General features: G+C 66.1%; 51 protein-coding genes and 1 riboswitch (1 of these 52 only partly in view). Of the genes, 26 read left to right on the top strand and 25 right to left on the bottom strand.

The features are described 5' to 3' along the window. The 9 genes from RBT42_RS09720 to RBT42_RS09760 form a co-directional block, all read right to left on the bottom strand. On the bottom strand, window positions 1–561 hold a 561-nt coding region (locus RBT42_RS09720; RefSeq protein WP_320364567.1), incomplete at its 3' end, for an AIR synthase related protein. Then, the gene (gene hypD, locus RBT42_RS09725; protein WP_320364569.1) at window positions 558–1,733 is read right to left on the bottom strand and encodes a hydrogenase formation protein HypD; all 1,176 of its coding nucleotides are present in this window, start codon (window positions 1,731–1,733) and stop codon (window positions 558–560) included. The genes RBT42_RS09720 and hypD, both read right to left, overlap by 4 nt. Next, the gene (locus RBT42_RS09730; RefSeq protein WP_320364571.1) at window positions 1,730–1,981 is read right to left on the bottom strand and encodes a HypC/HybG/HupF family hydrogenase formation chaperone; all 252 of its coding nucleotides are present in this window, start codon (window positions 1,979–1,981) and stop codon (window positions 1,730–1,732) included. The genes hypD and RBT42_RS09730 overlap by 4 nt, the downstream gene beginning before the upstream one ends. Before the next feature lie 13 nt (window positions 1,982–1,994). Further along, window positions 1,995–4,448: a carbamoyltransferase HypF gene (gene hypF, locus RBT42_RS09735; RefSeq protein WP_320364573.1), complete on the bottom strand. Its 2,454-nt coding sequence runs from the start codon at window positions 4,446–4,448 to the stop codon at window positions 1,995–1,997. Next, window positions 4,409–5,221, bottom strand: coding sequence for a hydrogenase nickel incorporation protein HypB (gene hypB / locus RBT42_RS09740; RefSeq protein ID WP_320364575.1), 813 nt, complete (start codon window positions 5,219–5,221; stop codon window positions 4,409–4,411). Before hypB ends, hypF begins: the two co-directional genes overlap by 40 nt. A gap of 44 nt (window positions 5,222–5,265) precedes the next feature. Next, window positions 5,266–6,336, bottom strand: a complete 1,071-nt coding sequence (locus tag RBT42_RS09745; RefSeq protein ID WP_320364577.1) for an FUSC family protein — start codon at window positions 6,334–6,336, stop codon at window positions 5,266–5,268. A gap of 88 nt (window positions 6,337–6,424) precedes the next feature. Beyond that, window positions 6,425–8,329: a hypothetical protein gene (locus RBT42_RS09750; RefSeq protein WP_320364579.1), complete on the bottom strand. Its 1,905-nt coding sequence runs from the start codon at window positions 8,327–8,329 to the stop codon at window positions 6,425–6,427. Between the two features lie 122 nt (window positions 8,330–8,451). After that, window positions 8,452–9,798 carry a dicarboxylate/amino acid:cation symporter gene (locus tag RBT42_RS09755; protein WP_320364580.1) on the bottom strand — a complete coding sequence of 449 codons (1,347 nt, stop codon included), beginning with the start codon at window positions 9,796–9,798 and terminating at the stop codon, window positions 8,452–8,454. A gap of 142 nt (window positions 9,799–9,940) precedes the next feature. Next, window positions 9,941–10,978: a DctP family TRAP transporter solute-binding subunit gene (locus tag RBT42_RS09760; RefSeq protein WP_320364583.1), complete on the bottom strand. Its 1,038-nt coding sequence runs from the start codon at window positions 10,976–10,978 to the stop codon at window positions 9,941–9,943. Between the two features lie 32 nt (window positions 10,979–11,010). On the opposite strand from RBT42_RS09760, the gene RBT42_RS09765 reads away from it, so the two are divergent. Beyond that, on the top strand, window positions 11,011–12,999 hold the full coding sequence (locus RBT42_RS09765) for a two-component system sensor histidine kinase NtrB (protein WP_320364584.1): 1,989 nt from the start codon (window positions 11,011–11,013) through the stop codon (window positions 12,997–12,999). Beyond that, complete coding sequence (locus tag RBT42_RS09770) at window positions 12,978–13,622, top strand: response regulator transcription factor (protein ID WP_320364587.1); 645 nt, start codon at window positions 12,978–12,980, stop codon at window positions 13,620–13,622. Before RBT42_RS09765 ends, RBT42_RS09770 begins: the two co-directional genes overlap by 22 nt. Here the strand turns inward: RBT42_RS09770 and RBT42_RS09775 are convergent. Beyond that, on the bottom strand, window positions 13,619–14,503 hold the full coding sequence (locus RBT42_RS09775; RefSeq protein ID WP_320364589.1) for an NAD(P)-dependent oxidoreductase: 885 nt from the start codon (window positions 14,501–14,503) through the stop codon (window positions 13,619–13,621). The genes RBT42_RS09770 and RBT42_RS09775 overlap by 4 nt on opposite strands. Before the next feature lie 238 nt (window positions 14,504–14,741). On the opposite strand from RBT42_RS09775, the gene RBT42_RS09780 reads away from it, so the two are divergent. Continuing rightward, on the top strand, window positions 14,742–15,740 hold the full coding sequence (locus RBT42_RS09780) for a diguanylate cyclase (RefSeq protein WP_320364591.1): 999 nt from the start codon (window positions 14,742–14,744) through the stop codon (window positions 15,738–15,740). Between the two features lie 355 nt (window positions 15,741–16,095). On the opposite strand, the gene RBT42_RS09785 is transcribed toward RBT42_RS09780, so the two are convergent. Both RBT42_RS09785 and RBT42_RS09790 read right to left on the bottom strand, forming a co-directional pair. After that, entirely contained in the window at window positions 16,096–16,437 is a 342-nt protein-coding gene (locus tag RBT42_RS09785; protein WP_320364594.1) for a cell division protein ZapA, read from the bottom strand. Between the two features lie 5 nt (window positions 16,438–16,442). Next, window positions 16,443–16,679: a cell division protein ZapB gene (locus RBT42_RS09790; RefSeq protein WP_320364595.1), complete on the bottom strand. Its 237-nt coding sequence runs from the start codon at window positions 16,677–16,679 to the stop codon at window positions 16,443–16,445. 61 nt (window positions 16,680–16,740) lie between these two features. Beyond that, a riboswitch (cobalamin riboswitch) is annotated at window positions 16,741–16,992 on the top strand. A 73-nt stretch (window positions 16,993–17,065) separates the two neighbouring features. Here RBT42_RS09790 and RBT42_RS09795 point away from each other — a divergent pair. The 13 genes from RBT42_RS09795 (at window position 17,066) to RBT42_RS09855 (ending at window position 30,395) form a co-directional block, all read left to right on the top strand. Next, entirely contained in the window at window positions 17,066–18,928 is a 1,863-nt protein-coding gene (locus tag RBT42_RS09795; protein ID WP_320364596.1) for a TonB-dependent receptor domain-containing protein, read from the top strand. 25 nt (window positions 18,929–18,953) lie between these two features. Then, window positions 18,954–19,511 (top strand): bifunctional adenosylcobinamide kinase/adenosylcobinamide-phosphate guanylyltransferase, encoded by a 558-nt coding sequence (gene cobU, locus RBT42_RS09800; protein ID WP_320364597.1) that lies wholly within the window; start codon window positions 18,954–18,956, stop codon window positions 19,509–19,511. A 7-nt stretch (window positions 19,512–19,518) separates the two neighbouring features. Next, window positions 19,519–20,418 carry a helical backbone metal receptor gene (locus RBT42_RS09805; RefSeq protein WP_320364599.1) on the top strand — a complete coding sequence of 300 codons (900 nt, stop codon included), beginning with the start codon at window positions 19,519–19,521 and terminating at the stop codon, window positions 20,416–20,418. Next, complete coding sequence (locus tag RBT42_RS09810) at window positions 20,415–21,398, top strand: iron ABC transporter permease (RefSeq protein WP_320364601.1); 984 nt, start codon at window positions 20,415–20,417, stop codon at window positions 21,396–21,398. The genes RBT42_RS09805 and RBT42_RS09810 overlap by 4 nt, the downstream gene beginning before the upstream one ends. Further along, a complete protein-coding gene (locus RBT42_RS09815; protein WP_320364603.1) occupies window positions 21,395–22,225 on the top strand; it encodes an ABC transporter ATP-binding protein in 831 nt (276 codons plus the stop codon). The genes RBT42_RS09810 and RBT42_RS09815 overlap by 4 nt, the downstream gene beginning before the upstream one ends. Next, window positions 22,222–23,535 (top strand): cobyrinate a,c-diamide synthase, encoded by a 1,314-nt coding sequence (locus RBT42_RS09820; protein ID WP_320364605.1) that lies wholly within the window; start codon window positions 22,222–22,224, stop codon window positions 23,533–23,535. Before RBT42_RS09815 ends, RBT42_RS09820 begins: the two co-directional genes overlap by 4 nt. 21 nt (window positions 23,536–23,556) lie before the next feature. Next, window positions 23,557–24,126 carry a cob(I)yrinic acid a,c-diamide adenosyltransferase gene (gene cobO / locus RBT42_RS09825; RefSeq protein ID WP_320364607.1) on the top strand — a complete coding sequence of 190 codons (570 nt, stop codon included), beginning with the start codon at window positions 23,557–23,559 and terminating at the stop codon, window positions 24,124–24,126. A gap of 6 nt (window positions 24,127–24,132) precedes the next feature. After that, window positions 24,133–25,092: an adenosylcobinamide-phosphate synthase CbiB gene (cbiB, locus tag RBT42_RS09830; RefSeq protein ID WP_320364609.1), complete on the top strand. Its 960-nt coding sequence runs from the start codon at window positions 24,133–24,135 to the stop codon at window positions 25,090–25,092. A 1-nt stretch (window position 25,093) separates the two neighbouring features. Next, window positions 25,094–26,170, top strand: a complete 1,077-nt coding sequence (locus RBT42_RS09835) for an aminotransferase class I/II-fold pyridoxal phosphate-dependent enzyme (RefSeq protein WP_320364611.1) — start codon at window positions 25,094–25,096, stop codon at window positions 26,168–26,170. Next, window positions 26,167–27,672: a cobyric acid synthase gene (locus RBT42_RS09840; RefSeq protein ID WP_320364613.1), complete on the top strand. Its 1,506-nt coding sequence runs from the start codon at window positions 26,167–26,169 to the stop codon at window positions 27,670–27,672. Before RBT42_RS09835 ends, RBT42_RS09840 begins: the two co-directional genes overlap by 4 nt. A 78-nt stretch (window positions 27,673–27,750) precedes the next feature. Beyond that, a complete protein-coding gene (gene cobT, locus RBT42_RS09845; RefSeq protein WP_320364615.1) occupies window positions 27,751–28,824 on the top strand; it encodes a nicotinate-nucleotide--dimethylbenzimidazole phosphoribosyltransferase in 1,074 nt (357 codons plus the stop codon). A 22-nt stretch (window positions 28,825–28,846) separates the two neighbouring features. Beyond that, complete coding sequence (locus tag RBT42_RS09850) at window positions 28,847–29,716, top strand: adenosylcobinamide-GDP ribazoletransferase (protein WP_320364617.1); 870 nt, start codon at window positions 28,847–28,849, stop codon at window positions 29,714–29,716. Between the two features lie 16 nt (window positions 29,717–29,732). Further along, complete coding sequence (locus RBT42_RS09855; RefSeq protein ID WP_320364619.1) at window positions 29,733–30,395, top strand: histidine phosphatase family protein; 663 nt, start codon at window positions 29,733–29,735, stop codon at window positions 30,393–30,395. Here the strand turns inward: RBT42_RS09855 and clsB are convergent. From clsB to RBT42_RS09900, 9 genes are all read right to left on the bottom strand, one after another. After that, a complete protein-coding gene (clsB, locus tag RBT42_RS09860; RefSeq protein ID WP_320364621.1) occupies window positions 30,359–31,723 on the bottom strand; it encodes a cardiolipin synthase ClsB in 1,365 nt (454 codons plus the stop codon). The genes RBT42_RS09855 and clsB overlap by 37 nt on opposite strands. Next, the gene (locus RBT42_RS09865; protein ID WP_320364623.1) at window positions 31,723–32,535 is read right to left on the bottom strand and encodes an endonuclease/exonuclease/phosphatase family protein; all 813 of its coding nucleotides are present in this window, start codon (window positions 32,533–32,535) and stop codon (window positions 31,723–31,725) included. Before RBT42_RS09865 ends, clsB begins: the two co-directional genes overlap by 1 nt. A gap of 48 nt (window positions 32,536–32,583) precedes the next feature. Beyond that, the gene (nudB, locus tag RBT42_RS09870; RefSeq protein WP_320364625.1) at window positions 32,584–33,075 is read right to left on the bottom strand and encodes a dihydroneopterin triphosphate diphosphatase; all 492 of its coding nucleotides are present in this window, start codon (window positions 33,073–33,075) and stop codon (window positions 32,584–32,586) included. A gap of 106 nt (window positions 33,076–33,181) precedes the next feature. Then, entirely contained in the window at window positions 33,182–34,984 is a 1,803-nt protein-coding gene (gene aspS, locus RBT42_RS09875; RefSeq protein WP_320364627.1) for an aspartate--tRNA ligase, read from the bottom strand. A gap of 70 nt (window positions 34,985–35,054) precedes the next feature. After that, a complete protein-coding gene (locus RBT42_RS09880) occupies window positions 35,055–35,687 on the bottom strand; it encodes a DUF502 domain-containing protein (protein ID WP_320364629.1) in 633 nt (210 codons plus the stop codon). 111 nt (window positions 35,688–35,798) lie between these two features. Continuing rightward, window positions 35,799–36,113 (bottom strand): FmdB family zinc ribbon protein, encoded by a 315-nt coding sequence (locus tag RBT42_RS09885; RefSeq protein WP_320364631.1) that lies wholly within the window; start codon window positions 36,111–36,113, stop codon window positions 35,799–35,801. A 197-nt stretch (window positions 36,114–36,310) separates the two neighbouring features. After that, complete coding sequence (locus RBT42_RS09890; protein WP_320364633.1) at window positions 36,311–37,762, bottom strand: sodium:solute symporter family protein; 1,452 nt, start codon at window positions 37,760–37,762, stop codon at window positions 36,311–36,313. Window positions 37,763–37,897: 135 nt separating this feature from the next. Beyond that, window positions 37,898–39,460: a ubiquinone biosynthesis regulatory protein kinase UbiB gene (gene ubiB / locus RBT42_RS09895; protein ID WP_320364635.1), complete on the bottom strand. Its 1,563-nt coding sequence runs from the start codon at window positions 39,458–39,460 to the stop codon at window positions 37,898–37,900. Between the two features lie 15 nt (window positions 39,461–39,475). Then, window positions 39,476–40,054, bottom strand: a complete 579-nt coding sequence (locus tag RBT42_RS09900) for a hypothetical protein (RefSeq protein WP_320364637.1) — start codon at window positions 40,052–40,054, stop codon at window positions 39,476–39,478. Window positions 40,055–40,221: 167 nt separating this feature from the next. Between RBT42_RS09900 and RBT42_RS09905 the strand changes: the two genes are divergently transcribed. The 4 genes from RBT42_RS09905 (at window position 40,222) to RBT42_RS09920 (ending at window position 45,474) form a co-directional block, all read left to right on the top strand. After that, a complete protein-coding gene (locus tag RBT42_RS09905; protein ID WP_320364639.1) occupies window positions 40,222–41,616 on the top strand; it encodes an undecaprenyl-phosphate glucose phosphotransferase in 1,395 nt (464 codons plus the stop codon). A gap of 67 nt (window positions 41,617–41,683) precedes the next feature. Next, window positions 41,684–42,916 carry a hypothetical protein gene (locus RBT42_RS09910; protein ID WP_320364641.1) on the top strand — a complete coding sequence of 411 codons (1,233 nt, stop codon included), beginning with the start codon at window positions 41,684–41,686 and terminating at the stop codon, window positions 42,914–42,916. Between the two features lie 15 nt (window positions 42,917–42,931). Beyond that, window positions 42,932–43,963, top strand: coding sequence for a UDP-glucose 4-epimerase GalE (galE, locus tag RBT42_RS09915; protein WP_320364643.1), 1,032 nt, complete (start codon window positions 42,932–42,934; stop codon window positions 43,961–43,963). 56 nt (window positions 43,964–44,019) lie between these two features. Further along, window positions 44,020–45,474: a mannose-1-phosphate guanylyltransferase/mannose-6-phosphate isomerase gene (locus RBT42_RS09920; protein ID WP_320364645.1), complete on the top strand. Its 1,455-nt coding sequence runs from the start codon at window positions 44,020–44,022 to the stop codon at window positions 45,472–45,474. Window positions 45,475–45,561: 87 nt separating this feature from the next. Here the strand turns inward: RBT42_RS09920 and gph are convergent, their stop codons facing one another. From gph to RBT42_RS09935, 3 genes are all read right to left on the bottom strand, one after another. Beyond that, window positions 45,562–46,230: a phosphoglycolate phosphatase gene (gene gph / locus RBT42_RS09925; protein WP_413785881.1), complete on the bottom strand. Its 669-nt coding sequence runs from the start codon at window positions 46,228–46,230 to the stop codon at window positions 45,562–45,564. Window positions 46,231–46,253: 23 nt separating this feature from the next. Beyond that, window positions 46,254–46,961 (bottom strand): bifunctional 2-polyprenyl-6-hydroxyphenol methylase/3-demethylubiquinol 3-O-methyltransferase UbiG, encoded by a 708-nt coding sequence (ubiG, locus tag RBT42_RS09930; protein ID WP_320364650.1) that lies wholly within the window; start codon window positions 46,959–46,961, stop codon window positions 46,254–46,256. A 100-nt stretch (window positions 46,962–47,061) separates the two neighbouring features. Then, window positions 47,062–49,083 (bottom strand): sigma-54-dependent Fis family transcriptional regulator, encoded by a 2,022-nt coding sequence (locus RBT42_RS09935; RefSeq protein WP_320364653.1) that lies wholly within the window; start codon window positions 49,081–49,083, stop codon window positions 47,062–47,064. Between the two features lie 297 nt (window positions 49,084–49,380). Between RBT42_RS09935 and RBT42_RS09940 the strand changes: the two genes are divergently transcribed. The 3 genes from RBT42_RS09940 to RBT42_RS09950 all read left to right on the top strand — a co-directional run bounded on the left by RBT42_RS09940 (window position 49,381) and on the right by RBT42_RS09950 (window position 51,801). After that, window positions 49,381–50,901, top strand: coding sequence for an aldehyde dehydrogenase family protein (locus RBT42_RS09940; RefSeq protein ID WP_320364655.1), 1,521 nt, complete (start codon window positions 49,381–49,383; stop codon window positions 50,899–50,901). 89 nt (window positions 50,902–50,990) lie between these two features. Then, window positions 50,991–51,353, top strand: a complete 363-nt coding sequence (locus RBT42_RS09945; protein ID WP_320364657.1) for a DUF779 domain-containing protein — start codon at window positions 50,991–50,993, stop codon at window positions 51,351–51,353. 82 nt (window positions 51,354–51,435) lie between these two features. Then, entirely contained in the window at window positions 51,436–51,801 is a 366-nt protein-coding gene (locus RBT42_RS09950; protein ID WP_320364659.1) for an ArsC family reductase, read from the top strand. 15 nt (window positions 51,802–51,816) lie between these two features. Here the strand turns inward: RBT42_RS09950 and RBT42_RS09955 are convergent, their stop codons facing one another. Continuing rightward, window positions 51,817–54,708 carry an aconitate hydratase gene (locus tag RBT42_RS09955; protein WP_320364662.1) on the bottom strand — a complete coding sequence of 964 codons (2,892 nt, stop codon included), beginning with the start codon at window positions 54,706–54,708 and terminating at the stop codon, window positions 51,817–51,819. A gap of 121 nt (window positions 54,709–54,829) precedes the next feature. On the opposite strand from RBT42_RS09955, the gene RBT42_RS09960 reads away from it, so the two are divergent. The 3 genes from RBT42_RS09960 to RBT42_RS09970 form a co-directional block, all read left to right on the top strand. Next, window positions 54,830–55,828, top strand: coding sequence for a bile acid:sodium symporter family protein (locus RBT42_RS09960; RefSeq protein WP_320364664.1), 999 nt, complete (start codon window positions 54,830–54,832; stop codon window positions 55,826–55,828). A 24-nt stretch (window positions 55,829–55,852) separates the two neighbouring features. After that, entirely contained in the window at window positions 55,853–56,515 is a 663-nt protein-coding gene (locus tag RBT42_RS09965) for a pseudouridine synthase (RefSeq protein ID WP_320364667.1), read from the top strand. A gap of 105 nt (window positions 56,516–56,620) precedes the next feature. Continuing rightward, window positions 56,621–56,937: the beginning of a beta-ketoacyl-ACP synthase III gene (locus tag RBT42_RS09970; RefSeq protein ID WP_320364669.1), read on the top strand. It continues 805 nt past the right edge of the window; the window shows 317 of its 1,122 coding nt (coding positions 1–317); the start codon lies at window positions 56,621–56,623; its stop codon lies beyond the right edge, outside the window.

Below are 56,937 nucleotides of genomic sequence, written 5' to 3' on the forward strand. Positions count from 1 at the left end.
GCCCGACAAGCGCACGCCGGGGGCGATCCAGCCGAGGCCGGTGGTGCTGTGGTAGGCGCCGTCGCCCTTGCCGCGTTCGACCACCTTGGTGTCGCCGGTGACGATGGCCACACCGGCTTCGCAGGCCGCATCGGCCATGGAGCGGGCGATGCGCACGAGGTCGGTCAGCGGCAGGCCTTCTTCGAGGATGAAGCTGGCGGTGAGGTGCAGGGGCGTGGCGCCCATCATGGCCAGGTCGTTGACGGTGCCGTGCACGGCGAGTTGGCCGATGTTGCCGCCGGGAAAGAACAGCGGGGAGACCACGTGTGCATCGGTGGCGAGGACCAGGCGGTGTCCGTCCGGCAGGTTGGTGGGCATGGGCAGCACGGCGCCGTCGTCACTGCCGGGTTGCCAGGCCTGGCCTTGTGGGTCCTGAAGATGGGTCCAAGTGCGGGCGAACGCGGGCTGGAACACATCTTGGACTAGCTGGTGGCTGGCGCGGCCGCCGGCACCGTGGGTGAGGTCGATGCGGCCGCGTTGGAGGTCAAGCGGGCGCACGTAGCCGGGTTTGGCGAGGCTCATGAGAGGCGGGACGCTGTGGGGGAGGCGGGTGTCGGTGCGCCTGCTGTGGAGACAAGGGCTGCTGTCGGCGCGCGGTGCCGGCCGTAGGCGTAGTGGGCTGCGCAGGCGCCTTCGGAGCTGACCATGCACGCACCCATGGGGTTGTCTGGCGTGCAGACGGAGCCGAAGAGCTTGCAGTCCACCGGCTGGCGCTGGCCGCGCAGGATGGGGCCGCACAGGCATTGCGGGTGGTCGGGCACACTGCGGTCGTGCAGGCCGAAGCGCTGCTCGGCGTCGAAGCGGGCGTAGGCAGGGCGCAGGCGCAGGGCGCTGTGGGGGATGCGGTCCAGGCCGCGCCAGGCAAAGTCGTCGCGCAGCTCGAAGACCTCGTGCACCAGGGCTTGCGCGCGGGTGTTGCCTTGACGGCTCACGGCGCGGGTGAACTCGTTTTCGACCTCGGCGCGGCCTTCGTTGACCTGCTGCACCAGCATCAGGATGGCCTGCATCATGTCCAGTGGCTCGAAACCGGCGATGACCACGGGCAGGTCGTAGCGCGATGCGAACACTTCGTAGGGCTGCGAGCCGATGATGGTGGAGACGTGGGCGGGACCGACCAGGCCGTCGAGCGGGACGTGCTCGGGCTGGCCGAGGATGGCGTGCATCGCCGCAGGCGTGAGCACGTGGTTGCACAGCACGCTGAAGTTGTGCAGGCCTTCGCGCTGGGCCGTTTGCAGGGCCACGGCGGTGGGGGGCGTGGTGGTCTCGAAGCCGATGGCCAAGAACACGACTTCGCGGTCGGGGTGGGCGCGGGCCAGGGCGAGGGCGTCGTCCACGGCATAGACGATGCGCACGTCGGCGCCTTGGGCGCGGGCGCGGATCAGGCTGAGCTGCTCGGAGGCGGGCACGCGCAGGGTGTCGCCATAGCTGGCCAGGATCACGCCGGGGCGCTGCGCCAGCTCGATGGCCATGTCGATGCGGCCGATGGGTAGCACGCAAACCGGGCAGCCGGGGCCGTGGATCATCTGGATCTGTGGGGGCAGCAGATCGAGCACGCCATAGCGGGCCAGGGCATGGGTGTGGCCGCCGCAGAACTCCATGAAGCGGTAGGTGCGGCCGGGCTGGACCGCATCGGTCAGCTTCTGCGTCAGGTGGCGGGCCAGCGTGGGGTCGCGGAACTCGCTGACGTATTTCATGCACTGCCCTCCGATGACGTTTGGGCGTGGTGGGCGTTCAGCTCAGCGAACAGGGCCAGGGTCTGGGCGGCTTCGTCGGGGGCGAGGCGGCTCAGCGCGTAGCCCACGTGGACGATCACGTGGTCCCCCACGGCGACCTCGTCCAGCAGGGCGAAGGACACGGTTTTGCGTACACCGCCCAGGTCCACCTGGCCTGACAGACCGGTGGCGTCCAGCGAGATCACACGAGCGGGCAGGGCGAGGCACATGGTGGTGTGGGTGTCAGGCAGTGGGGGTGACGGGCACGGCGAGGCGGTGGTGGGCGACCCAGGCCTGACCCAGGCTCAAACCGCCATCGCCACAAGGATAGTGCTTGGCGCGCCAGACGCGCAGCCCGGCATCTTGCAAATGCTGGGTCAAGGCGTCGTCCAGCAGTCGGTTGGCCAGACAGCCGCCGTTGAGCACCATGGTGTGGATGTTGTGCTGCGTGCAGGCTTGGGCGGCCCAGGCGGCCAGATCGCGGGCCAGCGTGAGGTGGAAGACGGCAGCGGCGCGGGTAGCGGCTGGCGCGGGGTGAGGGGCTTGGTCGCACAGCCATTGCATCAGCGGGCGCCAGTCGAGGATGGACGGAGGCGGTGTGCTCAATGCCGCGGTGGCAGCTCCGATGGTGGGCAGGGCGGTGAAGGTAGGGGCCGTCGGCAACGGCGGCGACGTGTCGGCCTGGGCAGCGAGGCTTTCCAGGCGCATGGCCGCATCGCCCTCGTGGCCGGAGCGGTCCAGCAGGCGCAGCACGCCGGCGGCGGCATCGAACAGGCGGCCCAGGCTGGTGGTCTGCGGGATCTGGCCGCGTGCCAGCCAGGCTTGCAAGGCGGCCACACCAGCCTGGTCGGCCAAGCGGGTGGCGATTTCGTCATCACGGCCCAGCAGATGCAGCAGGGCTACGCCCAGGCGCCAGGGCTCGCGGGCGGCGCGCTCTCCGCCCGGCAGGGGCAGTGGGTGCAGGTGCCCCAGGCGCTGGCATTGGTCGCGGTGCACCCACAGCAACTCGCCGCCCCAGGCCTGCCCGTCGGCGCCCAGGCCGTGACCGTCCAGGGCCAGTCCGATCACCGGTTGCTCGCTGGCCGGATCGTGCGCGTGCTCGGCCAGCACCGCGGCGATGTGGGCGTGGTGGTGCTGGACGGGGATCAGCGGCACGTCGGCCTGCGCGGCCCACTCGGCGGCGAGTCGGCTGCTGTAGAAGTCCGGATGCAGGTCGCAGGCGAGGGCACTGGGTTGCACCTGACGCCAGGCGGGCCATTGGCGGGCCAAGGCGTCGAAGGCCAGTCGGGTGCCGGCGTTGTCGAGGTTGCCGACATGGGGGGAGACAAAGACCTGTGTGCCGCCCGAGGCGTGGGGCGTGCTAAGGCAGAGCGTGGCTTTGAGCTCCCCACCGAGTGCCATCACGGTAGGTATTGGGGCATCTTGTCGTGCAGGCCATTGCATGGGCAGGGGCGCATACCCTCGCCCCCGGCGCAGCCAGCAGGCGCTGCCATCCGGCCGCACTCGCAGCACCGAGTCGTCGTTGCGGGCGGTGATGGCCCGGTCGTGCAGCAGCAGGGCATCGGCCATTGGGGCCAGCTCGCGCCACGCATGGTCGTGGTCGATCACCAGGGGTTCGCCCGGCGCATTGCCGCTGGTCATCACCAGCCAGGTGGGCTGTGCGGCGTGCAGCCAGTCGGTGCCGGTCGGTCGCCCGGCGACCTCGTGAAACAGCAGGTGGTGCACCGGCGTGTAGGGCAGCATCACGCCCAGGGTGTGCAGATGCGGGGCCAGGCCAGGGCAGGCCGCTGCCAGGTGGGGCCGTTGGTTCAGCAGCACGATGGGCCGCTCGGGCGAGGTCAACCAGTGCGCTTCGTCGGGTGACACCTGCACCCAGTCCTGCAAGGACGCGACGTTCGCCGCCATCACCGCCAAAGGCTTGGTGGGGCGCCGTTTGAGCTGACGCAGTCGCGCCACCGCCTCAGGCTGGCGCGCATCGCAACACAGGTGAAAACCGCCCACGCCCTGCAGCGCCACGATGCCACCACCGGCCAGCACGGCCCAAGTCTGTGCGATGGCATCGCCAGCCACCGCTTCCCCACTGGAGCGGAACAGCGTCAGGCGCGGCCCACAGTCCGGGCAAGCCTGGGTCTGGTCATGGAAGCGCCGGTCGCGCGGGTCGTGCACCTCGGCCTCGCACGCAGGGCACAGCGGAAACTCGGCCAGCGAGGTGTTCGCTCGGTCAAACGGCAGGCGCCGCGTGACGGTGTAGCGCGGGCCGCACTGCGGGCAGTGGACGAAGGGATGGCGCCAGCGGCGGTTCGTGGGGTCGAACAGCTCGGCCAGGCAGGTGTCGCACACCGCCAGGTCCGCGCCGAGCAAGGCATGCACGGGAGCCGAGCTGTGCGAGGTCGGACTGGGCAGGATGGCGAACTCGCCTACGGGGGCGTGGGGCACACCGGGAGCGTACGCGTCGACGTCCAGCCATTCGTCCACCCGGCCTGGGGCAGGCAGTCGGGGCAAGCGTGCGACCAAACGGGCGACGTCCGCCTCGCTGCCTTCCGCCAGCAACTCCACACCCTCTGCGGTGTTGCGCACCCAGCCTCGCACGCCCAGCGCGCGGGCCTGCTGGCAGACCCAGGGCCGGCAGCCCACGCCTTGCACCTGTCCGCGCAGGATCAGGCGGCGGCGCACTGTGCGTCGATCCAGGCCATCCATGCGTCAAACCCTTCGCCGGTGGTGCTCGACAGCTGGATCACCGGGGCGTCCGGGTTCGCCTGGCGGACGAAGTCCAGCGCGCGCGCCACGTCGAACCGCACGTGCGGCAACAGGTCGCACTTGTGCAGCAGGATCAGGCCAGCCGCCTGGAACATGTCCGGGTACTTCAGCGGCTTGTCTTCACCCTCGGTCACTGAAAACACCAGCACCTTGGCGCGCTCGCCCAGGTCAAAACCGGCCGGGCAGACCAGATTGCCCACGTTCTCGATCATCAGCACGCCATGCGGCAGCGTGGGCAGCTCGTGCAGGGCATCGTGCACCATGCGCGCGTCCAGATGGCAGCCCTTGCCGGTGTTGATCTGTACGGCCTGCACGCCGGTGGCGCGGATGCGTTCGGCATCGAAGCTGGTCTGCTGATCCCCTTCGATCACGGCCACCGGGCGTTGCTGCGCCTTCAGGCGCGCCACGGTCTCGACCAGCAGCGTGGTCTTGCCCGAGCCGGGGCTGGACACCAGGTTCAAGGCCAGGGTGTGCTGGCTGGCCAGGTGGGCACGCACATGATCGGCCATGTGCTGGTTGCCAGCCAGGATGTCTTGCTCCAGTTGCAGCACGCGGGTGTGCATGTCGCCATGCGAGTGACCGACAGCCGCCGCATCGTGGTGCGCATGAGGGTGTTCATGCCCATATTCGTGCCCATGCTCATGGGTGTGAGCATGGCCGTGGGCATGGGGCGCGTGGGCCTGCGCCGATTCACAACCGCAGATGGTGCACATGGTTCCGTCCGAATATCGCAAAGCAATGGACGGCAGTATCGCAGCTACCTCAGCCGTTGCGGCATCAGCCGGCGCATCTGCTGCCCCAGCACCGCCCGAAAGCGCGGGCTGTGCAAACACACCCCACCCACCAGACCCACGGTGCAGCCCAGCACCGTGTCGTAAAAGCGCGCTTCGATCAGGTGGGCGGGTACGCCATTGCCCAGCGTACCCGCCTCGGCCAGCAAGATGGTCAAGGGCGTGATGAAAATGGCCGCAAAGCCATAGTGGCGCACCACCGCGGTTTCGACGATGAAGGTGAGCACCATCAGTAGCGCGGCCAGCCCCCAGGGGTTGAGTGGCATCAGCAACAGGCCCCAGGCCACCAACAAGCCGATGCCCGTGCCCAAAATGCGTTGAACCTGCTTGTTCCACACCGCTTGCAGCGATGCGCCCTGGATCACGGCCAGACAGCTGACGGGCACCCAGTAGGCCTTCTCCAATTGGAACAACTGCGCCAAGGCCAGTGAGACCCCCACGAACACACCAATCACCACCGAGTCAAAGATGACGAAATCGAAGGTGGGGGTAGGCAGCGGGACGACGGGCTGCGGCGCCCGCACCCGTAAGCGGTGCAAGCTGTAGAGGAACGCGATCAAGGTGGCCAGCAAGCTGCCCAGCGTGATCAGGCCCACCATCAAGGGCAACTGCTCGACCTCGATGGGCGTGTAGGCCCCAATGGCCGCCGCCATGATGAAGAACAGGCTGCCCGGCATGCCCACCGCATAGAAGCGACAGACCATGTTCACAATGATGGCCGTGAAGATCAGGGCCGGCATCATCAGCGCCGGCACGAAGTGGCTCATCAGGCCGATCGTGTAGCAGGCACTCATCGCGAACGAGCACGCCATCAGCGTGACCATGCGGTGGTACAGCGGCGTTGTGGGCAGATACAAAAAGACCAGTCCGCCCAAGGACGACACCAGGCCATAGTCCATGTGGCCGAACCAGGCCCCCACGCACAAAGGCAGACCCGATGCCAACGCGGCCGCGAGCGGCATTTCCCAGGGACGGTCGCTGCGATTCAGCGTGGTCAGGAGTTGCCACTGCGCCCGCAGCAGATTCATGACTTTCATACGGTGAGAGTCAGGCCTCCGATGAGGCGCTCAGACGGATGGTCAACAACATGCGCCGAGTGTAGATGACCCGTTCCTGCCCAGCCATTCAACGCATCAGCTTCGGCCAGATCACGGTGCCGTCGATCTGCTTCGTGCCGCCGATGGCTTCCGTGTTGGAAAGCCACGCCACCAGGGCACCCGATCCGACGGACGCCAGCGTCGGATACAGGTAGCGGGTGTTTGCAGGAGGCGGTCCGGACACCACCAGGCCGGGCATGCCTGGCGAGGCGAGACCGGCGGTGCTGATGCGCATCGCGTAGATGCCGGTCGGACCGCCGGGACTGTTCACATATGCCCCGCGAGACCACGCGAGCACGTACTCCGAGCCGTTGAAGGTCAGCCCGGGATGGCCAGCATTGGCGGTGATCCCGGTCGCGAACGCCAGCCCATTCGTCTGCAGAGGGAGGCCTGTCGGGCCGATCAGCGTGCCATACAGGTCGCCCGGGCCGGGCGAGAGGCTGTAGCTTTGTCCCGCATGATTGCGTCGGTCCACCCATGCGATGAGACATTGGTTCGCTCCGCAAGCGATTTGTGGCATCCATTGCGCCTCGGCCGCGTCACTCACGGTGAAGGGGACATCCAGCACGCCCAGCAAGGGCGAGACGCGTCGGGCCAGGATGTTCGTGTCAGCCGGCAGCGATGAGCCAGGTCCTGATTCCCAGACCACCAGGAAGTTACTGCCGTCGAAGGCCACCGCAGGTTGCGCGAAATCGGCCACGCCCGCCGAGGCGATTGTGAACGCCACCCCGGGCATGCCGTTGGCATCCACCAGTCTGCCAAACAAAGCGCCTGGGATGCTGTTGCGCTGGTACACCGCCAACCATTTGCCGCCGCCCGCGGCCAAGGCGCGATTGCGGCCATCGGACGCCAGTTCGGTGCCGGGATAAGTGTCGAGCACCACGCCCGTGGCATTGATTCGCTGGAAGCGCATGCCGTAGCCGGTGCCACTGCCGGAGACGACAGCGTACGTGCTGGAGGCGCCATTCCACGCCAGGGCGGGGTTCCCCCACAAATCACTGATCTCGGGAGAGAGCAACACGGTGCTTTGCAACTGACCGTCTGCTGCGATGAACTGGCCGATCCACTGCCAGGTGGTCGGCGTGATCTCGCGGTTGCTGATCAGCAGATAGCGTTGTCCGTCGCTGGTCAAAGCGGGCCGCCCAGGGCGGGTTTCGTCGGAGCTGGCGATGACCAGATTGGCCAAGAGGGTTGAGGGGGGCAGGATGCCGCCCAGGATGCCGTTGACCGACAGCCCTTTGAGCTCCAGCGTCGAGGTGCTGGTGTCGCCGCCCACGGTGGTCCGGATGGATTGCCGGATGGCACCCACACCCGGTGCGCGCCACTCGCGCACCGTTTGGGTGATGGGGATGCTGGCGCCGGTGGTGAGCGTCACGGTGCCCGAGGCGGTGTAGCGGATCCGGGCGGTGTTCGAGAACGACCCGACATCGGTGACCAAGGTTTCAAAGCCCTCGACGATGCCGTTGACCTGCCCGGACATCGTGTCATTCCGGCCGTCGCTGTCCAGATCGACACCGATGTTGGCGTTGCTGAGACTGACCAGCGGCGAGGTGCTGAAAGTGCCATCGAAGCGCATCAGGTCCATCGGCGTGAGCGCGGCGGTCAACCAGTCGGCTGGGGTGTTGTCACCCAAGAAGGTGAAGGCCCGTGCGTCCTTGCGGTAGTAGCTTTCGACGGGCATACCGTCTCCGGCCGGGTTGCCGTCCAGAAAGACCCATTGACCTGTCCCGGCGTTGAAGCCCGTGATGCTCAGGTTGTCAATGTAGGGCGAGGGTGCGTCACTGGATGTGACGTCGTACGACCAGCGCGCGCCCACGTTGACGGGGTAGTAGCTCTCGGAGACGCCTGTCGGGCTAGGGGACGGTCTGGAGCCGCCACCGCCCCCACCGCATCCAGCCAGGCACACCAAGACGACGCACGCATACCGACGCATGTGGCACCTCCCGCTTTTGCTTTTCAAGCAATGTAGGAGTCGGCCTCAGGGAAAACAAGCGTCAGATTTCAGGCAACAAAAAAGCCGCCCGATTGGGGCGGCTTCATGTCACATCGCGAGGATCAGCCCTTCTGGGGCGTCACAGCCATGTGGGCAACCTGTTGGTCCAGGATGAGTTCGGGCTCGTCTGCTTCGGCGGGCGAGGGGTTGTTCAAGCCGTGGTTGAGCTTCTTCATGTCCAGGTCCCCCGTCCACTTTGCGACCACCAGCGTGGCCACACCGTTGCCCACCAGATTGGTCAGGGCCCGGGCCTCCGACATGAAACGGTCAATGCCCAGGATCAAGGCGAGACCTGCCACTGGCACATGGCCCACCGCCGACAAGGTGGCAGCCAGCACGATGAAACCGCTGCCTGTGATGCCCGCCGCGCCCTTCGAGGTCAGCAGCAGCACCGCCAGCAAAGTCAGCTGCTGCGTCAACGTCATCGGCGTGTCGGTCGCTTGCGAGATGAACACGGCCGCCATCGTCAGGTAGATCGAGGTGCCATCGAGGTTGAACGAATAACCCGTGGGGATCACCAGGCCGACCACCGATTTGCGGGCGCCCAGGTTCTCCATCTTCTCCATCATGCGCGGCAGCACCGATTCCGACGACGAGGTGCCCAGCACCACCAGCAGCTCTTCCTTGATGTAGCGAACGAACTTGACGATGCTGAAGCCATGCAGACGGCTGATGAGGCCCAGCACGATGAAGATGAACAGCAGGCAGGTCAGGTAGAACGCACCCATCAGCTTGCCCAGCGAGAACAGCGAGCTGACGCCGTACTTGCCGATCGTGAAGGCCATCGCACCGAAGGCACCCACCGGAGCCACCTTCATGATGATGCCGACGATGTCGAACAGCACGTGCGAGAACTTCTCGATGAAGTCGAACACCATCGTGCCGCGGCCGCCGAACTTGTGCAGCGCAAAACCGAACAGCACCGAGAACAGCAGCACCTGCAGGATCTCACCCTTGGCAAAGGCGTCCACCACCGACGTCGGGATCACATGCAGCAGAAAGTCCACCGTGCCCTGCATTTTGCCGGGCTCCGTGTAGGCCGCAATGCCTTTGGTGTCCAGCGTGTTGGGGTCCACATGCATGCCCGAGCCGGGTTGCAGCACATTGACCACGACCAGGCCGATGATCAAGGCGATGGTCGAGACGACCTCGAAGTACAACAAGGCCAGGCCGCCGGTCTTGCCGACCTTCTTCATGTCCTCCATGCCGGCGATGCCCACCACCACGGTACAAAAGATGATGGGGGCGATGATCATCTTGATCAGCTTGATGAAGCCGTCGCCCAGGGGTTTCATCTTCGCGCCCACTTCAGGCGCGAAGTGGCCCAGCAACACGCCGACGATGACGGCGAAGAGCACTTGAACGTAGAGGGATTGGTAAAGCGGCTTGCGTGCAGGTGTCTGGGACATGGCGCGGGCCTTTGCGGTGTGAAGGAGGGGGAACCCAGCGCAGACCTTCGCGTGTGTCACGCCCGATCTGCCCAGGGGGCGATGTGGCGCGAACGATACCCAGCCCGGTGTAGGCCGCCAACTGTGGCGTTCAACAGTCGGGTTAACCCTGGTCGACGCCAAGGCAAAGATTTTTCACATCTCGCAAAAGTGGCGTACCCACTCGCCGTGCAAAGTCGGCATGCACGGGCTGCACGGCACGGCGCAGGGCCGTGCGCTGCGCCGGGCTCAGGCTGCGCACCTGCAGTCCCGGTGTCTGCTTCAAGGTGGTCAGCGCCTGGGCATTGAGGGCGGCGGCCCGCGCATTGCCTTCGGCCAGCGCCTGGTTCAAGGCACGCAGCAGCAGGTTGCGATCACCGTCGTCCAGGCTGGCCCAAAAGCGCGGGTTGGCCACCACCGCATAACCCAGGTAGCCATGCTCCGTCAGGGTGATCGTGCGCTGCACCGGGGCCAGGCCCTGGGTCAGAAAATTGGACAAGGGGTTCTCTGCCCCATCGACCACGCCCTCGGCCAGTGCACGCCGGGTGTCGCCAAACGGCAGCACCACCGGATACGCCCCCAGTGCCCGCATCTGCGCGGCCAGCACACGGGAGGCCTGAATGCGCAGCCGCAGCCCCTGGAAGTCGGCCGCTTGCAGCAAGGGGCGGGGGGCGCTCATTTGTTTGAAGCCGTTGTCGAGAAAGCCCAGGCCGACCATCTGCTGGCGGGCCAGCCCCTGCAACAGTTCTTGACCGATGCGGCCTTGCGTCACGCAGCGCACCTGCGCCAGGGTGTCAAACAAAAAAGGCAGGTCGAACACTTCGAACTCCGGCGCGCCGGCCACGCCAAACTTCGACAGGGACGGCGCCAGGATCTCGACGGCGCCCAACTGCAGCGCCTCCATCTCGTCATCGTCGCCATACAACTGCGAGTCCGGATAGACGTCCACGCGGATGCGTCCCCCCGAAGCCTGCGCGACCAGTTGCTGAAAACGCGTGGCCATCAACCCCTTTGGGGTGTCCGGCGCCACCACATGCGACAGGCGCACCACCAACTCGGCGGCCTGGGCCATCGGCGACCACAGGATGCACAGGACGCACAGCCACGTGCTAACCCACAGCAGGCGATGCTTCGACCCGGCGTGGAAAGGAGGAGGGCACATGTCAGCTATCCTAACCAAAACCCCTCCGCGCCATGTCCGAGCCCGTCGTCGATTTCACCTTGCTGGAGCTGGAGCCGCCCTCGGCCTCGGCCGGGAACCGTCGCGCCCTGATGTGGCTGGGCGGCATGTTGCTGCTGGTGGCCGTGTCCATCGGGGTGCTGGCGCTGTTCCTGCGCTCGGTCGAGGCCGAGGAGGCCAACCGCCGCCGTGTGGCCGACGCCCAGTGGCTGGACCAGACCCTGCGCTTTCACTTCCAGCGCCTGGAGGCCGACCTCACCGCGCTGGCGCTGCAGGCACAGCGCCGCGATACCTCGGCAGGGGCGGGGGGGGCGGACGAGGGCACATCGCCCGCCTTGCCCGTGAAGGCCGGCCAGCTGTGGCGCACCCCCGGCGTCATCCTGTTTCACCGCTGGTTGCCCGCTGAGCAGCAGCGGCGCGTCCGTGACTGGCCCGACTTCATGCAAGCCGCTGCCCGCCAGCCCGACGGCGAGCCCGCCTTGCAGACCATGCTGGCCACCACCGGTGCACTGCAACGCGCCGCCTATGCTGGCCCCCTGCCGCAAAGTGACCCTGAAGCAGGCCACATCCTGTGGCTGGCCGTGCCTCAGTTCGAGCAGGGCCAGTTCATCGGCGATCACGTCGCGGCGGTGCACTTTGAGCAGGCCTTGCGCGGCATCATCCCGCCTTGGTTTGCCCGGGACCATGCCATCGACCTCAAACCGCACGGGGACACGTCCAGCCCCGTCCCCATCCACCTTCCCGGCATTCAGCTCAGCCTGGATGTGCGGGCGCTGAACCCACAGCACGCCCTGGCGCCACGGCTCTTTTTCGGTGTGGCCCTGGTGTGCCTGCTGGCCATGATGGCGGCCCTGTATGCCCTGTGGCGCGACACCGTGCGGCGGCAACGCGTCGAGGCCCAGTTGCAGACTCAGCGCGTGCTACGTCAGGCCATGGAGCGGGCGGTGCAGCTGGGCCTGCGCGCCTGGGACACCCAAGGACGCCCGCTCTACGTCAATCAGGCTTTCTGTCGCCTGGTCGGCTGGCCCGCCGAGGCGCTGGTGGACCCCACCCGGCCCATGCCTTATTGGCCCGGCGCATCGCGCGACGAGCTCGACACCCTGCGCGCGCACATGGCCGACCCCAGCGCCCCGCTGATCGGCGTCGAGATGCAGTGGCGACACCACGACGGCCACCTGCTCGAGGTGTTGGTCCACGGCGCCCCTCTGAGCCTGTCCGATGGCACCGTGGTCGGCTGGATGGGCTCGGCGCTGGACATCACCGAGCGCAAGCGCATCGAGCGCCGCGCTGCCCGCCAGCAGGACATGCTGGAGGCCTCGGGCCGCCTGATTGCCGTCGGCGAGGTGGCCTCCACCCTGGCCCACGAGCTCAACCAGCCCTTGGGAGCGCTCAGCAGCTATGCCAATGGTCTGCTCAACCGGCTGCAACAGCAACGCATCACGCTCGATGAAGTCGGTCCGGTGGTCGAGCGCATGGCCCGCATCGCAGAGAAGGCCGGGCGCGTCATCCAGCGCGTCAACGCCTTTGCCCGACGCCAGGAGATGAACCGGCAGCCGCTGGACCTTCTGCCCTTCGTGAGCCGCGTGGTGGGGCAGGTGCCCTTGCCCGAGGGGCTGCGCCTGCACCTGCAAATGCCCGAGGCCGATCCTTCACTGACCGTGCCAGCCGATGCCTTGCTGCTGGAGCATGCCCTGCACAACATTGTGCTCAACGCCACCGAGTGGGCGGTCAAAACCACCGGCGCCACGCCGCGCGTACAGGTGCGGCTGGTGCGCAGCGAAGGCCAGGTCGGCATCCGGGTGGCTGACAACGGCCCCGGTGTGCCTCCCGATCAAGTCGGCAACATCTTCGATGCGTTCGCGACCCAGAAAGAAGGCGGCATGGGCATGGGCCTGTCCATCTGCCGCTCCATCATCGAAGCCCACCACGGGCGCATCGATGTGGCGCGCAGCGACGAGCTGCACGGGGCACAATTCACCCTGTGGCTGCCTCTGAACCCCTGACCCCTCTCGTGCACATCGTCGACGACGACGCGGACTTCCGCGACGGCTTGGCGTGGCTGCTCGACTCCCGCGGGCTGCGCACCCGCTGCTGGGCAGGGGGCGACCAGTTCCTGGCGGACTTGCGCCCGGACAGTGACACCTGGGCGTGCAGCATCATGCTGCTCGACATCCGCATGGAGCCCCTCTCGGGCCTGGCCACCTTCGAGCAGCTCAAGGCGCAGGGCTGGCCCTGGCCCATCCTGTTCCTGACCGGCCATGGCGACCTCAGCATGGCCGTGGCCGCCGTCAAGAACGGTGCCTGGGACTTTCTGGAAAAGCCCTTTCAGGACAACCAGTTGGTCGACAAGGTGGAGGCCGCCTGCCGCGAAGCGATCGTCCTGCAGACCGAATCGCAGGCGAAATGGCGCTTTCAGCAGGCCCTGGCGGCCCTGAGCCAGCGCGAGCGCGAGGTGCTCGATGAGCTGCTGCAGGGCCACTACAACAAGAACATCGCCGACCACCTGGGCATCACGCCCCGCACGGTGGAGTTTCACCGCGCCAACATTTTCGAGAAACTGCAGGTGCAGTCCGCCGTCGAGCTGGCCCACCTCATGGGCCGCTACGCGCCTGGCTCCGCGGCTTAGCGGGTGCCGCCCTGGCGGCGCTGCAGCTCCTTGAACAGCCCAGACTGATCCAGATCGCCAAAGCCATGGTCGGCCGCCTGGGCATACAAATCAGTCAGATGCTGGGTGATGGGCGCGTCGAACCCCAGTCCGACCGAGGTGTGCAGCGCATTGCGCAGGTCCTTGAGCTGGATCGCCAGCGAGCCGCGCTTGGCAAAGTCACCGTTGACCATGCGCTGACCGTGCACCTCCAAAATGCGGCTCTCGGCAAAACCACCCCGCAGCGCCTCGCGCACCTTGGCCGGGTTGGCGCCACCTTTTTCTGCCAGCAGCAGGGCCTCGGCCACCGCGCCGATCGTGATGCCCACGATCATCTGGTTGGCCAGCTTGGTCAACTGGCCTGAGCCCGCCGGCCCCACATGCACGGGGCGACCCAGCACCGACAGCACCTCGCGGGCGCGCTCGAAATCCGCCGCCTCACCGCCGGCCATGATCGCCAGCGTGCCCGCTTCGGCGCCCAGCGTGCCGCCCGACACCGGCGCATCCAGCGCGGACGCGCCCAAGGCGGCCAGACGGCGCGCATGGTCTTGCGCCTGCTCCGGCAGGATCGAGCTCATGTCCACCACCAGCGTGCCGGGCCGCAGCCCTTGCGCGGCACCAGGCAAATCCGGGCTGAACAGCACCTCGCCGACCACTCCGCCATGCTCCAGCATGGTGATGACGAGGTCGGCCTGCGCCACGGCGGCCGCCGGCGTGTCGGCCACGGTGGCACCGGCCTCGGCCAGTGCCTCGGCCTTCGTGCGCGTGCGGTTCCACACCGTTAAGGGGTAGCCAGCCGCCAGCAGGCGGCGAGACATCGGGGTGCCCATCAGGCCGCAGCCCAGCAATGCAATCTTGATCATCGTGGTCAAACTTGGTCGAGAGAGTTGGCTTGAATTGTCCGATACAGGGACAATCCCACCTCCTTAAGAGGGGGCGTCGCGTTGCTGTGACGGTTTTGGTGCGCGGCGCTGTGAATTAGGGCACATTTGTCGTGTAAAAAATCCTCTATCCCTTGTTTGAAGGACAGCCACGGCGCGTCATTTGACGGACGATCTGTGCGCTTCCCTTGTGCCATTCCCTTCATCCACACAGGTTTTCATGTCCGACTCTCTTGCCTCCGTCGTCCTGAACAGCGGTGCCGTGCACCAGGCGGTTCTGAACGCACTGGACCAACTCGGGCTGGCCGTGCTGGTCAAAGACCTGAGCTCGGGACGCTACGTCTATGCCAGCGAGGCCGCCTCGCGCCTCCTGCAGGCAGGCGATGACTCGCTCGAAGGGGCGCTGGACGCCGACATATTTGATGCGACTCAGGCCGTGGCCCTGCGCGCTGCCGATGTGCAGGCCGCTGCCATGCCCAACGGCCTGCGCTCAGAACACCGCATGGAGGTGCGCAGTGCGCGCCGCGACTTCCGGGTCTGGCGCCAGCAGGTGGCCTTGGAGGGGCAGAGCGAGCCGCACATGCTCTCCCTCTGGCAAGACATCACCGAGACGCACCAGCGCGAGGCCCAGATTGCCCAGGCGTTGGCGCAGCTGGAGCAGCAGCAAAAGGCCAATGACGCGCTGCGCCGCGACATGGAAGACAACCAGGTGCGCGACACCTCGTCGGGTCTGTACCACCGCGTCCACTTCGACGAGCAACTGCGCCGTGAGGCCGACCTGTCGAGCCGCGAGCAGCGCGAGTTTGCCCTGGTGGCCATTGCCATTGACAACATGGACGAGATCCGTCGCCTGCACGGTGTCGAGGCCTGTGAGCGCGTGGTCGAGTCGCTGGGGCGCCTGCTGCGCGCCAACACCCGCGCGATGGATTCGCCCTGCCGTCTGGGCGGCGACCGCTTCGTCGTGCTGCTGTCGGGCATCGGCCTGGCCACGGCGCACGCACGCATGGAGCAGTTGCGCCGCCAGTGTGCCGAGCACATCGTGCCCTTTAATGGTCAGCAGATCCCGTTCACGGTCTCAATGGGCGTGTCCAGCTTCCCGCACACGGCCGGCATCGTCGACGAGTTGCTGCGCAGCGCCGACCGCGCCCTGTCCAGTGCCCGTGACAAGGGCGGCAACCGCATTGCGCTGGCCAGCATCCAGTTTGTGCCGGCGGCCTGAGCGGTTCCGCGTGCCCGCACGGGCCTCGCATCCACCATGAAAAAACGGCCAGGTCCTGGTGCAGGGTCTGGCCGTTGTCGTAGAAGGTGTTCGCCGCGCACTGGTTGCCGCATTCCTGAACCCAGGTGGGATTCAGGTGGGCGAGGTCAGCAGCACTTCGGGTTCATCTGACGCGAGACGATCACGCCCGCGCCGCAATGTTCCAAGCCCTGGCTCCAAGAGCATCGGTTCAAGGAAATCAAAGCAACCACGAACGCGACGAACGGTTTCATTCTACGGCGAATCGCGCGGTGTGGTCGTGCAAAACACACACAAGCCACACACGCTGGGTGCCGCCAGCGGGCACGGCGCCGGCTCAGATCAGGTGGCCGTCGCTGTCGAGGGCCTGGTCCAGGCGCTGGATGAGTTGATCCAGGTATTCGGGGGCGGGCAGGCCTGCATCGGCATTGCCGGATGCCGTGGCGTTTGCGGGGGCAGACACTGCTGCCGATGCGGCAGGGCGGTCGGCCAGGATGTAGGCCAGGTTCAGCGCGGCCAGCACGGCGATGCGCTCGCGCGCCTTGAGCTTGCCGCTGTCACGGATGGCGCACATCTCGCGGTCGACCTGAGAGACTGCCTCGCGCAGACGCTCTTCACCGCCCTCGGGGCAACCCAGCAGATAGCTCTGCCCCATGATGGAAACTTCGATTTGCTTCATGGCAGTCAGGCTTTGGGCTGGTCGTCGTCAGGCTCGGCCAGCATCGATCCGGCAACCTGGGGCAGCTTGTCGATCAGCGCGTCGATGCGCGACCGGGCGGCCGACAGGCGCGCACGCAGGGAGTCACGCTCCTGCGTGGTCACGGTCAGTTGCTGCTGCAACAATGCGTTGGTGCGTCGCAATTCTTCGTGGCGCAGCAGCAGGCGCTCGATGCGGTCCGTGAGTTCGTCGATTCTGGACATTGAGGGGCGTCAACCTGAGGTGGGGTGCGAGCGGCCAGGACAAGCCAAACATTGTAGGCGCCTTACAATGCTGCCTGTTGGTGCTCGCGCCGGGGTTCACTTGGCGCGGTTAAACGGGAAGCAGTAGGGTGTGTCGTGTTACACGGTGCCCGCTCGAACTGCGCTGCCCCCGCAACGGTCGGCGATCGAGTCGCCGGGTTCATCCCGGCTCCTCCGCTTGTGCTCTCTGCCACTGGGTCTGAAACAGACCTGGGAAGGTCTCACAGGTTGCAATCGCCTAGCCCGGATACCGGCCAGCAAGGGACAGGTCCACCTGAGGTGGGCCTTGTCGTTTCGCCCATCGCTTGCGGGGACGCAGGCCGGGCACTTGTCTCTTGATTTCCATCATGTTTTGTGTGAACTCGGTGCGTGTGGCACCTGGGGTGCGTTCGGCTTCGGCCGTGGCGTGTGGCGTGGTTTTGTCTCTGTTGCCGTCCATAGTGTGGGCGCAGGACGTGGTAAGCGACGTGGTGGTGACCGCCAACCGTGAACCCCAACCCATCCACAAGGTGATGGCCGATGTGTCGGTCATCACGCGGGACGACATTGAGCGTCACGCAGGGGCGGGGGTGGCCGATGTGCTCAAGACCCTCCCGGGTTTTCAGATCGTGCGTAACGGAGATGTCTACGGCACGTCCAGCGTCTACTTGCGCGGCGCGGAGTCCCGGCACTTGCTGGTGTTGGTCGACGGGGTTCGCCTGGACACCCAGTCGGGTGCGGGTGGTGCCACATGGGAGTCGCTGCCTTTGTCGGAGATCGAGCGCATTGAGGTGGTGCGTGGGCCTGCCAGTGCCATCTACGGCTCGGACGCCATTGCCGGCGTGGTCCAGATCTTCACCCGCAAGGGTCAGGGGCCGATGCGGATGACGTTGGGCCTGGGAGTCGGCAATCGAGGGCTGACACAGGGCGATGTGAGTTTGTCAGGGGGCGCTGGCCCGTGGTCCTACAGCCTCGGCGGGACGCTGTCGCGGGCCTCAGGCTTCAACACGCGCAACAACACCAAGGCTGGCACCCGCGCGTCGGACGATGACGATTACCGCGCGAGCAGCGCCCACGCGCGTCTTGGGTATCAGTTGTCGGCTCGCCAGCAGTTTCATGTGAACCTGCTGTCGCAACACAGCAATGCGGGCTACGACGCCTCGGTCAACAGCAAGTTCGACGATCGCAGCATCCAGGATCTGGACACCGTGTCGGCTGCCTGGGTGGCGCAATGGCTGGATGCCTGGCGCAGCACGGTGACGGTGGGGCAGTCCACCAGTCGCTATGAGACAAGGCCTTCTGTCTACATCACACGCACCGAGGTGCGCAACGGTTCGTGGTCCAACCAGTTCAGCTGGGGGGGGCATACCGTGCGAGCCACGTTGGAGGGCCGTGAAGATCGCCTGAAGAACACCTCTGTGCCGGCCGACCGGGATGTGCAGCGGGCGGGTGCACTGGGGCTGGGTTACGACTGGCAGGGGCAGGATCTGAGCGTTCAGACGTCGATCCGTGAAGACCATCACAGCGCATTTGGCCAGCATGTGACCGGCTCCGTCGGGGCTGCCTATGACCTGAGCGCGCAGTGGCGTGTGCGGGGTTCGTGGGGCACCTCGTTCCGTGCGCCCACGCTTTACCAGCGCTTCAGCGACTATGGCCAACCCAATCTGCGTCCTGAGCAGGGTCGCACCAGTGAGTTGGGGTTGCAGTACCACGCGGGCAGCGCGCAATGGGGCGTGACGGTGTTCAACAGCCACGTGAATGACCTCATCAACTACAGCGATGCCGGCGTGTGTGCCAGCACATATGGCTGCTATCGCAATGTGGGCCGCGCGACCCTGCGAGGGGTCGAGTTGAGCGGGGCCGTTACTTTGGCCTCGGTGCGCTGGACGGGGTCGTTCAATCTGGACGACCCTCGCAACGCGGAGACGGACAAGCTGCTGGCGCGCCGCTCGCGGCAGCACGGCAGCGTTCGCGCCGAGACCAGCTGGGCTCAGTGGATGTGGGGCGCGCAGATGCAGTGGGCCGGAGCGCGCTTTGACGACGCCAGCAACAAGAATCGCTTGGGTGCCTATGTCTTGTGGGGTGTCGACGCGCAGAAGGAGCTGACCCAGAACTGGAAGCTCATCTTGCGTGTGGACAATCTGGCGGACAAGCGTTACGAGACCGCCCGCACCTACAGCTCGCCGGGGCGCACGGTCTTTGCGGGTCTGCGCTGGACGCCGGATCTGTGAGCCTGAGCACCGCAAGGAAACCAGCATGAGTCATCATCTGATCGTGGGCGGGCAGCGCAGCGGCAAGTCGCGTCATGCCGAGCGGCTGGCGCTGCAATGGCTGGCCGCCTCGCCCGAGCATCGCGTGACGGTGGTGGCCACGGCCGTGGCCTGGGACGACGAGATGCGCGCGCGCATCGCCCGTCACCAGGCCGAACGGCCGGCCGGCATGACCACGGTGGAAGAGCCGCTGGCGCTCAGCCGTGTGCTGCGTGAGCAGGCGGCGCCGGGGCGACTCCTGCTGGTCGATTGCCTGACCCTGTGGCTGACCAACTGGTTGATGCCCGCAGAAGGTCAAGCGGATCAGGCTGCCTGGCGGGCTGAACGCGAGGCCTTGCTGACCACCTTGGTGGCGCTGCCGTCTCCGGTGGTGTTCGTGTCCAACGAGGTGGGCTGGGGGATCATCCCCTTGTCGCGCGAGGTGCGTGCCTTCGTCGATGAGTTGGGTTGGCTCAATCAGGCCGTCGCGCAGCGTTGCACCGATTTGACCTTGATGGTGGCCGGGCAGCCCTGGACCCGGCCCGTCATCGCTTCGCAAGGATGAGCACCACATGAATCCGATCTTGGCTGGGCTGAAACGGCGCCTGCTGGCGGCTGCCCTGGCGCTGGGTGCGGTGTGCAGTCATGCCGCCCCCGTGACGGTGACCGATGACCGTGGTGTGACGGTGAACTTGCCGGCGCCGCCGCAGCGCATCGTGTCCTTGTTGCCATCGTTGACCGAGACGGTGTGCGAGTTGGGTTCGTGTGCCCGCGTGGTGGCCACCGACCGCTATTCCAACCATCCGGCATCGGTGCGGGCGCTGCCCAAGACCGGCGGGCTGGACGATGCCAACATCGAAATGATCGTGGCGCTGAGGCCCGATGTGGTGCTGTTGGCGATCTCATCGCGCGTGACAGACCGGCTGGAAGCACTGGGCCTGAAGGTGGTGGCGCTGGAGCCCAAGACCTACGAAGACGTGCACCGCGTGGCCTCCAAGGTCGCGCGACTGCTGGGCGCGGGGGCTGCCGGTGAGCGTCTGTGGCAGCGCATGGAGGCGCAGGTGAACAACGCAGCCCGTCAGGTGCCGGCGCAGGCGCGCGGCCTGCGCGTGTACTACGAGGTGGACAGCGCACCCTACGCGGCAGGCGAGTCTTCCTTCATCGGTCACACCTTGGCCCGCCTGGGGCTGGTCAACATCGTGCCGGCCAAGTTGGGGCCGTTTCCCAAGCTCAACCCGGAATACATCGTGCGTGCCGATCCGCAGGTGATCATGGTGTCGGCGCGTCATGGCGGTACTTTGCCGGGGCGTCCGGGCTGGTCCGGCATCCGTGCGGTCAAAGACAAGCGCATCTGCGCGTTCTCGGCCGAGGAGGGCAATGTGTTGTCTCGACCCGGTCCGCGCATGGGTGAGGCCGCTCAGATCATGGCGCGTTGCCTGAAGGGTGTCGTACCGTCAGGGGGCGCACGATGAGGTGGTTGGCCTGGGCCGGCGGGCTGGTGGTGCTGTCCTTGCTGTTGTGCGGTGTCGGGCTGTCCGTGGGCAGCACGGGCTGGTCTCCGCCGTGGCAGGCCCACGATGACCCGCTGGCGTGGCAGATTGCCTGGGACATCCGTGCGCCGCGTTGCGTGGGCGCTTGGTTGGCAGGGGCGTTGCTGGCCCTCAGTGGGGCCATTGCCCAGGGTCTGTTTCGCAACCCGTTGGCCGATCCTTATTTGTTGGGCAGTTCGTCGGGGGCAGCCTTGGGCGTGGCCTTGTTCCTGGGCCTGGTTGGCGTCAGTCCGGTAGCGACGGGCATCCTGGTGCGCATGGGGCTGACCGGCGCCGCCTTCGTGGGGGCTGTGCTGGCGGTGTTGCTGACCCTGGTCTTGTCCAAAGGCGTGCAGCACACGCTGCGTCTGTTGCTGGCTGGTGTCGTGGTGGGTGTGGTGCTGGGCGCCTTGACGGCGCTGATCATGCTGCTGGAGCCGGACATCATGCGTGCCATGCAGGCCTTCATGCTGGGCACGACGGGTTTTCTGGGCTGGGACAGCGTCATGATCCTGTGGCCCATGTTGCTGGTGTCGCTGCTGGTGGCCTGGGGCTGCAGCCGGGCGCTGGACGCGCTCAGCCTGGGGGATGCCGCCGCCATCAGTTTGGGTGTGCGACTGGGTCTGGTGCGGGTGCTGCTGGTGGGGGCGCTGGCGCTGTCGACCGGCACTGCCGTGGCCCAGGCCGGTTTGATTTCGTTCGTGGGCCTGGTGGCGCCGCATCTTGTGCGCAGCCGGGTGCAATCCACGCAGGGGCCACGCCTGGTTCTGTCGGCGCTGGCCGGTGGCATCTTGCTGCTGGCGGCTGACATCCTGGCGCGCTGGGTGTGGGCGCCGCTGGAGCTGCCCGTAGGCTTGCTGACAGCGGTTCTGGGCGGCGGCTACCTGCTGTGGCGCATGCACCGCATGGGGGTCACGTCATGACGACCGCATCTGCCGCTGTGTTGAACGTGGCCTTGAGCGCGCGCATCCAGTCGGTGCGCTTGCAGGGCCATGCCATCCTGCATGACATCCGCCTGGACGTGCCGGTGGGCCGCTGGGTGGCCATGGTCGGCCCCAACGGCGCGGGCAAGTCCACCTTGCTGCGCACCTTGGCCGGCCTGCAGCCATGTCAGGGCGAGGTGCAGTTGTTGTCGCGTCCACTCGCGCAGTGGGCGGCCAAGGCCAAAGCCCAGCGGCTGGCTTGGCTGGGGCAGGCTGAAAGTGGTGCCGATGACCTGCTGGCCATCGACGTCGTGATGTTGGGGCGCCTGCCGCATCAGGCCTGGCTGGCGCCGCCCTCGGCGCAGGACGAGGCCGCCGTGCAGGCCGCGATGCGGCAAACCCAATGCTGGGACTGGCGCGATCGCCCGATGGGGCAGCTGTCGGGTGGCGAGCGCCAGCGTGTCCTGCTGGCGCGGGTGCTGGCCGTGCAGGCTCCCATCGTGCTGATGGACGAGCCCCTGGCCCACCTCGACCCGCCGCATCAGGCCGACTGGCTCGACATCGTGCGCGAGCTGCGCGATGCGGGTGTCACCGTGGTGAGTGTGCTGCACGAGCTGAACATGGCCCTGCAAGCCGATGAGCTCATCGTGATGCGACACGGGCGTGTCGTGCACCACGGCGACACGCACGCAGCGGCCGCGCACGAGGCGCTGTGCAAGGTGTTTGACGATCGCATCGACCTGCACGCCGTGGGCGGACATTGGGTGGCGCTGCCGCGATCGGCGCAGCGCCCCGCTTCTGATTTCTCTGACAAGGTGACAACGTGACGTCCTCCCAGATTTCCTGCCCGGCGCTGCTGGTCAGCGCGCCGGCTTCCGGACAAGGCAAGACCACGGCCACCGCGGCGCTGGCACGCTGGCATCGGCAGCAAGGGCGGCGCGTGCGGGTGTTCAAGACGGGGCCCGATTTTCTGGATCCGATGATCCTGGAGCGGGCCAGCGGCCACCCGGTTTACCAGTTGGACCTGTGGATGGGCGGCGAGGCGCATTGCCGTGAACTGCTGTGGCAAGCGGCCCAGGAGGCCGACCTGATCCTCGTCGAAGGGGTGATGGGCCTGTATGACGGCATGAGCTCCAGCGCCGATCTGGCCATGCGCCTGGGGCTGCCGGTGATGGCGGTCATCGACGGGTCCTCCATGGCGCAGACCTTTGGCGCCATCGCCTACGGCTTGGCGCATTACCGGCCCGGGCTGCAGTTTGCGGGCGTGCTGGCCAACCGCATTGGCAGCGAGACCCACGCTCAGATGCTGCGCGAGAGCTTGACGGAGGGGCTGCGCTGGTTCGGTGGCTTGCCGCGAGACGATGCCATGGGCATGCCCTCGCGCCATCTGGGCCTGGTGCAGGCCGACGAGGTGGCGGACATCGACGCGCGGCTGGACCGGGCTGCCGAGGCCTTGGGGCGCCTGAACCCGGAGATGCCGGAGCCCGTGGTGTTCACCCGGCCCGCTTTGCCCGAGTCGCAGACCGTGCGCGCTCGCAGCCTGGAAGGGGTGACGGTGGCAGTGAGCCGCGACGAGGCCTTTGCCTTTTTGTACCGCGCCAATGTCGACACGCTGCAGGCGCTGGGCGCGAGGGTCGTTTATTTCTCGCCCCTGCACGACCAGGCTTTGCCCACCGCCGACGCCTTGTACCTGACGGGCGGCTACCCCGAACTGCATTTGTCCACGTTGTCAGGCAACACCGCCATGCGTGGGGCCATTGCGGCGCACCAAGCACAGGGCAAGCCCATCGTGGCAGAGTGCGGCGGGATGCTGGCCTTGCTCGATGGCCTGACCGATCACAGTGGCCAACGCGCAGCGATGTGGGGTCTGGTGCCGGGCGAGGCGAGCATGCAAAAGCGCCTGGTGAATCTGGGGATGCACAGCCTGACGCTGCCCGAAGGGGAGGTGCGTGGGCACACCTTCCACCACGCGCGCATGGAGAGCCCACTCACGCCCGCGGATCGCACCCAGTCCCAGCGTTTCAACGGGCAGCCCGAAGCGGTCTACCGCATCGGCCGCCTGCACGCGTCTTTCCTGCATCTGTACTTTCCGTCGAACCCGAGCGCCACAGCGGCGTTGTTCGCGCCTTCTCATTGAATTCCGCATCAGGAGCCCTTTATGGAAATCGAAAAGCCTCCCGTTGACCGTCAGGTCGAGAAACCCGATGGTGACCGCCGTGGCCTGATCCTCATCAACACCGGCGACGGCAAGGGCAAGAGCACCGCCGCTTTCGGTTTGGCGCTGCGTGCCCATGGCCGTGGCAAGGCCGTCAAGATCTACCAGTTCATGAAGGTGCCCAGCGCCCGTTTTGGAGAGCACCGCGTCTTCGAGCAGCTCGGCGTGCCCATCGAAGGCCTGGGTGACGGCTTCAGCTGGAAGAGCAAGGACTTGGAGCATTCCGCCCAACTGGCCCGTGATGGCTGGGAGCGTGCGGCCGCCACCATCCTGGCGGGCGAGCACTTCCTCGTCGTGCTCGACGAGATCACGTATCCGATCCGTTACGGCTGGCTGGACCTGAACCGCGTGCTCGAGGTGCTGCGCACCCGTCCCAGCCACGTCAACGTCGTGTTGACCGGCCGCGGTGCACCGCAAGAGCTGGTGGACTTGGCCGACACCGTCACCGAGATGACGTTGATCAAGCACCACTACAACGCTGGTGTGCCGGCGCAACGCGGCATCGAGGACTGAGTCCGGATGAGCTGGTTCTGGGTCAGCCTGTGTGCCATCCCGCTGGCGCTGGTCATCGACCGGCGCTGGGGGGAGCCGCCGGTGTGGCTGCACCCGGTGGTCTGGATGGGGCGCTTTCTGGGTGCACTGGGGCCACGCTTGTGCGCCTTGTCGCCCGCCAGCGCGTTGGTCGGCGGTATGCTGGCATGGTCCCTGGGCGCGTGCCTGGTGGCCGCGTTCGGCTTGGCTGTGGCGCTGTTGCTGCAGATGGGCGGCCTGCTGGCTGGCGTTGATGCACTGTGGGTCGCGGTGGTACAGGCCGTGTTGCTCGCCTTGATGCTCAAGCCCATGCTGGCCTGGCGCATGCTGCGCGACGAGGTCGCAGCCGTGGAGCTGGCTCTGGCCGAGTCCCTGTCCGCAGGACGCTCGCAATTGCAGCGTCTGGTCAGCCGCGACGTGACCCACCTGGACGCCACCACCGTGCGCGAAAGCGCCATCGAGACCCTGGCCGAGAACCTCAATGACTCGGTGATTGCCCCCTTGTTCTGGTTTGCCGTGGGCGGCCTTCCTGCGGCGGCGCTGTACCGCTTCGCCAACACGGCCGACGCGATGTGGGGTTACCGCGGGCGCTACGAATGGGCGGGCAAATGGGCCGCACGTGCCGATGACGTGCTCTCGTGGCTGCCCGCGCGCCTCACGGCTGGCTTGCTCGTGATCGCGTCCAAGCGTCGCCTGTCGTGGTCGACCCTGCGTCGGCAGGCCGCGCAGACGCCATCGCCCAATGGCGGATGGCCCATGGGGGCCATGGCCTTGCTGCTGGGCATTCAGCTGCGCAAGCCGGGCGTGTACGTGCTCCATGCCGACGGGGTGCTGGCCCAGCCCCACCATACGCAACAAGCCCTGGCATGTGCTGGGCGCGTGGTGTGGGCCGGGGGCGCCTGCAGTGCACTGCTGTTGTGGGGCACGGCCCTGCTGAAGGGAATGTGAAATGAATGAGGCTGTGATGCATGGCGGCCCCGACAGCGGCCCGGTGGTGCAATGGGATTTTTCCAGCAACGCCAATGTGCGCCTGCAGCCGGCTGCCCTGATGCAGGCCTTGGTCGAGACGGATCGTTGCGCCTATCCCGATCCGAGTTACACATCCTTGCGGGCCACCCTGGCCGCTGCGTCGGGCTGCACGCCCGAGCAGATCGTGCCCACCTCGGGCAGCAGCGAGGGCATCCGGCGTCTGACCCTGGCTGCGATGCTGCACGGCGTGCGCGAGGTGTGGGTGCCGCATCCTGGCTATGGCGATTACGCGGCCGCCGCCAACGCCTTGGGCCTGACCTTGCGGCCCTGGACCGATGCTGCGCAGGCGCTGGCAGAGGTCGCCGAGCGGGCGCGCAGCACGCCAGTCCTGTGGTGGTTGTGCGAGCCCTGCAACCCGACTGGGGCCAGTTTGCCAACGGCTTTCTGGGAAGCCCTGCAGGCCGTGCAGGCGCAGGGCCTGCAACTGATCGTGGCGCTCGACCGGGCTTATGAGCCCCTGCGCCTGATCGGCGCCGATCCGGTGCCCGACGAGGTGGCAAGCGCCTGTTGGCAACTGTGGTCGCCGAACAAGAGTTGCGGCCTGACTGGCGTGCGTGCCGGGTGGATGCAGGCTCCGGAAGCCTCTCACACGCTTTGTGGCCCCACTGCGGCTCAGCTCGACCGCTTGGCCCCCAGCTGGGTGCTGTCGGCCGAAGGGGTGAGCTTGCTTTCACAGTGGCACCTTCCCGTGCTGCAGACCTGGCTGGCCGAGTCGCGTCAGCAACTGGCGCAGTGGCAAGCGGTGCAAGCTCAGGCCTTGAGCGAGCTGGGCTGGACCCACCGCCCAGGCGGCGTTACGCCTTTCATGCTGAGTCGCCCACCTTTGGGTTCGTCTTCGCAACTGCCCGAATTGTTGGCGGCTTTGCGCGTACGGGGCATCAAGCTGCGCGATGCCAGCAGCTTCGGTTTGCCCGGCTGGGTGCGCTGGCGTGCCCATGAGCCTGCGGCCGGTCGGGCGCTGTGCCTGGCCTTGCGTGACCTCGAGGTGGCCGCGTGAGCGCGCGTGCCGTCATGGTGCTGGGCACCACCAGCGGGGCGGGTAAAAGCTGGCTGGCCACCGCCTTGTGCCGCTGGTATGCCCGTCAAGGCCTGAAGGTGGCGCCCTTCAAGGCTCAGAACATGAGCAACAACGCCCGCGTCGTGCCCGGGCTCGATGGCCGTCTCGGCGAGATCGGCAGCGCACAGTACTTCCAAGCCTTGGCAGCGGGTGTCACGCCCGATGTGCGCATGAACCCCGTGCTGCTCAAGCCGGAGCAGGACACCGCCAGCCAGGTCGTCGTCATGGGCGAGGTGCGGGATGACCTGCGTCGTGTCCCCTGGCGTGAACGCAGCGAGCACCTGTGGCCCCATGCCCGCGCGGGCTTGCAGTCCCTGATGGCCGATCACGACGTGGTGGTGATCGAGGGCGCGGGCTCGCCCGCCGAGATCAACCTGCACAGCAGCGATTACGTGAACATGCGCACGGCCCTGGCCGCGCAGGCTGCCTGCCTGCTGGTCACCGACATTGACCGCGGCGGCGCCTTCGCCCACCTGTACGGCACACACCAGTTGCTGAACGCGCAAGAGCGTGCCCTCATCCGCGGCTTTGTGCTCAATCGCTTCCGGGGCGATGCCACCTTGCTGGCGCCCGGTCCACAGCAGCTGCAAGCACTGACCGGCGTGCCGACCGTGGCCGTGCTGCCCATGTGGCGAGGGCACGGCCTGCCCGAGGAAGATGGTGTGTTCGACGACACGCCGACTGGCCCGGCAGCGACGGCAGAGGGCTACACGCGCCCCATCTTGCGCGTGGCGGTGATCGCCTACCCGCGCATCAGCAACCTCGATGAATTCCAGCCACTGCGCTCGGCACCGCACGTGCGCCTGATCTGGGCGCGCCACCCCGCAGAGCTGGACGACGTGGACTGGGTGATCCTGCCGGGCTCGAAGCACACGACGTCCGACCTGGCCTGGTTGCGGGCCCAAGGGCTGGACGCCGCCCTGCATCGGCACGTGCAGCGCGGCCGTGCCGTGCTGGGCATCTGCGGGGGCCTGCAGATGCTGGGTCACACCTTGAGCGACCCGGACGGCGTCGAGCGAGGCGCCTCTGGCGATGTGCCGGGACTGGGCCTGCTGGACGTGGACACCCGCTTCGACACCAGCAAGCTGCTCAAGGCCACCACCGCGCGCTTTGCCGATGAGCTCGCGGCCATCTCGTCGTGGGCGGCGCTGGCCGGCGTGCCCGCCACGGGCTACGAAATCCACCACGGCCGCACGCAGGCGCGCTCGACCCAGGCCCGACCGGCCTTGCAGGGCATCGACGGCCAGTGCCTGGGTTGGCAGCAGGGACAGGTGCTCGGCATCTACCTGCACGGCCTGTTCGAATCCGACGAGGCGCTGCATGCACTGCTGGGGCAGGGCGTTCCGGCCTTGTCACAGGTGTTCGACGGCCTGGCTGACTACGTGGACCAGCATTTCACGCCCGGTGTGTTGAAGGCATTGCTGAAGCCCTTGCCTCCCTGACGTGGACGAGCGCGTCATCCATCGCAGGCTTGCACGCCAGCAACTGACTCACACGTCCTCTTCTCGTATCGCTTCATCATGACCTCTTCCTCCCTGACCTTCGCCCCCATCACCGACCTGAACGACGCCGTTCTGTCCGACCGACTGCACCACGTCATCGACCGCAAGACCAAGCCCCTCGGCGCGCTGGGTCGGCTGGAAGCCCTGGCTCACCGCATCGGCCTGGTGCTGCGCAGCGAGCAGCCTCGCCTGGTCGACCCGCAGATGGTGGTCTTTGCTGGCGACCACGGCCTCACCGCCCGAGGCGTTTCGGCTTACCCCAGCGACGTCACCTGGCAGATGATCGAAAACTTCCTCGCCGGAGGCGCGGCGGTCAGCGTGCTGTGTCGCCAGCACGGCGTTGCCATGACCGTGGTGGACTGTGGCGTGGCCCATGACTTCGCACCGCGACCCGGTCTGCAGATCCGCAAGGTCGCCCCCGGCACCGCCGACTGTTCCGCGCAAGCGGCCATGACCACCGAGCAGTGCGAGGCCGCCTTGCGTCACGGCCAGGAGCTGGTGCGCGGCCTGCCTGGCAATGCGCTGCTGCTCGGTGAAATGGGCATCGGCAACACCTCCAGCGCTTCCTTGTTGATGGCCCGCTTGACCGGCGAGTCGCTCGACCTGTGCACTGGCCGCGGTACGGGCCTCAGCGACACAGCGCTCACCCACAAGCGCGCCGTGCTCAACGAAGTGCTGTTGCGTCACCCGGATGCGCAAACGCCGCTTGAGGCTCTCGCGGCCTTCGGCGGTTTCGAGATCGCGCAGATGGTGGGTGCCGTGCTGCAAGCCGCCGCCGAGAACCGCGTCATCCTGGTCGATGGCTTCATCACCACCAGCGCGGTGCTGGTGGCCGCCCGCTTGCAACCGCTGGTGCTGCAACGCTGCGTGTTCTCGCATCAGTCGGATGAGGCAGGCCATGTGATCTTGCTGGGTCACCTGAAGGCGCAAGCCCTGCTGCAACTCGGCCTGCGTCTGGGCGAAGGCTCGGGTGCCGCACTGGCCTGGCCGCTGCTGGAGTCGGCCTGTGCGATCTTGCGCGACATGGCGAGCTTCGACGCGGCCGGCGTCAGTGACTCCGATACGGATGCCGGCCAGTCTCAGGCCCAGTGAGCAAACCAGGCAAGATGCCCCCATGCGTTTCCTGATCCACGAAGTCCGCCTGTTCTTCATCGCCCTGCAGTTCTTCACGCGGGTGCCTGTGCCCGCCTGGGTGGGCTACCACCCGGATTGGTTGCAGGCCTGCCAGCGCTATTTCCCGCTGGTCGGGGCGCTGGTCGGCTGTGCCGGTGCCTTGATGCTGGCGCTGACCGCCAACTGGTGGCCACCGCTGGTGGCGGTCATCCTGTCGATGGCCTTCACCATCTGGCTCACTGGCGGCTTCCATGAAGACGGCTGGGCCGACACCTGCGACGCGCTGGGCGGCAGCGTCAGCCGCGAGCGTGCGCTGGAGATCATGAAGGACTCGCGCATCGGCTCCTACGGCTCGCTCGGCCTGATCCTGCTGCTGGGGGTCAAGGCCGCCACGCTCAGCTCCCTGGCGACGCCCCTGGTCAGCGAGCTGAACAACGCCCAGAGCAGCCACATCCACCAGGTGCTGCTGGCCTGGACCATGATGGCCCTGGTCTGGTGCCACGCCGGCTCACGTCTGGTAGCCGTGTGGATGATCCGCCTGCTGCCCTATGGGGGTGACCTTGCGCACGCCAAGGCCAAGCCCTTGGGCCTGCAGGCCAGTTGGGGGCAGGTGATCGCGGCCACTTGCTGGACCGTGGTCGTGGCCGCTTGCATGTGGCTGTGGCTGGCCCAATCCGGCTGGCCCACCGGTACGCTGACGATCGCCCTGGGGCGTGCGGCCCTGGCCATGCTCATTGGCGGCATCGTCTGCTGGCGCTGGTTCCAGCGCCGCCTGGGTGGCTTCACCGGCGACACCCTGGGCGCCACCCAGCAACTCACCGAGGTGCTGGGCCTGCTCGCTTGGCTCACCGTCATCCATCCGGTCAGCTGATAAAGGCATCTCCACGATGAGCGTCATTCCCCAAGGCCCCCACGTCATCGCCTGGCGCCACCCTCGGCCCATCGGTGCGGAGGGGCGCTGCATTGGTCGCACCGACCTGGCCGTCGACCGCCGCAAAGCCAAGCGCCTGGCCCACCGCATTCGGCAGGCGGCGCGCCAGCACGGCTGGCCGCGCATCGTATACAGCTCGTCCTTGCAGCGCTGTGCGGCCGTGGGGCGCCAACTGCGCCGCTGGGGCTGGCGTCACCACATCGACGACAGCCTGCTGGAGATGGATTTCGGCGCCTGGGACGGCCTCAGCTGGCTGCACATTGCCCAGGCCCAGGTCGACGCGTGGTGCCAGGACTTTGCCCACCATGCCCCAGGCGGCGGTGAAAGTTTGCACACCATGCTGCAGCGCGTGGCGGCCAGCTTGCGCAGCTTGTCCGCCCAAGCGACCGTGCCGCCCGATCCGCCTGGCCTGGCCCACCCTCTTGGCCGCAGCTCACCGAGCCCCTTACTGATCGTTGCGCACGCAGGTTGGATGGTGTCTGCTCGCTGGGTGGCCAAGCATCCTCAGGCACCGGCCCTGCCCAGCCAGTGGCCCGCGTCTCCACGCTATGGCGAGCGTTGCACCTTGTCGGCGGCTCCGCTTCAATACCGGCCGGTCGAGCCTGCCAGCCGCAGGTAAGCCTTCGCCAGAAACGCCACCACGGCCCGGCGCACCCGTGTCCGCCAGCGGCGGTCGTTCAACGTGTCCGGCGGCGGCACCTCCCGGCTCTGCGCAAAGTCGGTTTGCAGGGAGTGGGACAAGGTCCGCACAAAACCCCGGTCCCGCACGATCAGGTTGCCCTCCAGGTTCAGCACCATCGACAAAGGGTCCAGGTTGGACGAGCCCACCGTGGCCCATTCCTCGTCCACACACAGCACCTTGGCGTGCAGGAAGGCCGGCTGGTACTCGAAGATGCGCACACCCACCTGCTGCAACTCGTCGTACAGCACCTGTGCCGCGATGCCGGCAATGCGGTAGTCCAGCTTGCCCTGCAGCAAGAGGCGCACCGTCACCCCCCGCTCGGCGGCGGCACGCAGCGCTTGGCGCATGGCGCGCCGGGGGTAAAAGTAGGGCGTCACGATGTCGATGCACTGACGCGCCTGCACAATGGCCCGCAGCGCCGCCTGTTCGATCGTGCGCCGCTGCCGCAGGTTGTCGCGCAACACGAAGGCGCTGCGCATCGGCAGGGCGCTGTCGCCATTGCCGATCAGCTGCGCCTGCTCCTGGGGGCTCAGACGTAACAGGGCGCTCTGCCACATCTGCTTGAGGCGCTGAAGGCGGTGCGGATCTTGCACCCACTGCACCAGGTCATCGCGCCAGTCGCGGCCAAACTGGGCCCGCGTCCACATGGCCCGGATGGTGTGCAGCACCGGCATCACCACCGGCCCCCGCACCGACACCGCATAGTCCAGGCGCGGGTTCTCCGACCAGCCGTGGCTGAGGTCGTAGTGGTCGTCGATCAGGTTGATGCCACCAATGAAGCCCACCTCGTCATCGACCACGCACAGCTTGAGGTGCATGCGCCGCCACTGGCCCGCGTCCATCAGCCCCCACAGCCAATGCAGCGGCTTGTAGACCACCAGGCGTACCCCCGCGTCTTCGAGCGCCCGCCACAGGCTTACCGGCGCATCGCGCGAGCCCACACCGTCCACCACCATCGACACTTCGACCCCACGTCGCGCCGCCCGCATCAGCGACTGCAGCACCGCGCTGCTCTGACCCAGGGGCGACACGATGTAGAGCGCCATCCACACCGACTCCTGAGCCTGATCAATGCGCTCGCACAGCGCGGGAAACAGGTCGCGTCCACCCTGGAGCAGGGTCACCCGATTACCCCCGCTGAACATCGGCTTGCGCTGCGTGTACCAGGCCAGGGCGGCCAGCCAGCCTGCGGGAGGCTGGTCGCTGTGCTCGACGACGCCCGGGGTCCAGTGATCCTTGTCCGGGGGGCGACTCATCGGGGGCATCAGGCGCTCAGGTCCAGCTCCGCCACCAGCGGCAGGTGATCGGACAGCCGGGCCCAGGTGCTGCCCCGCGGCACCATGATCGACTTGCAGTGCAGCCCACGCGTGTAGACCCGGTCCAGCGACAGCACCGGGATGATCGAGGGGTAGGTGGCCACGCGGGCCTCGTTGCCCAGCGTGGCGCGGCTCAAGCCACCGTCGGCGAGGATGCCGTCGAGCTTCTCGTTCCAGTCGTTGAAGTCGCCGGCGACCACCACTGGCGCCTCGGCCGGCAGTTCGTGCTGTACCAGCTCGGCCAGCCGTTCGGCCTGACGCACCCGGCTGGCATGGATCAGGCCCAGGTGCACCACCACCACGTGCACCTCGACCCCACGCCACTGGACCGGCACATGCAAGAGACCACGCTGCTCGAAACGGTGGTCGGACACATTGTGGTGACCGATGGCACCCAGCGGCCAGCGCGCCAGCAGGGCATTGCCGTGCTCACCGTGCTTCGTGACGGCATTGGTGCGGTAAGCCACCTCATAGCCCTCAGGGGCCAGGTACTCCGCTTGCGGTGTGTTGGGCCAAGCGTCCGGGCCGAACTGCGTGTGGGAAAAGCGCCGCGCCTCGGCGTGGTTGAACTGCCGTACCTCCTGCAGGCACACGATGTCGGCGTCCAGCGCCTCCACGGCGTCACTCAGGTTGTGGATCTCCAGGCGCTTGGTGGGCCCCATGCCCCGCACACCCTTGTGGATGTTGTAGGTTGCCACGCGCAGGTGGTTGGCATGGCGCTGGGCAGGGGGAAGCAGGGAAGACTGAAGCGGTTTGAGCACGGGTACATTCCTGCGGCAAAGTGTGTCGCGATGGCGGCACCACGCTCTCTACGATATCAGGTGCGCCGGGTTGGCGTCACGCTGGCTGAGTTGCAAAATCGCCTCGGCGTTCGAGGGTGAAAAACAGCGGTCCGCCGCCTCCTGCCAGGGCAGCCAGGCATGGGCAATGTGCTCGCGCGGCGCCAGCGTGATGGGCGTGTCACGCGGTACGCACAGGCCGAAGACATGCTCGGTGTTGTGCGTCACCCCGGGTGCATAGCGGTGGCGCCACACGGGGTAGATCTCGTAGACGTTTTCCACCTCCCAGTCCTGCAGCGCGCTGCGCGGCACCCGCTCCGTGCCCACCTGAATGCCAGTCTCCTCCCACACTTCCCGGATGGCAGTGTCCGTCCAGGATTCGTCCAGGTGGTCTTTCGAACCCGTCACGCTTTGCCAGAAACCCGGCTGCTTGGCCCGCTCGATCAGCAACACCTCGCGCTGCGGGGTGTAGATCACCACCAGCACCGACTGCGGGATTTTCGGAGACGCTTGTTCGTTCATGCAAGACAGTGTGGCACGCGTGTTGGCACCTGGCGTTGCGTTATGAAAAAGGCCACCCCGCAGGGTGGCCTCATGCCCGGATGCGCCATCCAGGCACTCGGGGCGATCAGCCTTGTGCTGGCGCCGCGGCGGCGGCATTGCGCAGGCGGATGTGCAACTCGCGCAACTGCTTCTCGTCCACGTTCGACGGGGCGCCGGTCAGCAGACACTGGGCACGTTGCGTCTTGGGGAAGGCGATCACGTCACGGATCGACTCGGCCTTGGTCATCAGCGTGACCAGACGGTCCAGACCGAAGGCCAGACCACCGTGCGGCGGGGCGCCGTACTGCAGCGCGTCCAGCAGGAAGCCGAACTTCACGGCGGCGTCTTCCTTGCTGATGTTCAGGGCGCTGAACACCTTGGACTGCACATCGGCGCGGTGGATACGGATCGAACCGCCACCCAGCTCCCAGCCGTTGAGCACCATGTCGTAGGCCTTGGCGATGCAGGCACCCGGATCGGTGTCCATCAGGTCCTCGTGACCATCCTTCGGGGCGGTGAAGGGGTGGTGCACGGCGTTCCAGCGCTCCGACTCGTCGTCGTACTCGAACATCGGGAAGTCCACCACCCACAGCGGCGCCCAGCGGTCTTCGAACAGACCGGCCTTCTTGCCGAACTCGGAGTGGCCCACCTTCAGGCGCAGTGCGCCGATGGCGTCGTTGACGATCTTGGCCTTGTCGGCGCCGAAGAAGATCAGGTCGCCGTCCTTGGCGCCGGTGCGCTCCAGGATCTTGGCAATGGCGGCATCGTGCAGGTTCTTCACGATGGGCGACTGCAGGCCATCACGGCCCTTGGCCACTTCGTTGACCTTGATCCAGGCCAGGCCCTTGGCACCGTAGATCTTGACGAACTCGGTGTAGGCATCGATCTCGCCGCGCGACATCGCGCCACCGCCAGGAATGCACAGGGCAACCACGCGGCCACCCTTGGTGGTGGCGGGCGTCGAGAAGACCTTGAAGTCCACATCGCCCATCACGTCGGTCAGCTCGGTGAACTGCAGCTTGACGCGCAGGTCGGGCTTGTCCGAGCCGTACAGGTGCATAGCATCCGCGTACTTCATGACCGGGTAGGCACCCAGGTCCACGTTCAGCGCCTTCTGGAAGACGTGGCGGATCATGCCTTCGAACATGTCACGGATTTCCTGTTCGGTCAGGAAGCTCGCTTCAATGTCGATCTGGGTGAATTCGGGTTGACGGTCGGCACGCAGGTCTTCGTCACGGAAGCACTTGGTGATCTGGTAGTAACGGTCGTAGCCGGCCACCATCAGCAGCTGCTTGAACAGCTGGGGCGACTGGGGCAGGGCGAAGAACTGGCCGTCATGCACGCGCGAGGGCACCAGGTAGTCGCGGGCGCCTTCCGGAGTCGACTTGGTCAACATCGGGGTTTCGATGTCGATGAAGCCGTGCTCGTCGAGGAACTTGCGCGCTTCCATCGCCACGCGGTAGCGCAGCATCAGGTTCTTTTGCATGTGCGGACGACGCAGGTCCAGCACACGGTGGGTCAGGCGGGTCGTCTCCGACAGGTTCTCGTCGTCGATCTGGAACGGCGGCGTCACGCTGGCGTTGAGCACTTCCAGGTTGTGGGCCAGCACCTCGATCTTGCCGCTGGTCAGGCCGGCGTTGGTCGTGCCTTCCGGGCGGGCACGCACCACGCCGGTGACCTTCAGGCAAAACTCGTTGCGCACGTCTTCGGCGATCTTGAACGAGTCGGCGCGGTCGGGGTCGAACACCACCTGCACCAGGCCTTCACGGTCACGCAGGTCGATGAAGATCACGCCGCCGTGGTCGCGGCGACGGTGGGCCCAGCCCATCAGCGTCACGGTCTGGCCCATCAGCGCTTCGCTGACCAGACCACAGTAAGTGGTGCGCATTGTTGTTCTCTCCGGGAGTGAGGGTCGTGCGGCCTGGGCACAGGCCCGGCTCGAAACCCTCGATTGTCGTTCAGGAATGGGTCTTTGCAGCGGGCGGTGGTGCCACCACCCCCATCGAAATGATGTACTTGAGGGCCTCGTCCACCGACATGTCCAGTGGCATGACCTCGTCACGGGGCACGATCAGCATGAAACCCGAGGTCGGGTTGGGGGTTGTGGGTACGTACACCGTCAGCATCTCGGTGATCAGTTTGTCCGCCACCTCGCCCGACGGGCGACCGGTGACAAAGGCGATCGTCCAAGAACCGGCGCGGGGGTACTGCACCAGCACGGCCTCGCGAAAGGCTTGGCCGCTGCTGGAAAACAGCGTGTCGGACACCTGCCGCACTGAGTTGTAGATGCTTTTGACGATGGGGATGTTCGAGAACAGCCGGTTCGACTGGTTGAGCAGCCACTGGCCGACCATGTTGGTCACGGCCACGCCGGTCAGCCACAGGGCGGTGACCAAGATGATGACGCTCAGGCCCGGCACGCGTTGCAGGTCGGCCAGGACGGGGTGGATGCTGACTGGCAGCACGGTCTGCGCCACGACCACGAACCAGGCGAACACGTCGTCAAGCGTGCCGATCACGCTTTTGAGCACCCAGATGGTGATCACCAGGGGGAGCCAGACGAGCAGGCCGGTGAGGATGTATTTCTTCACGTTGGGGAGGGGGGAGAGGGCGCGAGGCCGGGTGCCTGAACAGGCAGACTGGCCTGCATTGTCAGGCCAGTCTGTGTCAGGCGGGTGCGTGAAGGAAAAGTCGGTTCAGACTCAGTGGCAGGCGCAGGAGCCGCCGCAGGGCGTGCCGCCGGTGTCGCTGCCCGAGCTGCTGCTGGCTTCGGCCGCAGCAGGGGCCGCGGCGGCTGCAGTGGCGCCCGTCGCCGGGGCGCTGGTGCCGCCCGAGCCGCCACGGAAATCGGTCACATACCAGCCGGAACCCTTGAGCTGGAAGCCCGCAGCCGTGATCTGCTTCTGGAAGCTCTCGGCGCCGCAGGCAGGGCAGGTGGTGAGCACCGGATCAGAGATTTTTTGCAAAACGTCCTTGGCATGACCGCAGGACGTGCACTGGTAGGCGTAAATCGGCATGGCCTGACCTCGAGAAAATCGACAATTGTAAAAGACGGAGGGCGCCCTGACCAGCTTGCGCTCGCCAGCAAGGGCTCGCGCAGGCAGTTGGGGACGCGCCGCTGAAAATCAAGTGCCGTACAGGGCCGCAGCCCGTGCCGTCCGTGGTGGTGGGTGGCTCCGTGGAGGCTGGCCTGCGCAGATCCGGTGTGTGCCCGTCAGGCCGTCAGCAGCGGGCGCTTGCTGCGGCGGTCTGCCAACCACTGCGGCGTCAGCGAGCCCGCCAGCATGCCTGCCAGGGCCATCAGCAGGCCAGCCAACTGCCCCGGGAACGCCTCTCCCAAGCCGGTGTGGAAGGTGAAAAGGGTCAGTGTGCCGATCCCCAGCACGATGGACAGCAAGGCGCCCTGGGTTGAGGCCCGCTTCCAGTACAGCCCGAACGTCAGCGGCACGAAAGCACCCACCAGCGGAATCTGATAAGCCGCCGAGACCAGGTCATAGATGGCCGTGCCCTCCATCAGGATCGCGTACGTCAACACCAGGCAGGTGAAGACCAGCAGGGTGACGCGCATGGCGAACAGCACCTGGCGATCCGTCATGCCCGGCTTGATGTTCTTGAGGATGTTCTCGACGAAGCTGGTCGAGGGCGCGAGCAGCGTGGCCGATGAGGTGGACTTGATGGCCGACACCAGCGCGCCGAAGAAGAAGATTTGCGCGACCAGGGGCATCTTGCTCAGGATCAGCGTCGGCAAGACCTTTTGCGGATCGTTGGCCAGCAGTTCCCGCGTTTCGTCCGGCATGATGATCAGCGACGAAGCCACGATGAACATCGGCACGAACGCAAAGGCCAGATAGCTCAGCCCCCCGATGATGGCACCGCGCTGAGCCGTGACCGCATCCTTGGCCGACATCACCCGCTGGAACACGTCCTGCTGCGGGATCGAGCCCAGCATCATGGTGATGCCGGCCGCGATGAACCAGAGCCAGCCATCGGGGGTGTGTTCGGGGAAGAACTTGAACCAGTTGTTGGCATGCGCCAGGTCGATCACCTTGTCGGCGCCGCCGGCCTGATCGGCCGCCATGTAGGCGATCAGCGACAGGCCGACCACCAGCACCACCATCTGGATGAAGTCCGTCCAGGCCACCGCCAGCATGCCACCCACCATCACGTAGACCAGCACCAGCAGGGTGCCCAGCGCCATACCCCAGGCGGGGGCGATGGTGCCACCCGAGAGCACCGAGAACACCAGGCCCAGCGCGGTGATCTGTGCGGCCACCCAACCCAGATAGCTCAGGATGATGGCGACGGAGCAGAAGATTTCGACACCTTCACCATAGCGCTGACGGTAATAGTCGCCGATGGTCAGCAAGCTCATCTTGTAGAGGCGGCTGGCGAAGAAAGCGCCCACCAGCACCAGGCACATCGAGGCCCCGAATGGGTCCTCCACCACGGCGCCCAGTCCACCTTCGGCAAACTTGGCGGGGATGCCCATCACCGTTTCGGCACCGAACCAGGTCGCAAAGGTCGTCGTGATGACCATGACCAGGGGCAGGCTGCGGCCGGCGATGGCGAAGTCGGTGGTGTTCTTGATGCGGGTGCCGGCATACATACCGATCGCCATCGTGCCAAGCAGATAGAGGATCACAAACGCAAGCAGGGTGGTGTTCATGGTCGGCATCGATGGGGATCGGTGGGTGTCGATGGATGTCTGAATGGGGGCGGAGTTTAGTGGCAGATTGTCGCTGGGCGCGCACCGGTGCTCCGGCGCGCCGGTGTCACGGGCGCGACACCTGCGAGCAGGGGGTCAGAGCACGCCCAGACCGTGCAGTCTGAGCAACAACTGTGCCGTCAGCAGGCCCAGCACGAAGCCCACGCCCACCCAGACGATGGCCGACAGCAGCCGGTTGGTGTGGCGCTGCTCGGCCAGCATGGCGGCCAGGTCGCGGCGCAGATCGGCATTGCCGTGCTCCAGGTTTTGGTGCACCAGGCGGGGCAACTCGGGCAGCATCTTGGCGTAGCGCGGGGCCTCGCGCTTGAGGCGTTGCCACAGGCCGCGCAGCCCCACCTGCTCGTGCATCCACTTCTCCAGAAAGGGTTTGGCCGTGCTCCACAGGTCCAGGTCGGGGTCGAGCTCACGCCCCAGGCCCTCGACGTTCAGCAGGGTTTTCTGAAGCAGCACCAGTTGGGGCTGGATCTCGACGTTGAAGCGGCGCGAGATCTGGAACAAGCGCATCAGCACCTGACCCAGCGAGATTTCCTTGATCGGACGGTCAAAGTAGGGCTCGCACACGGTACGGATGGCACCTTCGAGTTCGTCGACCCGGGTGCTCGGCGGCACCCAGCCGCTTTCGATGTGCAACTCCGCCACGCGCTTGTAGTCGCGGTGGAAAAAGGCGATGAAGTTTTGTGCCAGGTAGTCCTTGTCCACCTCGGTGAGCGTGCCGATGATGCCGAAGTCCAGTGCGATGTAGCGGCCGAAGGTGCTCGCGTCCAGGCTGACCTGGATGTTGCCGGGGTGCATGTCGGCGTGGAAGAAACCGTCGCGGAAGACCTGGGTGAAGAAAATGGTCACGCCATCACGGGCCAGTTTCTTGATGTCGACCCCGGCGGCGCGCAGGCGGCTCATCTGGCTGATGGGCACGCCCTTCATGCGCTCCATCACCATCACGGTGGACGTGCAGTAGTCCCAGATCATCTCGGGCACCAGCACCAGATCCAAGCCGTCCATGTTGCGGCGCAGTTGTGCGGCGTTGGCGGCTTCGCGCACGAGGTCCAGCTCGTCATGCAGGTACTTGTCGAACTCGGCCACGACCTCGCGGGGCTTCAGTCGCTTGCCGTCCGACCAGAAGCGTTCTACCCAGCCCGCGAGTGTGCGCATCAAGGCCAGGTCGTCGTCAATGACATTGAGCATGCCGGGGCGCAGCACCTTGACGGCGACCTCGCGGCCGTCGTGCAGCACCGCAAAGTGCACCTGGGCGATGGAGGCGCTGGCGATCGGGTCGGTGTCAAACTGCTTGAAGACGGCCGACAACGGTTTGCCCAGCGCCTTCTCCACGAGTCGGGCCGATTCGTCGCTGGGGAAGGGGGGGACGCGGTCTTGCAGCTTGGCCAGCTCATCCGCCACATCGGGCGGGAGCAGGTCGCGCCGGGTGGAGAGCATCTGCCCGAACTTCACGAAGATCGGGCCCAGATGCTCCAGGGCTTGGCGCAAACGTTCGCCGCGGGGGGCGTTCAGGCGCCGACCTGTGGAAAGGATGCGCGCCAACAGGCTCCAGCGCGGGCGGCGCAGGCTGTGCAGCAACATGCCATCGAGCCCGAAGCGCAGGGCGATCAGGCCGATGTAGGCGGGGCGAAACAGCGAGCGCATCGGTCGGCCCCGTGGTCAGCGACGCGGCGCGGACGAGTGACCCATATCGCCGCCCTGGCCCGGGCGCCAGCGCTGCAGGGTCTGGCGCACAGCATCGCCGACGGTGCGCAGCCACTCGGCCGGGGCATTGCCCAGCAGGCGGGCTACATCGTCCTGAATGTCCCAGCGCAGGTGGGTCATGAGCCAGGAGGCCACTTCGGCCAGTGCGGCGTCGCCTTCGATGCGGACATCGGGGCGTTGGCCGGTGAGCAGTTGGCGCGCCATCGTCAGCGGGTCGCTGAGTTCGATCGTCAAGGTCAGGCCGTCACCGGTCGGAGGCAGGGCGTCGCCGGATTCGACCAGCTCGAACAGGCCAGCCGGCGTGATGACGAAACGCATGGATGGGGGGAGTAACCCCTGGGAACCATCGGCCGGCAGCAGGAACCGAGGCAGAGGAGGCGAGAAGGTGCTGGTCCATTGCAGGTCGATGGTGCGGCCGGCATGGGGTTGGAGTTTGCAGCTGGCCACCGGTTCGCTGGAGACCACATGATTGAGCAGCAGCGTCAAGCGGGGCAGCACCAAAGGCCCGAGCCAAGTGAAGGGATGAGAAAGCATGTCGCGGATTGTAGGTGTGGGCCGACAACCCCTGGAAAGCAGGGGGAGGCGAGGGGTGCATTCGACGCTAAGCTGCGACGGCTGGCATTTCACATACAACGAGTTTAGGGTTTTTCCTGTCATGTTGCCCCTCGGTGCGGGATGGTTCGAGGGGAGCCGTAGGTCCCATGTTCAACAAGCGTAATTACCGCCCCACTTTTTTCAGTGCGCCTGAATCGGTCACGTCCTTCGTGGCGGCGTTTCTGGAGCCCTTTGTCACGGTCGGAACGCTGCTGCTCGTGATGTTTCACCTCAATGAGTCGGTGCTGAGGCCGGATCTGGCCCTGTGCCTGCTGGCCTTCGCTTTGACCTTCCCGGGGCGCAACCGTTTCCATGACACGCCGTTGGAGGCCGCCATCGACATCGTGTCGTCCTGGGTGGCGGTGCTGTTGATTCTGGCTGTGTGCGGCTTTGCCACCAACAGCCTGATGTTCTTCAAGATGGAGGTGATGCTGACGTGGGCTCTGGCCACGCCGATGGTGCAGTGGGTGATGGTGATGGTGGGCCGTGCCATCGTGCGCCACCAGATGGCGCGCCCCGAGGCCCGTCGCAAGGCGGTGGTGGTGGGCGCGGGCGCCCTGGGGCTGAAAGTCGCCAAGGCTCTGCAGGCCAACCCAGGCCAGCCCGTCAGCTTCGTGGGCTACTTTGATGACCGTTCGGGCGAGCGGGTGCATCCCGAGACCCATGCGCAGCGCCTCGGCGGCCTCCAGGACATTGCCGACTACGTGCAGGCGCACGGCATCCACGAGGTCTACATCACCCTGCCGCTGGGCTCGCAGCCCCGCATCCTGGCCCTGATGGAAGCCATCCAGGGCACCACGGCCTCCCTGTACTTCGTGCCCGATGTGTTCGGCATCAGCATCATCCAGGGTCGCCTGCAGGACATGAACGGTGTGCCCGTGGTCGGCATCTGCGAAACGCCCTTCACCGGCATCAACGAGCTGGCCAAGCGTGTGTTCGATATCGTGGCGGCGAGCATCATCTTGGTGCTGATTTCGCCGCTGCTGCTGGCGATTGCTCTCGGTGTGAAGTTGAGCTCGCCGGGTCCCATCATCTTCAAGCAGCGGCGCAACGGACTCGATGGCGAGGAGATCATCGTCTACAAGTTTCGCTCCATGCGGGCCTTGGACAACGGGGCGGTGGTGAAGCAGGCAACCAAGGGTGATCCGCGCATCACGCCCTTTGGGGCCTTCATTCGCAAGACCTCGCTCGATGAGTTGCCACAATTCATCAATGTGCTGCAGGGGCGCATGAGCATCGTCGGGCCGCGCCCGCATGCCGTGGCCCACAACGAGTCGTACCGGCGCCTCATCAAGGCCTACATGGTGCGTCACAAGGTGCGCCCGGGCATCACGGGTTGGGCCCAGGTGAACGGCTGCCGAGGCGAGACCGAAACGCTCGACAAGATGCAGGCCCGGGTGGAGTACGACCTGGAGTACCTGCGCAACTGGTCCCTGGGCCTCGATGTGGCCATCATTTTCCGCACCATTCGCCTGGTGCTGTTTGATCGCAATGCGTACTGATGTGCCGGTGAGCACCCAGGCGCCATGCGAGCTTTGATCCTTCAGTCAAAAAAGCAAAGAGGGTGGCATGAAGCAGAAAAACGTCGTTGTCCGCTGGGTGTCTGTGGCTGCGTGGGTGTCCTTGTTCGGTGGTGTGGGCACAGTCAGTGCCGAAGAGTTGCCGCTGTACTTGACTTTGAGCCAGGGCCTGACCCGCGATAGCAACCTGTTGCGCGACAACAGCGACCGCCGCCGCGACACCATTTCGACGACCACGGTGGCAGCGGGCCTCAACAAGGCTTATGGCCGCCAAAACTACCGGGTGTCTGCCTCGGCCTCGCGCAACGCCTACAGCGACAACAAACAGTTCGACAACGATGGCTACGCTGTCAGTGCCGAGGTGGCCAGTGAGGTGGGTGCCAACTTCAAGGTGACGCTCAATGCCGGAGCCTCACAGTTCCTGCCGAATTTTGAAGACCAGTTCAACCGCAGTGGGCGCAACACAGAGCGCAACCGACAGGCCTCGATTGATGTGCGCTATGGGCTGTATGGGCGCTGGTCGGTGAATGCGGGCGCGAGTTACAGCAAGGTGGACTATCAGATCACCGAGTGGGAGAACAAGACTTCGAACTCGGTCTTCGCGGGCGTACGCTATCTGCCCTCGGATCTGGCTTACATCGGACTGACGCTGTATCGCACCGATACGGAGTTGCCAAAGCGCGTGCTGTTTGGGGGCACCCAGGTGGGCGAGGACATCGAGCGCACCAGCCTGAATTTGGATACGGTCTGGCAAGTGACGGGCTTCAGCCGTCTGTCGGGCCGTCTGGGCGTGACCAGCGAGAAGCATCCGCAGGATCGCCGACGCGATTTCGATGGCTTGACAGGCTCCGCATCGTGGACTTTCACCCCAGCAGGCAAGGCGACGTATGCCCTGAGCTGGGTGCGCGACACCAACAACGAAGGCGGTAGCGGATTGGGCTCGTCCACGAGTTCGCCGTATTTGAGCAACAAGCGCTTGACCAACAGCCTGAGCGCGACGGTCACCTACCAGGCAACGGCCAAGATCAAGCTCAATGCGGGCTACACCCACGCGCAGTATGACGAAGACAGTGACCTGGTGATCGGCGGCGCCTCGTATCAGCAAGGCGGCGAAACAACCGGGCGCTACAACGCCGTGTCGTTGGGCGTTTCCTACCAACCCATCCGCTCGGTGGGATTGGGCTGCGACATGCAGCGCTACGACCGGACGGCCTCTATCTTCTCCCCCAGTGCGTATGATGGCAATACGGTGGCATGCCGCGCCTCCTTTACCATCGACTGACATCGGGAGTTCACCTTGCCTTGCATCCTGTTGACCGGGGCCACCGGTTACATCGCCTCGCACACCTGGCTGGCCTTGCAGGAGGCGGGGTTCGACGTGGTGGGCATCGACAATCTGGTCAACAGCTCGGTGAAAGTGCTCGACCGACTGGAGCGCATCGGGCGGCGCTCGCCGCACTTTGTGCAGGGCGATGTGCGTAATGCAGAGGCACTGGATCGGTGCTTCGAGCTGGCGCGCACGCGCTTTGGTGGCATCGAGGCCGTGGTGCACTTTGCGGCCTTGAAGGCGGTGGGCGAATCGGTCGAGCGGCCGCTGGACTATTTCGAGAACAACCTGGGTGGTCTGCTGTCCGTGTGCCAGGCGATGAAGCGCCACGGCGTCAACAATCTGGTGTTCAGTTCCTCGGCCACGGTGTACGGCAGCCCCGACACTTTGCCCATCACCGAAGACGCCCCCCTGCGCGTGACCAATCCCTATGGCCAGACCAAGCTGATGGGCGAGGAGATCCTGCGCGAACTGGGACGTTGCGATCCGTCGTGGCGCTTTGCCTGTCTGCGCTATTTCAACCCGGTCGGGGCGCACCCCAGCGGCCTGATCGGCGAAGACCCTCAGGGCATTCCCAACAACCTGATGCCCTATGTCGCCCAGGTGGCCGTGGGCCAGCGCCCACATCTGAACGTGTTTGGCAACGATTACGACACACCGGATGGCACCGGCGTGCGCGACTACATTCATGTGTGCGACCTGGCCGAAGGCCATGTGGCGGCGCTGCGTTACCTGTTCGATCGTCAGCAGTCGCTGACGGTGAATCTGGGCACGGGCCAAGGCTACAGCGTGCTGGAGTTGGCGCAAGCCTATGGCCGTGCATCGGGCCGTGAGATCCCGGTGGTGTTCGCGCCGCGTCGCGCGGGTGACGTGGCGGCCTGCTATGCCGACCCGCAACGTGCGTTCGAGAGCATGGGCTGGAAGGCCACCCGTGGACTTGACGAGATGTGCGTGGATTCCTGGCGCTGGCAGTCGCACAATCCCCGTGGTTTCCGTGACTGATCGTCACCGCTCGCGTGGCTGACCGCGCGAGCGTTTCTCTTTTTCAGTTTGGCAACATGACCCATTCCTTGCTTCCTGTCATCATGGCCGGTGGTTCGGGCACCCGCCTGTGGCCCCTGTCGCGCGCGCTGTATCCCAAGCAGTTCCTGATCCTGACGGGCAACCACAGCCTGTTCCAGCAAGCGCATCTGCGCCTGCAATCTCTGGCGGCGGCCGACATCACCGTGACGCAGCCTTGCGTGGTGGGCAACGAGGAGCACCGCTTCCTGGTGCTCGACCAGTTGCGCGAAGTGAAGGGCGAAGCCGCACCCCTGCTGCTGGAGCCGGTGGGACGCAACACGGCCCCAGCCGTGACCTTGGCGGCCCTGCAAGCCGTGTCCGAAGGGGCTGACCCGATCTTGGTGGTCACGCCTGCCGACCAGACCGTGACCGACGAGGCGGCCTACACCGCTGCCGTGCAGACGGCCGTGCGCGCCGCTGCCGAGGGGGACATCGTGATCCTGGGCATCACCCCGGATCGCCCGGAGACGGGGTTTGGCTACATCCGAACGGGTGAAGCGAATGCCTTGGGTGCACGCAGTGTGCAGGCCTTCGTCGAGAAGCCCGACGCCCAGACCGCGCAGGCCTACGTGGCCGATGGTGGCTACTTCTGGAACAGCGGCATGTTCGTCATGAAGGCCTCGCGCTGGCTGGCAGCTGTGGGGCATTTCCGTCCGGACATCCTGGCGGCGACGCAGGCGGCGTTCGAGGTGCGTTCCACTGACGCGCCGTTCGTCCGCCCAGGCAAGGACGAGTTCCAGGCCGTGCCGTCCGAGTCAGTGGACTATGCCGTGATGGAGCAATGTCCGGCTCATCCGGAGGCGGGCTTTGTGGTGCGCATGGTGCCCTTGAACGCCGGTTGGTCCGACCTGGGCGCCTGGGATGCCGTATGGCAGGTGACACCGCATGACGCGCACGGCAACGCCGCGCAGGGCGATGCGCTGTTTCACGGCACGACCAACACCTTGATTCATGCTTCGTCGCGTCTGGTGGCAGCTGTGGGACTGGACAACGTTGTGGTGGTGGAGACGCCGGATGCGGTGCTGGTGGCCGATCGCAACTCGAGCCAGGAGGTCAAACAAATCGTGGCCACACTGGCGAGTCAGTCGCGGCCCGAAGGCAGTCTGCATCGCCGTGTGCACCGCCCCTGGGGCTGGTACGACTCGATCGACGCGGGTGAGCGCTTCCAAGTCAAGCGCATCATGGTCAAGCCGAAGGCTTCGCTGAGCCTGCAGATGCACCACCACCGCGCCGAGCACTGGATCGTGGTGAGCGGCACCGCCGAGGTCACGGTGGGCGAAGAGGTGAAGCTGATTACCGAGAATCAGTCCATCTACATCCCGCTGGGGAATGTGCACCGGCTGACGAATCCCGGTGCGATCCCGTTGGAGATCATCGAGGTGCAGTCGGGCAGTTACCTGGGCGAGGACGACATCGTGCGCTTCCAGGACAACTACGGTCGCACGAACTGATCCCTGCGCGAGCAGACCCTGGCGCTGCCTTGTGAAGGGCGTGCCGGGGGCTGACAAGTAGAAGGAGAAGGGGGCGGCTCGGACCGTTCAACGGCCCAGGTGGTGCAGCAGGTCCAAGGGCTGCGCCACGATGACGCTGGCGCCCCAGGTGCCGATCTCGCCACTGTGGCCGATGTAGCCCCAGGCGGCGGCCGCGCTGGGCATGCCGGCCGCTTGCGCGGCCTGGATGTCGCGCAGGTCGTCGCCCACATAGAGCGCGAGTGCCGGGCTGACGCCTATCTGCTCGCAGGCGGTCAGCAAGGGCAGTGGGTGTGGTTTGGCGTGGGCGGTGGTGTCGCCGCTGATCAGCGTTGCCGACCGTTCAGCCAGTTTCAGGCCCTGCATGACCGGCACAGTGAAGCGGTGGGGCTTGTTGGTGACCACACCCCAGGCGATGCCCTGGGCTTCCAGCGTGGCCAGCAACTCGGCCATGCCGTCAAACAACACCGTGGTGTCGGCCAGGATGCGTTCGTAGGTGTCGAGGAAGGCGGTGCGCAGGTTCTCGAACTCGGCATGTCCAGGATGGATGTCGAGCGCCGCACCGATCAGGCCGCGGGCGCCTGCCGAGGCGTAGGGGCGCAAGGTCTCCAGGGGCAGAGGCGGCAAGTCACGCTGTACGCGCAGGTGGTTGACAGCGCCGACCAGGTCACCGGCGGTGTCGGCGAGCGTGCCGTCCAGGTCAAACAGCACGGCCTGGGCGGGCTCGGCCCAACTCAGGCGCTCGGACGCGGCCAGCGTGCTCACGGATTCAAGGGCTTGCGGCAAGCCACCATGTAGTTCACGCTGGTGTCGCCCGACAGCTTGTAGAGGCGGGTCAAGGGGTTGTATTCCAGGCCCTTGAACTGCACCGTGTCGAGGCGGGATTCGCGGATCCAGCGGGCCAGTTCGGCCGGGCGGATGAAGCGCGAGAACTCGTGCGTGCCCTTGGGCAGGAGCTTGAGCACGTACTCGGCACCCACGATGGCAAACAGGAAAGACTTGGGGTTGCGGTTGAGGGTCGAGAAAAAGACCCAGCCACCGGGCTTGACCATGTCGGCGCAGGCACGGATGACCGACGAGGGGTCGGGCACGTGCTCCAGCATTTCCATGCAAGTGACGACGTCAAACTGCGCGGGCTGCTCAGCGGCCAGGGCTTCGGCGGCCACACTGCGGTAGTCCAGGTTGGCGACGCCGGCTTCCATGGCGTGCAACTGGGCCACCTTCAGGGGCTTGTCGGCCAGGTCGATGCCCAGCACGTTGGCGCCGCGGCGGGCCATGGATTCGGCCAGGATGCCCCCACCGCAACCCACGTCCACCACGGTCTTGCCCTTGATGGCGGCGTGCTGGTCGATCCAGTCCAGGCGCAGGGGATTGATCTGGTGCAGCGGGCGGAATTCGCTTTCCGGGTCCCACCACTTGTGGGCCAGGTCACTGAATTTGGCGAGTTCTTGGGGGTCGGCGTTCGTCATGGACGAGATGCTACCCAAAGGACCGCCCGCTTCCTGTGGTCAGGGGCATTTCTTGCGGCTTTTTTTGACCTGACGCGGTCTTGACGCAGGCCCGCGGCGCTCACTCAGGGGGGCGCTTGAGCCGGCGGTAGAGGGTGTTGCGGCTGATGCCCAGTCGGCGGGCTGCCTCGGACATGTTGCCTTGGGTGGCCGCGATCACCTGCTGGATGGTCTGGTGAGAGAGCCGGCGCAGGTTGGGTTCTGGCAGGGACGATGCGCGTGCAGCCGACTCGGCGTGGATCGGGGCCGCTACCCCACGCAGGGCATCCTCGGCATTGGCGGGGGCCGTTTGGCCCCGGGTGCCACGATGGCCGTCCTGCAACTCTTGTTGCATGTCGTCGGGCACGTGGCGCCAGTCGATGGCGACCTCGGTGGGCTCCAGCAGGGCACACGCGGTGCGCAGCAGGCTGTGAAGCTGGCGCAGGTTGCCGGGCCAGTGGTGTGCGGCCAGAGCCTGGTGCAGGCCAGGATGAAGCCGTGGCGCCGGGGCAGCCGTGCGGCCCATGCTCTGGCAGATGTCGGCCAGCATGTGTGCCACCAGGGTGTCGAAGTCCTGGCGCTCGCGCAGGGCGGGCAGGGTGACAGTCAGGCCGTTGAGGCGGTAGAACAGGTCTTCGCGGAACTGGCCGGTGCGCACAGCTTCCCGCAGGTTGCGGTGGGTGGCGCACACCAGCACGAAGTCCACCGGGTGGGCCTTGTTGCCACCCAGGGGCACCACAACCTTGTCTTGCAGTACGCGCAGCAGGCGCGCTTGCAGGGCCAATGGCATGTCGCCGATTTCGTCCAGAAACAGGGTGCCACCATCGGCTTCGCGGATGCGGCCAGGGGCACCTTCACGCCGGGCGCCGGTGAACGCGCCGCCGACATAGCCAAACAGCTCGGCTTCGATCAGGGTTTCGGGTAGGGCAGCGCAGTTGAGGGCGACGAAGGGGCGGGCCGCGCGGGGACCCTCTTGGTGCAGGGCGCGGGCGAAGACTTCCTTGCCGGTGCCGGATTCACCCTGGATCAGGACCGGGATGCCTTGCGCCTGTACCCGCTGGGCACGGTGGTGAGCCTCGGCCAGGCGGGTGTCGAGCGTCCGCTCCTTGTGCTGCGGGGCGTGTGATGCGGTGCGCGGAGGTGCGGCGGCGTCGGGAGGTGATGCTGGTCGCGCGGTGGGGGGGATGGCCGGACGCCGGGGCCAGTCGAGGCGCGCGAACAAGGACAGGCCTCGCGCGGTGCGCACACGCAGGGTGCGGCCGGGCGGCATCTGAGCCACCCGCAGGCCTGTCAGGTCGGCCAGCGTGCCGCCACCCAGGGCGGGCAGCCCCAACCATTCTCGGGCCAGCTGGTTGCTGCCGACCACCCAGCCGTCGTCCGACAGGGCCACCAGGCCTTCACCCACCGCACCCAGCCCTTCGGCGTGGGCATGCAGGCGCAGCACCTGGTCGTGGCCATGGCGTGCATGGAACAGGCGGTCTTCGATCATGCGGGCGGCCGATCGCACCAGCGCAAAGGTGTGTGGGTGCTGCCCCCGGTGGTCGCCGGAGATGTCGATCACGCCCCGCAGGCGGCCTTCCGAGGTCAACACGGGAGCTGCCGCGCAGGTGAGGAAGCTGTTGCGAGCCAGGTAGTGTTCGGCGCCGTGGATGACGACGGCGCGTTCTTCGGCCAGAGCGGTGCCGATGGCGTTGGTGCCGCGGTCGTGTTCGTGCCAGAGCGCGCCGGGCCTCAGCGAGACGCGTTCGGCGCGGGTGGCGAAATCGATGTCGCCCAGGGTGTCGAGCAGCAGGCCGTGGTTGTCGGCCAGCACGACCACGTTGCCGCTGTCGCGGATCTGGTCGAACACGAAGCTCATGACTGGGCGGGCGTGGGCCAGCAGGTCGTGTTCGCTGGCCAGGGTGTGGCGCAGGTCGGCGGGTGTGCACAGTGGGGGTTCGCTGGCCACATCGACCGGGCTGAGGCCCGCATGGCGGCTGCGCAGCCAGGACTGTCGCAGGGTGTCGTCCACCAGCCCTGGGGGCACATCGCCGGCGTCCATCAGGCAGCGGCGGGCCTGCAGGAGGTCCGTTTCTGACTGGTGGTGGGTGAGCTGCAGCGGCATGGCAGGGGTGGTTGGGATAGGGGAATTCGGTCGCGGTAGGAAGAGTATGGCGTGGCGGGCAAGGTGACACACCCGTGGTCACCCTGTGTCATTTTGGGACAGTGTGTGCTGCGGAGACAAGGTGGCTGACACAGGGTGACAGCCGCTGATGTGTCACGGCGTCGCTGGGACAGGGGCCTGCGACCTCGGGACGAACCCGCATTGGCACGCGCTCTGCACTCAAGGTGGACGTCACGGCCACAAGCCTGGCTTTCTTTGCCCCTTGATCCCCTACACCTGACCTTGAGGAGACACTCGATGATCTACGCAGCACCCGGCGCCGCTGGCGCTCCCGTGGCCTACCAGACCCGCTACGACAACTTCATCGGTGGCAAGTTCGTCGCCCCGCTGGGCGGTGAGTATTTCGATGTGATCACGCCCATCAGCGGCAAGGTCTACACCCAGGCCGCCCGCTCGACCGAGGCGGACATCAACCTGGCTCTGGACGCCGCCCACGCCGCCAAGGACGCCTGGGGCGCCACGGCCCCCGCTGACCGCGCCAACATCCTGCTGAAGATCGCCGACCGCCTGGAGCAGAACCTGGAGAAGCTGGCCTACGCAGAGACCGTGGACAACGGCAAGCCCATCCGCGAAACGCTGAACGCCGACATCCCGCTGGCGGTGGACCACTTCCGCTACTTTGCAGGCTGTTTGCGCTCCCAAGAAGGGGCGATCAGTGAAATTGACGGCAACACCATTGCCTATCACTTCCACGAGCCCCTGGGTGTGGTCGGTCAGATCATTCCCTGGAACTTCCCGATCCTGATGGCTGCCTGGAAGCTGGCTCCGGCCCTGGCCGCCGGCAACTGCGTGGTGCTCAAGCCGGCCGAGTCCACCCCCATCAGCATCCTGATCCTGGCCGAGATGATCGCCGACCTGCTGCCGGCCGGTGTGCTCAACATCGTCAATGGCTTTGGCCGTGAAGCCGGCATGCCGCTGGCCAGCAGCAAGCGCATCGCCAAGATCGCCTTCACCGGCTCCACCGCGACGGGCCGCGTGATTGCCCAGGCCGCAGCCGGCAACCTGATTCCCGCGACGCTGGAGTTGGGTGGCAAGAGCCCCAACATCTTCTTTGACGATGTGATGGCCGAAGACGACGCCTTCCTCGACAAGGCCATCGAGGGCATGGTGCTGTTCGCCTTCAACCAGGGGGAGGTGTGCACCTGCCCGTCGCGCGCTCTGATCCAGGAATCGATCTACGACCGCTTCATCGAGCGTGCGCTCAAGCGTGTGGCCGCGATCAAGCAAGGCAGCCCGCTGGACACGGACACGATGATGGGGGCCCAGGCCTCGGCCATGCAGATGGACAAGATCATGTCCTACTTGGCAGTCGGCAAAGAAGAAGGCGCCCAGGTGCTGATCGGTGGTGACCGCGCCCAGTTGGGTGGCGAGCTGAGCGAGGGCTATTACATCCAGCCGACGCTGTTCAAGGGCCATAACCAGATGCGCATCTTCCGTGAGGAAATCTTCGGCCCGGTGCTGGCCGTGACGACCTTCAAGAACGAGGCCGAAGCCATGGCCATTGCCAACGACACGCCATATGGCCTGGGCGCCGGCGTGTGGACCCGTGACGGCAGCCGCGCGTATCGCTTTGGCCGTGGCATCCAGGCCGGTCGCGTCTGGACCAACTGCTATCACGCCTACCCGGCACACGCCACCTTCGGTGGTTACAAGGAATCTGGCATCGGTCGTGAGACCCACAAGATGATGCTCGATCACTACCAGCAGACCAAGAATCTGCTGGTGAGCTACAGCCCCAACAAGCTGGGCTTCTTCTGACATGAACAGGGCTCCACAAGGGCCCTGGTTGGAGGTGGGGCGGCTTGGCCGCCCCTTTTCATTGGGTTTCGTTAGGAAGAGATCGCAACATGATCGAACGTGTGATCGCCACCGAGGTGGCAGAGTCGCTGATCCGGGGCTTGCGCCAGCGCCATGGCGACGTGATGTTCTACCTCTCGCACGGCTGCTGTGATGGCAGTACGCCCATGTGTTTGAAGCGCGGGGAAATGTCGCTCAGTGAGGGCGATGTGCAGCTGGGCCAGGTGCTGGGCGTGCCTTTTCATGCCAGCCGCATGCAGTTGGATTACCTGGGTGACGCGCAATTGACGCTGGATGTGCGCTCCGGCAGCCTGGGCACGATGTCGCTGGAAGACGCCGATGGCCTGCACTTTGTGATCCGCACCCGCAAGTTGAGCGCAGCCGAGCAGGCAGATTTGTCCCCCGTGCGCTGAGGTGCATGACGCGCAAGCGGCGCCATGTCGCCCGACTTGTGACACAGTGGCGCCTGCATCAACCTGCTTAAGTCGACTTTCCATGAGCACCATCGTTTACGGCATTCCCAACTGCGACACCGTCAAGAAGGCCCGTGCCTGGCTGACCGAGCAAGGCGTGGACTACACCTTCCACGACTACAAGAAGCAGGGCGTGCCGGCCGAACGTCTGGCGGCCTGGGTGGCCGCAGTGGGCTGGGAGCCCTTGGTCAACCGCCAAGGCACGACCTGGCGCAAGCTGGATGACGCGACCAAGGCCTCGGTGGTGGATGCCGCGAGCGCCCAAGCCTTGATGCTGGCGCAGGCGAGCGTCATCAAGCGCCCGGTGATCGAGCGCGATGGCGCCGTGGTGTCGGTCGGCTTCGACACCAAACGGCTGGAGGATCTGGCCAAGCGTCTGGGCGCGTGACCCCTTCTCGGCTGATCAGGCCAGCAACTGTCGCAACACGAAGGGCAGGATGCCCCCGTGCTGGTAGTAGCTGACCTCGATCGGCGTGTCGATGCGCAGCGTCAACATGACCGTCTCGGCCGTGCCGTCGGCACGTTGGATGCGCATCTTGACATCGGCCTGCGGCTTGAGTTCGACGCCTGGGTCCAGGCTGATCATCTCGTCACCCCGCAAGCCCAGTGACGGCCAACTGTCGTTTCCTTGGAACTGCAGCGGCAGCACGCCCATGCCGACCAGGTTGGAGCGGTGGATGCGCTCGAAGCTGCGTGCCACCACGGCCCGGATGCCCAGCAATTGGGTGCCCTTGGCCGCCCAGTCGCGGCTGGAGCCGGTGCCGTATTCCTCACCCCCAAAAATGACCGTGGGGATGGCAGCGGCCTGGTAGGCCATGGCCGCATCGTAGATGGACATCTTCTGGCCCTGCAAGGCGCCCTCATGCTGGAAGAGCGTCAGGCCGCCTTCCTCGCGGCTGCCATCCTCACGTGGCGGGATCATCAGGTTCTTGATGCGGACATTGGCAAACGTGCCCCGCATCATCACTTCGTGGTTGCCACGGCGGGAGCCATAGCTGTTGAAGTCAGCTTGCTGTACGCCTTGTGCCAGCAGGTACTGCCCGGCCGGTGAGCCCGCCTTGATCGAGCCGGCGGGCGAGATGTGGTCTGTGGTGATCGAGTCGCCGAACAGCGCCATGATGCGGGCCCGCTGCACGCCCAGCGTGGCCGCCTTGGGTTGCGGCTCGAAGCCGTCGAAAAAGGGCGGACGGGCGATGTAGGTGCTTTGCGGCCAGGTGTAGATCTGACCGGTCACACCCTGTGTCTGCTTCCAGAGCTTGCCCGGCTTGGTGGTGACCTTCTCGTAGTTCTTGCGGTAGGCCTTGCCGTCCATCGCGTACTTGAGCAGCTGGGCAACCTCGTCGCTGTTCGGCCAGATGTCACCCAGGTAGATGTCCCGAGCCTGGCCATCCTTGCCGACGCCCCGACCAATCGGTTCGGTCATCAGGTCGCGGTTGACGGTGCCGGCAATGGCGTAGGCCACCACCAGCGGAGGGCTGGCCAGGAAGTTGGCTTTCAGATTGGGGTGGATGCGAGCCTCGAAATTGCGGTTGCCCGACAGCACCGCCGCACACACCAGGTCGTTCTGGACGATGGTCTCGTTGAGTTCGGGCGTCAGGTCGCCCGCGTTGCCGATGCAGGTGGTGCAGCCATAGGCGGCCACGGCGAAGCCCAGCTTCTCCAGATCGGGCAGCAAGCCGGCCTTCTCCAGGTACTCGGTGACGATGCGCGAGCCCGGCGCCAGCGAGGTCTTGATGTGCGGCTGAACGTGCAAGCCGGCCTTGACGGCTTTCTGGGCCAGCAGTCCTGCGGCCAACAAGACGCTGGGATTCGAGGTGTTGGTGCAGGACGTGATGGCGGCGATCAGAATGTCGCCGTGGCCGAGCGTGTGGGCCTGTGGCGGGGCCTCTGCGGCGGCAGAAGGCGTGGCCGGTGCGGCGCGCATGGAGGGGCGGTTGGACACCATCTCGGTGACGTCGCGTGGCGCCCCATGAGGCACGGGAGGACGAATCAGGCAGGCGTTGGTCCCCGAGCTGGTGACCGGGTAGCGCTGCGTCAACCTCTCAGCCGCTTGATTGAAGCCGTTGTCGGCCGTGGAGCGCGAGAACAAGTCTGCGAAATTGCTGGCCATCTTGCCGAGTTCCACACGGTCTTGCGGTCGCTTGGGGCCAGCCAGCGACGGCGTCACGCTGCTCAGGTCCAGTTGGACCACGCTGGAGTAGTCGATGTCGCCAGCTTCCGAGATGCCGAACAGCTTCTGTGCGCGGAAGTAGCATTCGAAGGCCTGGCGCTCCGCCTTGGTGCGGCCGGTGCCCTTGAAGTAATCGATGGTTTTCTCGTCGACCGGGAAGAAGCCCATGGTGGCGCCGTACTCGGGGGCCATGTTGGCGATGGTCGCCCGGTCGGGGACGCTCAGGGAGCGGGTGCCCTCGCCAAAGAACTCGACGAACTTGCCCACCACCTTGGTCTTGCGCAGCAACTCGGTGACCGTCAACACCAGGTCGGTGGCGGTCACGCCCTCGCGCAAGCGGCCAGTCAGCTCCATGCCCACCACGTCCGGCGTCAACAGGTAGACCGGTTGGCCCAGCATGGCCGCTTCGGCCTCGATGCCGCCCACCCCCCAGCCCACCACGCCAATGCCGTTGATCATGGTGGTGTGGCTGTCGGTGCCGACCAGGGTATCGGGGTAGGCCAGACCATCGGCCGTCTGGTGCACGCCGCGCGCCAGGTATTCCAGGTTCACCTGGTGAACAATGCCAAAGCCTGGCGGCACCACCCCAAAGGTGTCAAACGCCTGCATGCCCCACTTCATGAACTCGTAGCGCTCGGCATTGCGCTGGAACTCCAGCTTCATGTTCAAGTCGAGCGAGGACTTGTCGCCAAAGTGGTCGATCATCACCGAGTGATCCACCACCAGGTCCACGGGCACCAGGGGTTCGATGCATTTGGGGTCCTTGCCCAGCGCGGCCGCCACATTGCGCATCGCTGCCAGATCGGCCAGCAAGGGCACGCCGGTGAAGTCCTGCAAGACCACACGGGACACCACGAAGGGGATCTCGTCCGTGCGCGGGGCATTGGGTTGCCAGTTGGCCAGCTTCTCGACGTGTTCGGGTGTCACCTTGTGACCGTCGCAGTTGCGCAGCACCGACTCCAGCACGATGCGGATCGAGACGGGCAGGCGCGCGATGCCCGGATGCGTTTTCGCCAACGCCGGCAGCGAGTGGTACTTCAGCGATGCACCCAAGGGGGTGGTGAAGGACTTCAGCGTGTGCGCAAAGGCATGCGACACCGGCTGCTTGGGGGCTTTCTTGGCCATGACCGTTCCTCCAGATCAGGATCAACGTTGCAGGGGCAAAGTGAAGTCGATTCTGACAGCAAGCGCGTGCCGTGGACAATACGGGTCGGGTGGCCATGCCACGTGTGCAGGATTGAATCGGGTGTCCAAGACATTGAACAAGCAAGCAGGTGCGGCGGACTGGTTCCTGATCGCCATGGTGGGTGCCGTGTTGCTGGCGTCCTTCGTGCCCGACTGGGGCCGCAGCGACGGCCCCTTGCACCTGGGGCAGGTGACCGACATCGGCGTGTTCCTGCTCTTCTTCCTGCATGGCATGGGCCTGTCCACCGACAGCCTCAAGACCGGTGCCAGCAAGTGGAAGCTGCATCTGCTGGTGCAAGCCTGCACCTACGTCATCTTCCCGATCTGGTGGGCCGTGCTGGCGCTGGTGGGCGGGCGCTGGATCTCGCACGACCTGCTGATGGGTTTCTTCTACCTGGCGGTCTTGCCCTCGACCGTCTCTTCGTCGGTGGCGATGACCGCTTTGGCGCGAGGCCATGTGGCGGCCGCGGTGCTCAATGCCACCTTGTCCACGCTGTTGGGCGTGTTCCTGACACCTTTGCTGGTCAGTCTGGTCATGAGCGGGCAGGGACAGGAGATGGACATCAGCCAGACCATGCTGAAGGTGGCGCAGATGCTGCTGTTGCCCTTCGTGATCGGGCATCTGCTGCGCCCTTGGCTGGGCGCCTTTTTCGCGCGCATCAAGCGCTACACCACCATCTTCGACCGCGGCGTGATCGTGCTGATGGTGTGGGCCGCTTTCAGCGACTCGGTGGCCGATGGGCTGTGGACCAAGCATGGTCCGGTGCTGCTGGCCCAGGCGCTGTTGGGCGCGGCCGTCTTCCTGTTCCCGATGCTGTGGTTCAGCCGCAAGGTGGCCCGTGCGCTGGGCTTTGACCTGCCCGACGAGATCGTGGCCGTGTTCTGCGGCTCGAAGAAGACCCTGGCGTCGGGCATGCCGATGGCCAAGCTGCTCTTTGGCGGCAACGCAGCCATGGGCGTCTTGATCCTGCCCATCATGCTGTACCACCAGATGCAGCTGTTCGTGTGCGCGGTGCTGGCGCGCCGTTATGCCGCGCGCGTCAGCAAGCAGGTGGCGTGAGCACGAGGCTCACCACGGCGTGACATGAGCGAGGTCATCTACACCCCACCGCCCGACGAAGGGCTGGATCTGATCCATGTGGACGAGGCCCTCATCGTCGTCAACAAGCCCGAGGGCCTGCTGTCGGTGCCCGGCCGAGGGGCGGACCGGCAGGACTGCATGGTGCACCGCGTGCAGCAGCGCTTTCCCGAGGCGCTCACCGTGCACCGGCTCGACATGGCCACCTCGGGCCTGCTGGTGTTCGCCCGTGGCGAGGCCATGCAGCGGGCCCTGAGCGTGCTGTTCCAGGACCGGCAGGTGGACAAGCGTTATGTGGCCGTCGTCAAAGGCTTGCTGGCGCCAGACCACGGCGAGATCAACCTGCCGCTGATCGCCGATTGGCCGAACCGGCCGCGCCAGATGGTGTGCTTCGAGCGGGGCAAACCTTCACAGACGCTGTTCGAGGTGTTGGCACGCGACCCGCTGAAGGACGAGACCCGTGTGGCGCTCACGCCGGTGACCGGGCGATCGCACCAGTTGCGCGTGCACATGCTGGCGCTGGGGCACCCGATGCTGGGCGACCCCTTCTACGGTGATGCGGACAGCCAGGCCCGTGCGCCCCGGCTGCTCCTGCACGCAGAGACTTTGAGCCTGCCTCACCCTGTGTCCGGCGAGAGGGCGAGCTGGGGCTGCGCGGCGCCTTTTTAAGACCGCAGACCGTGTCAGGTGCCCAAATGACAGGTCTGTCATGGATTGGCCCGGCAGGTGAAAGGTGGCAAAATCCAGGGTTTTGGCTAGAGTCCCCGGGGTGCCATGAGCGCAGTCGTCATCAGCGGAACTGGTTTGTACCAGCCGCCTTACACCATCACCAACGCCGAGCTCGTCGAGGCCTTCAACGCCTACGTTGACCAGTACAACGCCGAGCACGCCGCCGAGATCGAGGCCGGCACCCTGACGGCCCTGGCCCACTCCAGCGTCGAGTTCATCGAAAAGGCGTCGGGCATCAAGCAGCGCTATGTGATGGAGAAGTCGGGCATCCTCGACCCGAAGCGCATGTACCCGCGCCTGCAACCGCGTGGCGATGACGAGCTGTCCATCCTCGCCGAAATTGGTGTGGAAGCCGCCAAGAA

Origin of the sequence: Aquabacterium sp., assembly GCF_034003525.1 — a bacterium.
GTDB lineage: Bacteria > Pseudomonadota > Gammaproteobacteria > Burkholderiales > Burkholderiaceae_C > Aquabacterium.

Excerpts from the sequence above, each read along its gene's own strand:
- hypD (WP_320364569.1), bottom strand. The coding sequence starts at position 1,733 with ATGAAATACGTCAGCGAGTTCCGCGACCCCACGCTGGCCCGCCACCTG.
- RBT42_RS09730 (WP_320364571.1), bottom strand. The coding sequence starts at position 1,981 with ATGTGCCTCGCCCTGCCCGCTCGTGTGATCTCGCTGGACGCCACCGGT.
- hypF (WP_320364573.1), bottom strand. The coding sequence starts at position 4,448 with ATGGATGGCCTGGATCGACGCACAGTGCGCCGCCGCCTGATCCTGCGC.
- hypB (WP_320364575.1), bottom strand. The coding sequence starts at position 5,221 with ATGTGCACCATCTGCGGTTGTGAATCGGCGCAGGCCCACGCGCCCCAT.
- RBT42_RS09745 (WP_320364577.1), bottom strand. The coding sequence starts at position 6,336 with ATGAAAGTCATGAATCTGCTGCGGGCGCAGTGGCAACTCCTGACCACG.
- RBT42_RS09750 (WP_320364579.1), bottom strand. The coding sequence starts at position 8,329 with ATGCGTCGGTATGCGTGCGTCGTCTTGGTGTGCCTGGCTGGATGCGGT.
- RBT42_RS09755 (WP_320364580.1), bottom strand. The coding sequence starts at position 9,798 with ATGTCCCAGACACCTGCACGCAAGCCGCTTTACCAATCCCTCTACGTT.
- RBT42_RS09760 (WP_320364583.1), bottom strand. The coding sequence starts at position 10,978 with ATGTGCCCTCCTCCTTTCCACGCCGGGTCGAAGCATCGCCTGCTGTGG.
- RBT42_RS09765 (WP_320364584.1), top strand. The coding sequence starts at position 11,011 with ATGTCCGAGCCCGTCGTCGATTTCACCTTGCTGGAGCTGGAGCCGCCC.
- RBT42_RS09775 (WP_320364589.1), bottom strand. The coding sequence starts at position 14,503 with ATGATCAAGATTGCATTGCTGGGCTGCGGCCTGATGGGCACCCCGATG.
- RBT42_RS09780 (WP_320364591.1), top strand. The coding sequence starts at position 14,742 with ATGTCCGACTCTCTTGCCTCCGTCGTCCTGAACAGCGGTGCCGTGCAC.
- RBT42_RS09785 (WP_320364594.1), bottom strand. The coding sequence starts at position 16,437 with ATGAAGCAAATCGAAGTTTCCATCATGGGGCAGAGCTATCTGCTGGGT.
- RBT42_RS09790 (WP_320364595.1), bottom strand. The coding sequence starts at position 16,679 with ATGTCCAGAATCGACGAACTCACGGACCGCATCGAGCGCCTGCTGCTG.
- RBT42_RS09795 (WP_320364596.1), top strand. The coding sequence starts at position 17,066 with ATGTTTTGTGTGAACTCGGTGCGTGTGGCACCTGGGGTGCGTTCGGCT.
- cobU (WP_320364597.1), top strand. The coding sequence starts at position 18,954 with ATGAGTCATCATCTGATCGTGGGCGGGCAGCGCAGCGGCAAGTCGCGT.
- RBT42_RS09805 (WP_320364599.1), top strand. The coding sequence starts at position 19,519 with ATGAATCCGATCTTGGCTGGGCTGAAACGGCGCCTGCTGGCGGCTGCC.
- RBT42_RS09810 (WP_320364601.1), top strand. The coding sequence starts at position 20,415 with ATGAGGTGGTTGGCCTGGGCCGGCGGGCTGGTGGTGCTGTCCTTGCTG.
- RBT42_RS09815 (WP_320364603.1), top strand. The coding sequence starts at position 21,395 with ATGACGACCGCATCTGCCGCTGTGTTGAACGTGGCCTTGAGCGCGCGC.
- cobO (WP_320364607.1), top strand. The coding sequence starts at position 23,557 with ATGGAAATCGAAAAGCCTCCCGTTGACCGTCAGGTCGAGAAACCCGAT.
- cbiB (WP_320364609.1), top strand. The coding sequence starts at position 24,133 with ATGAGCTGGTTCTGGGTCAGCCTGTGTGCCATCCCGCTGGCGCTGGTC.
- RBT42_RS09835 (WP_320364611.1), top strand. The coding sequence starts at position 25,094 with ATGAATGAGGCTGTGATGCATGGCGGCCCCGACAGCGGCCCGGTGGTG.
- cobT (WP_320364615.1), top strand. The coding sequence starts at position 27,751 with ATGACCTCTTCCTCCCTGACCTTCGCCCCCATCACCGACCTGAACGAC.
- RBT42_RS09850 (WP_320364617.1), top strand. The coding sequence starts at position 28,847 with ATGCGTTTCCTGATCCACGAAGTCCGCCTGTTCTTCATCGCCCTGCAG.
- RBT42_RS09855 (WP_320364619.1), top strand. The coding sequence starts at position 29,733 with ATGAGCGTCATTCCCCAAGGCCCCCACGTCATCGCCTGGCGCCACCCT.
- clsB (WP_320364621.1), bottom strand. The coding sequence starts at position 31,723 with ATGCCCCCGATGAGTCGCCCCCCGGACAAGGATCACTGGACCCCGGGC.
- nudB (WP_320364625.1), bottom strand. The coding sequence starts at position 33,075 with ATGAACGAACAAGCGTCTCCGAAAATCCCGCAGTCGGTGCTGGTGGTG.
- aspS (WP_320364627.1), bottom strand. The coding sequence starts at position 34,984 with ATGCGCACCACTTACTGTGGTCTGGTCAGCGAAGCGCTGATGGGCCAG.
- RBT42_RS09885 (WP_320364631.1), bottom strand. The coding sequence starts at position 36,113 with ATGCCGATTTACGCCTACCAGTGCACGTCCTGCGGTCATGCCAAGGAC.
- RBT42_RS09890 (WP_320364633.1), bottom strand. The coding sequence starts at position 37,762 with ATGAACACCACCCTGCTTGCGTTTGTGATCCTCTATCTGCTTGGCACG.
- ubiB (WP_320364635.1), bottom strand. The coding sequence starts at position 39,460 with ATGCGCTCGCTGTTTCGCCCCGCCTACATCGGCCTGATCGCCCTGCGC.
- RBT42_RS09900 (WP_320364637.1), bottom strand. The coding sequence starts at position 40,054 with ATGCTTTCTCATCCCTTCACTTGGCTCGGGCCTTTGGTGCTGCCCCGC.
- RBT42_RS09905 (WP_320364639.1), top strand. The coding sequence starts at position 40,222 with ATGTTCAACAAGCGTAATTACCGCCCCACTTTTTTCAGTGCGCCTGAA.
- RBT42_RS09910 (WP_320364641.1), top strand. The coding sequence starts at position 41,684 with ATGAAGCAGAAAAACGTCGTTGTCCGCTGGGTGTCTGTGGCTGCGTGG.
- RBT42_RS09920 (WP_320364645.1), top strand. The coding sequence starts at position 44,020 with ATGACCCATTCCTTGCTTCCTGTCATCATGGCCGGTGGTTCGGGCACC.
- ubiG (WP_320364650.1), bottom strand. The coding sequence starts at position 46,961 with ATGACGAACGCCGACCCCCAAGAACTCGCCAAATTCAGTGACCTGGCC.
- RBT42_RS09935 (WP_320364653.1), bottom strand. The coding sequence starts at position 49,083 with ATGCCGCTGCAGCTCACCCACCACCAGTCAGAAACGGACCTCCTGCAG.
- RBT42_RS09940 (WP_320364655.1), top strand. The coding sequence starts at position 49,381 with ATGATCTACGCAGCACCCGGCGCCGCTGGCGCTCCCGTGGCCTACCAG.
- RBT42_RS09945 (WP_320364657.1), top strand. The coding sequence starts at position 50,991 with ATGATCGAACGTGTGATCGCCACCGAGGTGGCAGAGTCGCTGATCCGG.
- RBT42_RS09950 (WP_320364659.1), top strand. The coding sequence starts at position 51,436 with ATGAGCACCATCGTTTACGGCATTCCCAACTGCGACACCGTCAAGAAG.
- RBT42_RS09955 (WP_320364662.1), bottom strand. The coding sequence starts at position 54,708 with ATGGCCAAGAAAGCCCCCAAGCAGCCGGTGTCGCATGCCTTTGCGCAC.
- RBT42_RS09965 (WP_320364667.1), top strand. The coding sequence starts at position 55,853 with ATGAGCGAGGTCATCTACACCCCACCGCCCGACGAAGGGCTGGATCTG.